The sequence below is a fragment of the Thermomonas sp. genome, assembly GCF_047606765.1.
Lineage (GTDB): Bacteria > Pseudomonadota > Gammaproteobacteria > Xanthomonadales > Xanthomonadaceae > Thermomonas.
In genome coordinates this window covers 1-42,007 of the sequence record NZ_JASGED010000127.1, presented here as the reverse complement: position 1 = coordinate 42,007, position 42,007 = coordinate 1, and the positions used below count along the sequence as shown (strand labels likewise).

The window sequence follows — 42,007 nt, the reverse complement described above, 5'->3', positions numbered from 1 at the left end:
GTCTGCTTGCGCTTGCCAATGGATTCCGCATCGCCGAAGGTGAGTTGCATCATGATCGCCTCACTGGAGCCGGATCAATTGTGGCAGGATTGATAGGAGTTGTTCAGACCTTCCATAGGGGAGTGACGGGTCAAACACTTGCCCACTCATTACCTGATCATCAACGCCCCAGTACTGATTTGATGGATGAATAGCTTGCCATTACGACCTGCGGGTCCAATCCAGCATGCGCATCGAAATACATCTGACTTAGGAAATCCGCCCTTGTATCCCCTAATTCCTTCGCCACCTGAAATGACCCTGCCGCTACGGCTGGCGAATGGCCAATCGTGCCAACTGAAAGCAGCAAGCCATTTTGATAGGCCACGAACGGGCTTCTCGTCTTTTTGAGCATAATGGATGACATTGCGGAGGCTTCGTTGAACTTGGCGTATAGCTCACGATCTTCATCCGTATTGTCGAAGCCCCTTTCCTTAAGAACTGGCGCAACATCACCAATAACTCGGTCAACGTAGAACATCTGCGCCTTGATATTCCCTTGCTGCGCCAGATATTTTAGTTCACCCTCAGACAATGCCTGAGCCGCAACCCATTCTTCGGGCATCGGAAAACCTTGCTCAATCAGTTTCCGCTGATCTGCGACGGACCCAAACTCCAAAGCATTAAAGTATTCCGTATTCTTGGCTTCAAGATACTGACGCTCTTCAAGTGGCAACTGATTAATCCGCTCTTGCCATGAGCTTGCGGATTGCACCACAGCTATATCGAGCAACTGCATCGACTCATGCAATTGGATCCATGAGACACCCACCGCACCAGTCGAAGCAGCGGAGGAAGATCCTGTGGCAGTGGCGATTGGCTCCATCGCTGTTTCAGAAATCACCCCACTTTCCTGAGGCTTCCCGGCGCATGCAACAAGAAGCACTGCACACACAGCAAGCAGAGTTTTTCGTGAATTAGAAAGCACAGTTGTTCTCCCTCATATCATTCGCCCAAATCGCACAGGCCCTATCCCGCATAACGTTGGCATGCGCACTGTTTGAAGCATTTGTTGTCGAAACAGCACCATGGTAAGTGCTTGCAAAGCCCATGCATGTGGCCTGCGAACCGCCGTCATCCAATTGACCACATGCATTGTTCATGCTGTCGCGAAACTGCAAGTCGCATACACCACGATTCCCGCCACTTGCCCAACACTGATCATGGCTATTGCACGCCCCTTCGAAGCTGACCCCTGCAAATGGGCTATTCAGATTTCCTGAGTAAGACTGACTTGAAGTAACCGTAAGAACGAGATCCACAAACCAATTTGCCACTCCACCAGTTCCGCAGCCATTGGGCTGCCACACGGGCTTGCCTGGAACGGTTATTCCTGGAGAAGGCGGCGGATTGGAACCACTGCAGCCGGGCGGCTTTTGCGACTTCAGATTTCTGCAGAATTTTTGACCATCAACAGGAACGTCGTCAAGAACGATCGGTGAATCTTGATCCAATAACTCCTGCATTGTTTCTTCTTGCAGCTGCGTGAGCACACCTGCGCACTCCTCTCCTCTGCATATAATATTTTCATCCCCGATTCTCGTGCCTGTGATCACTACGTTAGGCATTGTTGGCATAGGTGGGGGCGGTGTCGTTATACCAGTCCACGCAAACACACCGGCCGCCGATAAAACAAGCACGCCGGCAAGCATTCCAAACGCACACCTGCGAATCATTTCCTGACTCCTAAAGATAAAATCACCATTGGGCAGACTTTGAGAGCAGTGGTTTGCGCAATAGCTCTCCAAATTGGAGATTCAATCATTCCCTAATCATTTCCGCTGTATTTAGCGCGCTTGGCGAAGTGTGCGCGCAACGGCTTGATGACCGCCATCACCATCTTCATCGCATGCACTCCGGTTCCAGTGCGCGCAGCATAACGCGGTCATGAGACTCAGGGCCGCGCATTTTGTTCCCACGCAGGAAACAAAACACGCGCGGCGCGGGCATACTGCGCGGGCGGTGCGGGGTTTTCCTACGCCCCGCCACGGCTTGCACCGACTGCGCCCCGATGCGCCAGCACGCATGCTGTGGAAAACCGCAGGAGCCACCCCATGAAGTCCGAACGCATGATCGACCTGTCCCAGCTTGACGAACTCGCCCGCCGCCTCAGCAGCCTGGTGCCACCCGGCCTGCGCGAAGGGCGCGAAGAACTGCAGCAGAACTTCAAGTCGGTGCTGCAGGCCGGCCTTGGCAAGCTGGATCTGGTGACGCGCGAAGAGTTCGACGTGCAGCGCGCGGTACTGGCGCGCACCCGCGACAAGCTGGAAGCGCTGGAACGCCAGTTGGCCGAACTGGCCGACGCGCAGCAAAACACTCCGCGCCACTGAGGTCGCCGCCATGGGTCTTGCGATCGTGCACAGCCGTGCGCGGGTAGGCGTGCGCGCGCCCGAAGTCCGGGTTGAAGTCCATATCGCCGGTGGATTGCCGGCGCTGTCGATCGTCGGCCTGCCGGAAGCGGCGGTGCGCGAAGCCAAGGATCGCGTGCGTGCGGCCATCCAGTGCGCGCAGTTCGAGTTCCCGGCGCGGCGGATCACCGTCAACCTCGCGCCCGCAGATTTGCCGAAAGACGGCGGGCGCTATGACCTCGCCATCGCGCTGGGCATCCTTGCTGCCAGCGGGCAATTGACCACCGAAGCGCTGGACGGCTGGGAGTTCGTGGGCGAGTTGGCATTGACCGGTGAAATCCGCGCTGTCGATGGCGTGCTGGCCGCAGCAGTGGCGGCAGGACGCGATGGACGCCGATTGCTGGTGGCACCGGGCAACGGCCACGAAGCGGCACTGGCAACCGGCGTGGACGTGCGCACCGCGCGCACGTTGCTGGAGGTCTGCGCCGCGCTGGATGCAAAAAAGACATTGCCGCAGGCGCAGCCGCTGCCCTGCCAGCAGATGCAGGCACCCGACCTGTCCGATGTGCGCGGGCAGGCGCAGGCGCGGCGCGCGCTGGAAATCGCGGCAGCGGGCGGGCATCACCTGCTGCTGGTCGGCCCGCCGGGTAGCGGCAAGACGCTGTTGGCATCGCGGCTGTGCGGCATCTTGCCGGAACCCACCGATGCCGAAGCGCTGGAAACCGCCACCATCGCCTCGGTCAGTGGCCGAGGTTTGGATGCCACGAAATGGCGACAGCGCCCCTTCCGCTCACCACATCACACTGCCAGCGCGGTGGCACTGGTGGGCGGTGGTGCCGATCCACGTCCCGGTGAAATCTCGCTGGCGCACCACGGCGTGCTGTTCCTGGACGAATTGCCGGAATGGAGCCGGCACGCGCTGGAAGTGCTTCGCGAGCCATTGGAATCCGGCACCGTCAGCATCGCCCGCGCGGCGCGGCAATGCGAGTTCCCGGCGCGCTTCCAGCTGGTCGCGGCGATGAACCCCTGCCCCTGCGGCTGGGCCGGCGATCCATCCGGGCGCTGCATGTGCAATGACGAGATGATCCGCCGCTACCGCGCGCGCATCTCCGGCCCGCTGCTGGAACGCATCGACCTGCATGTCGAAGTGCCGCGCCTGCCACCCGGCATGTTGCGCACCGATGGCGCACCCGGCGAATCCAGCGCTGCGGTACGCGAGCGCGTGCTGGCCGCGCGTGCATGCCAGCAGGCACGCGGCCAGCGCATGAACGCGCGCCTCGACCACGCCATGACCAATGCCTTCTGCCGGTTGGCACCACGAGACACCGCCCTGCTGGAACGCGCGGTGGATGCGCTGCAACTGTCGGCGCGCTCGCTGCATCGCATCCTGCGGGTGGCGCGCACCATCGCCGACCTTGCCGGCATCGACGCCATCGAGACACCGCATCTCACCGAGGCCATCGGCTATCGCAAACTGGAGCGCGGGCGCGAACGCGCTGCCGCCTGACCAGCGCAACGCATCATGTAGATGCGGAGCTTGCTCCGCATATCGAATGTGCCGAGCAAGCTCGGCACCTACAGGGGTCGTTGCGTATCGAGCAAGCTTGGCACCTACGAGTTACCGCATCGGACACGCAAAAAAACACGGGCCGACGTTTCCGCCGGCCCGTGTCCTCCCCCCACATTGGTTCAGGCCGCGACGGCCTTTTCGTAAAACTGTTCTTCTTCGGTCGAGCCGGTCAGCGCGGTGACGCTGGACGCGCCACCCTGGATCACCGTGGTGACATCGTCGAAATAACCCGCACCCACTTCCTGCTGGTGGCTGACGAAGGTGTAGCCCTTGTCGCGTGCGGCGAACTCCGGCTCCTGCACCTGCTCCACGTAGTGGCGCATGCCTTCGCCGCGCGCATAGTCATGCGCAAACTTGAAGCTGTTGAACCAGTTGATGTGGATGCCGGCCAGGGTGATGAACTGGTACTTGTAGCCCAGCGCGGACAGCTCTTCCTGGAACGAGGCAATCTGCTTGTCGTTGAGGTTCTTCTTCCAGTTGAAACTGGGCGAGCAGTTGTACGACAGCAGCTTGCCGGGGTTCTTCGCCAGCACGGCCTGCGCGAACTCGCGGGCAAAGCCAATGTCCGGCGTGCCGGTTTCGCACCAGACCAGATCGGCATACGGCGCATAGGCCACGCCACGGCTGATCGCCTGCTCCAGTCCGTTCTTCACCCGGTAGAAGCCTTCGGCAGTGCGCTCGCCATTGACGAAGGGCTTGTCATTCGGATCGAAGTCGGACGTGAGCAGGTTGGCGGCTTCGGCATCGGTGCGCGCCAGCACGATCGTCGGCACGCCCAACACGTCGGCAGCCAGGCGCGCGGCAACCAGCTTCTGGATCGCTTCCTGCGTCGGCACCAGCACCTTGCCGCCCATGTGGCCGCACTTCTTCACGGCAGCCAGCTGGTCTTCGAAATGCACGCCCGCCGCGCCGGCAACGATCATGTTCTTCATCAGCTCATAGGCATTGAGCACGCCACCGAAACCGGCCTCGCCATCGGCGACGATGGGCAGGAAGAAGTCGATGGCATCCTTCGCGTCCAGCTTGCCGTCGATGATGTTCTTCCACTGGATCTCGTCGGCGCGCTGGAAGGTGTTGTTGATCCGGCGCACCATCGTCGGCACCGAGTCATACGCATACAGCGACTGGTCGGGGTACATGGTTTCCGAGGTGTTGCCGTCGGCAGCGACCTGCCAGCCGGACAGATACACCGCTTCCAGACCCGCCTTGGCCTGCTGCATGGCCTGGCCGGCGCTGATCGCACCGAAGGCGTTGACGTAGCCCTTCTTCGCTTCGCCGTTCACCAGCTTCCACAGCTTTTCCGCGCCGCGCTTGGCAAGGGTGTGCTCGGGCTGCACGCTGCCGCGCAGGCGCACCACGTCGGCGGCGGAATACGGACGCTTGACGCCGGCCCAGCGCGGGTTGCTGTTCCAGTCTTTTTGCAGGGCTTCGATTTGCTGCTGGGGAGTGCTCATTGCGGGGTTCCTTGGGCGTGGATGCCCTCCCCTTCAAGGGGAGGGTTGGGAGGGGATGGGGTTGATCGATTTGCCGGTTCATGGGGAACACCATCCCCACCTCGGCCCTTCCCTTGAAGGGGAGGGAGAACAACGTTCAGTCGATGCGTTCGTAGGCAGGCAGGGTGAGGAAGTCGGCAAGTTCCTCGGCGTGCGTGAGGCGGTCGAGCATGCCGATGGCTTCGTTGAGGCGGGCAGCGCCCGGCATCGCGATGCGGTCACCGATGCGCGACGGCAAACCGATCAGCGCGCGTTCGAACAGCGAGAAATCGACCGGCGTGCCATCGTCCAGATGCAGCGGCTCGCGTCCGTCATCGGCGAAGTGCAGCCATTGCCAGAGTTGCGTGCGGGCGATCTCGGCGGTGGCGGCGTCTTCCATCAGCCAGTGGATCGGCACGCAGCCATTGCCATCCAGCCATGCGGCCAGATAACGCACGCAGACTTCGACGCTGCCCTCGAACCCGGCGCGGGTGATGCTGCCCAGCGACGGACGGATCAGGTCATCACGGCCCACCAGCACGTCATCGCGCGAGACATGGGTCTGGTTGGGGCCGGGCATGCGCTCGTCGAACACCTCGCGTGCAAGCCCGATCAGCGCCGGGTGTGCGACCCACGTGCCGTCGTGACCGGCGGTGACTTCGCGCAGCTTGTCCGCGCGCACCCGCGCCAGCGCCACGTCATTGGCCTGCGCATCACCGCTGATCGGAATCTGCGCGGCCATGCCGCCCATCGCATGCGCGCCGCGCCGGTGGCAGGTGCGGATCAGCAGTTCCGAATACGCCTTCAGGAACGGCTGGGTCATCGTCACCTGCGCGCGCTCGGGCAGCACGCGATTGCGATGGCGGCGGAAGGTCTTGATGTACGAAAAAATGTAGTCCCAGCGCCCGCAGTTCAGGCCAACGATGCGCGCCTTCAGCGCGTGCAGGATTTCGTCCATCTCGAACGCCGCCGGCAGCGTCTCGATCAGCACGGTCACTTTCATCTGGCCGTGCGGCAGTCCCAGCGTGGCTTCGATGTCGGCCAGCACCTGCTCCCACAGCGCGGCCTCTTCCATCGACTGCAGCTTGGGGATGTAGAAGTACGGGCCGCGATCCTTCGCTGCCAGCGCGCGCGCGTTGTGGAAGGCGAACAGGCCAAGGTCGAACAGCGAGGCCGACATGCGCTCGCCATCGACGAACACATGCTTTTCGTCCAGATGCCAGCCACGCGGACGCACGATCAGCACCGCGCGCTCGGCTTCCGGCTTCAGCGTGTACTGCTTGCCGGGCGTGCCGCCTGCCGCCGGCGCGGTGAAGGTCAACGTGCCGGCGATGGCTTCGCGCAGCGCCTGCTGGCCGGCCAGCAGGTTGGCCCAGGTCGGGCTGGTGCTGTCCTCGAAGTCGGCCATGTAGCAGTTGGCACCGGAGTTCAGCGCGTTGATGACCATCTTCGGATCGACCGGGCCGGTGATCTCGACGCGGCGGTCGGCCAGCGCCGCCGGCACCGGGGCCACGCGCCAGTCGCCGTTGCGGATGTGGCTGGTGTCGCCACGGAAGTCCGGCACCGCGCCGGCATCGAACGCCGCCTGGCGGGTGCGGCGCGCGGCCAGCCGGGCCTGGCGGTCGCCCTCGAAGCGGCGATGCAGGCGGGCGAGGAAGGCCAGCGCGTCCGCCGTCAGCAGGCTGTCCTGCGCGGGGTGGTTGCTGGTGATCTCGATGCCCGCGAGGGGGCGGTCTTGCAGCACAGCCGACATCGGCGCTCTCCATGGATCGGTGGGGAGCGCAACCATCCGCCTGCGTGTGGTATTTGACAAACTAGATTTGTCAATGATTAGTATTGTATTAATTAATATATAGATTGAAATCCATGCCTGACGCCCTGCCCAGCTCGTTGCGCTTCGCCTACAAGGGCTCGCGGCTCAAGCCTTTGCGGGCGTTTTGCCAGGTTGCGCGGCTGGGTTCGGTCAGCCGTGCGGCGGAGGCGCTGTACCTCAGCCAGCCGGCGGTGAGCCTGCAAATACAGGCGCTGGAGCGCGAATTGGGCACGCGCCTGCTGGAACGCAGCGGTCGCCGCCTCACGCCCACCCGCGAGGGCGACCTGCTGTACGAGCTGGCCCGCCCGCTGGTGGAAGGGCTGGATGGCCTGGCCGACGCCTTCCGCGAGCAGGTGCGCGGGCTGGACGCGGGCGAGCTGAACGTCGCCGCCGGCAGTTCCACCATCCTGTACCTGCTGCCCGGCATCGTCGATGCCTTCCGCCGCGCGCATGCCGACGTGCGCCTGAGCCTGCACAACGTCACCGGCGCGGGCGGCCTTGACCTGCTGCGCAGCGACGCCGTTGATCTGGCGGTCGGCTCGATGCTGGATGTCCCCGCCGACCTGACCTACGCGCCTGTGTATCGCTTCGAGCCGATGCTCATCATGCCGCCCGAACATCCGCTTGCGGCCAAGCGCGACCTCACGCTGGAGGATCTTTCGCCCTACGGCCTGATCCTGCCGCCCAAGCGCCTGACCACCTACCGGCTGGTCGATCTGGTGTTCCAGCAGAACCGCGTGCCCTACACGGTGGCGCTGGAAGTCGGCGGCTGGGAAGTCATCAAGCAGTACGTGGCGATGGGCCTTGGCATCAGCATTGTCACGGCGATCTGCCTGACCGACGCCGATCACCAGCGGCTGGCAACGCGCTCGCTGGCGCGCTGGTTCCCCTCGCGCAGCTACGGCATCGTCATGCGCAAGGGCAAGTTCCTGTCACCGCAGGCACGCGCCTTCGTCGAACTCATCAAACCCGACGTGGTGGCACCGCGCGGCTACGACGAGAGCGGGCATTCGGAGCGGTGAGTTTCACCGCCCCGGCATCGCCAGCGCATCGGCCTTGTAGATCGCCACGTGCGGCACGCCGTCCGCACCGATCCAGCCGCGATACATGCCGCCCGTGTTGAACGGGAAGGCGATGCTGCCGTCCGCGCCCAGCGCGATGGCACCGCCGTCGCCACCGGCCTTCGGGATGTCGCGATTGATGACGCGGTCTGCGGCGCGCGCCAGCGGGTCGCCGGACAGGCGCACGCGGGCGCAGATTTCGTGCGCGGCGGCGGCGCGGATGTAGAACTCGCCCCAACCGGTGCCGGATACAGCGCAGCGTGCATCGGCCCAGGTGCCCGCGCCGATGATCGGCGAATCGCCCACGCGCCCGTAACGCTTGTTGGTCATGCCGCCGGTGGAGGTGCCTGCGGCCAGATTGCCTTGTGCATCCAGCGCCAGTGCGCCGACAGTGCCGAAGTAGGCCTTGCCCGGCAGTTCCAGCGGCGTGTTCGATGCCTGCGCGTTCTTTTCTTCCTGCAAGGCCTTCTGCAACTGCTGCCAGCGCTTTTCGACGCGGAAGTACGCAGGATCGACCAGCGCGATGCCCTGCTCCTTGGCGAAGATTTCCGCGCCGTCGCCGACCATCATCACGTGCCTGGACTTGTCCATGATCGCGCGCGCCAGCGTGATCGGGTTCTTGACCCGATGCAGGCCCGCCGCCGCACCGGCCTTGCCGGTGGCACCGTCCATGATCGAGGTGTCCAGCTCGTTGCGGCCATCGTGGGTGAACACCGCACCGCGCCCGGCGTTGAATTGCGGTGCGTCCTCCAGCACGGTGATCGCGGCGGCCACTGCATCCACCGACGAACCGCCGGCCTGCAACTTTGCGTAGCCGGCACGCAGCGCGGCTTCCAGCGCCGTGCGCGCGGCGACTTCCTCGTCCGGCGTGAGGTCACCCGGCTCCACGCCGGCGCCGCCGTGGATCACCAGCGTTGGCTGCACCAGCGCCACCAGCACGCCATCGCGCACGCTGTAGCTGCGCTGCGCCAGCGGCTTTTCGACCCGGCCCGAAGGCAGGTGCAGCACCGAATCCACGCCGGCGATCACGGTCTCGACGCGGTCGAGCTTCATCGCCTCGTCCTCGACCTGCTTCTGCGCGAAGCCGCCATGCACCACCGTCGCACCCGCGCCCGGCGCGGTGGCAAACACGCGGCCCGTGCCATCGGCGTCCACCGCCACCGCCGCGTCTTCATCCACGCCCAAACCGATCAGCGGCTTGCCGGCCATCGCCTCGCCCTTGGCGACGAAGGCGACCAGCCGGCCCAGCCGGCCGCGCTCGCTGAAATGGGTATCGGTGATGACGCCCTGCAGGTGCGCGATGCGCAGGAAATCGGTCTCGATGGCATTGCCATCGCCCAGCGGGTCGGCCAGCGCGCGCGGGCTGACCTGGCTGCCGCCATCGGTCGCGCCGTAAAGGTATTCGCCCAGCATCGCAAGACCGGCGCTGGTGCCGCCCAGCGGCTTGCCGGCGCGGACATGCGCGTCCAGCGCCTCGGCCACCTTCGTGCCGCGCCAGTAGCGCACGTAGCGCGACTGGTCGCCACCGGCGATGAAGATGCCGTCGGCGCGCTTCAGCGCAGCCAATATCTTCGGGTCGCTGGCGGCATCGCGATCCTTGAACACGAAGGTCTCGACCGACTGGATGCCGCCGACTTCGTTGTAGAACTCCTCGCCGATTTCGCCCGCCAGCGAGGCGCGCAACACCACGATGTGGCCGTTGCCGGCCTTGCGCATGAACCAGCGCAACGCATCGAAATTGCGGTCTCCGCCACCCATCAGCAGCAGGCCTGCGCTCGGCTTGCCCGGCGTCTTCGCGGCGGTGTTGCCCAACACGTAATGGCCGACGTCCGCCGCCATCGCCGGCAGGGCCAGCAACACGGCCAGCAATGCCGCACCCATCTTCATTGCGCCGCTGCGTTGCTTCATCGTGGCACCCGTCCTGATCCGTTGGCTGTCATCGTACAGACGAACGCGGGCGCGGATTCCCCCGCCTATCGTGTCCAGCATCGGCTATGGTGCAGGCATGCAGGCCGCGCTCGACCAGTGGTTCGTCGCCGAAGTCCTCGTCCACGAGGCCGCGCTGCTGCGCTATCTGCACCGCTGCTGGCCGCACCGCGACGAGGTTCACGACCTGCGCCAGGAGTTGTACGCGCGCGTCTATGAAGCCGCCGCGAAGTCGCGCCCGGCGCATCCCAAGTCCTTCCTGTTCACCAGCGCGCGCCACCTGATGACCGACCGCCTGCGCCGCGCGCGGGTGGTGTCGATCGAGCCGATGGGTGATTTCGAGCCTTCATCCGTTCTGGTAGATGACGTGTCGCCCGAACGCTGGGCCGGCGGCAGGCAGGCGCTGCTGCGCCTGTCCGATGCCTTCGACCGGCTGCCGGATCGCTGCCGCGAGGTGGTGTGGCTGCGGCGCGTCGAGAACCTCCCGCAAAAGGACGTGGCCGTGCGCCTGGGCATCAGCGAGAAGACCGTGGAAAAGCACATCGCCAAGGGCATGCGCCTGCTCGCCGACGCCCTGTACGGCGGCGATGGCGATGACCGTGCGCAACCGGCACGCCAGCACGAAGACGCGGATGGACGGCATCAGGCCGACTGACGCGGGCGGCGACAGCCACGCGCTGGAACGGATCGCCGCCGACTGGCTGGCGCGCCGTGACGGCGGCGCATGGACGCCTGCGGACGACGACGCGCTGGCGCGCTGGCTGGATGCCGATGCCCGCCATCGCGTGGCCTTCCTGCGCTTGCAGGCGGCATGGGCCGAAAGCGACCGCCTGCAGGCGCTGGGGGCGGGCTGGCACGGCCACGGGCCGCCGCCGCGCGGCTACTGGTCAGCACCGCCAACGCTGCGCCCGCGCGCATCGCAACGCAGGCCGACGCGCGCGCACTGGTTGCCTCGGGCGATGGCTGCGCTGATGCTGGTTGCCTGCGCGATTGGCGCCAGCATCGGTTGGCGCAGTTGGACGCATGTCGATGCCTCGAGTTACGGCACCGCGCTGGGCGAAGTGCGCACGCAGCCACTGGCCGACGGTTCGCAGGCCATCCTCGCCAGCGACAGCGGGATCGACGTGCGCCTGTCGCGACGCCAGCGCCATGTGGCGCTGACGCGGGGCGAGGCGATCTTCGACGTGGCGAAGGACGCAGGCAGGCCGTTCGTGGTCGATGCCGGCACGCGCCGGGTGGTGGCGGTGGGTACGCGCTTCTCTGTGCGCCGCGACCGCAACGACCTGCGCGTGGTGGTCACCGAAGGCACGGTGCGGCTGGAATCTGCGACCGAACCGGGCAGGCCGTCCGCCCTGCTGCCGGCGGGCAGCATCGCGCTGGTACGCACGGACGGCGTGCTGGTGCGCACGCTGGCGCTGGACGACGCCGAACACTTGCTGGACTGGGACGAAGGCCTGCTGGCCTTCCACGACACCCCGCTGGACGAGGCGGTGGCCGAGTTCAACCGCTACAACGCGCGCAAGCTGGTGGTGGCCGATGCCGCCGCCGGCGCGCTGCGGATCGGCGGCAGCTTCCGCTGGGACAATCAGGAAGGCTTCGTGCGCCTGCTGCAGGCCGGCTTCCCGGTACGCGCGGAATACACTGACAACCGCATCGTCCTGCGCAGCCGATGAACACACACGGGCGTGGGGGGATTGGCCGGCTCGTTCGTCATGGAAACTTAACGGCGCACCATCGCGCACCTGGGGAAACACCTGCATGAAACCGTCACGTCCGTTGCGCACCCTGCTGCTGTCCCTGGCCTGTTCCGCCGCGCTTGCCGCGCAGGCGCAGACCGCCACCCGCATCGACATTCCCGCTGGCGATCTTGCCGCCGCACTGGACGCCTACGCGCGCCAGAGCGGCACCCAGCTGGTCTATCGCGCCGACCAGCTCAAGGGCGCACGCAGCGCCGGGCTGCAGGGCCAGTCCGCATCGCCACAGGCACTGGACGCATTGCTCAAGGGCAGCGGCTTCAGCGCCCGCCGTGATGCCTCCGGCGCAGTGGTGATCGTCCCCGCCACCGCGCAGGCAAAGCCGGCAACACCCGCACCGGCACCCGCCCCGCAGCAAACCACCGACGAAACGCCGGTCGCCAACCTGGAAACCGTCCTGGTCACCGGCTCGCGCATCCCGCGCGCGCAGATCGAAGGGCCTTCGCCGATCACCGTGATTACCGCCGAGCAGATCAGCGCCCAGGGCTTCACCACCATGCCGGACGTGATGCGGTCGATGACCCAGAACAACGGCGCGACCCAGAGCCCGCAGTCGATCAGCAACTCCGACTTCACCCCCGGCGCGCAGCAGGTGGACCTGCGCGGCCTGGGCCCGAACCACACCCTGGTGCTGGTCAACGGTCGCCGCCTGGCCGACTTCCCGCTGCCGATGGACGGCGGCGTGAGCGCCACCGACATCTCCAGCATCCCGCTGGGCATGGTGGAGCGGATCGAGGTGCTCACCGGCAGCGCATCGGCCATCTACGGTTCCGATGCGGTGTCCGGCGTGGTCAACATCATCCTGAAGAAGCAGGCCGACGGCCTGACCATGAACTTCCGCTACGGCGGCACCGAGCTTGGCGGCGGCGAATCCTACAACCTGACCCTGGCCGGCGGCTTCTCGCGCGGTGGCCTCAACGCGCTCATGGGCGTGGAGCTCAACGAGCAGAAACCGTTGTGGGGCTATCAGCGCGATCGCCAGGATTCCTCCAGCGACATCGCCGACTACGACAACTACTACAGGCCGGTGGACTACTTCGCCCGCAGCGACTGGTACGACAGCTGGCTCGACCCCGGCGAAGCGGCCTGCAACGACACGGGCAGCAGCGACTCGTATTACGTCACCGACAATCGCTATGGCGAGTCCTACTGCGGCAGCGATACTGCCGTCGCATTGCGCACCATCATCCACCAGCGCCGTGGCATCACCGCCTATGGCTCCTTCAGCTACCAGTTCGACGGCGGCACTGAATGGTTCGCCGACGTGCAGCTTGGCTACCAGAAGATGAAGCAGCTCGGCCGCCTGCCCACCTGGGAAACGGCGCAGACCGACGCCATCACCGACTACTTCTTCAACCAGAGCACCGACCAGCTCGAATGGTGGCGTCGCCGGTTCACGCCCGAAGAACTGGGTGGCGTGGAGAACAGCTTCACCAAGACCACGAGCAAGACCATCGCCCTGAGTACCGGGTTCCGTGGCAGTTTCAGCGAGGACTGGGACTACGAGGCAGCACTCAGCTACTCGCTGTACAAGACGCAGGTGAGCTGGCCGCGCATCCTTTCCGACGTGGCGAACGACTACTTCATGGGCCCGCAGCTGGGCACGGATGACGATGGCTATCCCATCTACGCCGGCGACCTGACCCGCTTCTACACGCCGCTGACCACCGAGCAGCTGGACTCGATGCTGGCGCACATCGTGTACAACCCCGAATCGCACAACGAGACCCTGTCGTTCACGGTGACCAATGGGAACCTGTTCGACCTGCCCGGCGGCACGGCGGGCATCGCCGTGACGGCCGAATTCGGCAACCAGGGCTACGACCTGAACCCCGACCCCAAGGCCACCGGCGATTCGTTCTATTACTGGGGCTGGAAGGATCAGGATGGCCACGGCAACCGCAACCGCTGGGCGCTTGCCAGCGAACTGCGCATGCCGGTGCTGGACACCCTGAACCTGAGCGTGGCCGCTCGCTACGACCAGTACCGCTATTCCGGGCGTCACCAGGGCAAGCTGACCTACAGCGGCGGTCTGGAATGGCGACCGATTGAATCGCTGCTGATCCGTGGCTCCTACGGCACCGCGTTCCGCGCGCCGGAACTGCACCACCTGTACGCCGGCAAGGGCTCCGTTGACAGCGGCGGCATCGACTACTACCGCTGCGCCACCGAACAACCAGATACGCCGTTCGACGAGTGCGACTTCTCCGACGAGAGCTTCCAGCTGGATCGCAGCGGCGACCTGACCTTGAAGCCCGAAACCAGCACCTCCTGGACCGCGGGCGTGGTGTGGTCGCCGATGCCGGAGCTGGATTTCGCCGTGGACTGGTACAACATCGACATGCGCAACCAGACCCAGTCGCTGGGCGTGAACAAGATCCTGCAGGACGAATACGATTGCCGCCTTGGCATCGACCAGGATCCCGACTCGCAGTTCTGCGCCGACACCATCGCGCGCGTGGTGCGCACCGGTGCCGACAACCACATCGCCTCGGTCCATGGCGGCTACGTGAACATCGGCATGGAGCGCACCAGCGGCCTGGATGTCAGCGCCAACTATCGCCTCGAAACCGCGCTGGGCAAGTTCCGTTTCTCCGCCAACTACACCCGCGTGAGTTCACACGAGCGCAAGGATGCCCCCGACGCGGCGCTGGTGGACATGCTCGCCATCAACAGCGGCTACGACATCCCGCGCGACAAGTTCAACGCCAGCATCGGCTGGGAGCGCAACGGCTGGGACGCCACGCTGTACGCATCACGCCTGGGCAAGATCCCCACCGACGAGAACTTCTACTACCAGGACTGGGACGAGGACTACCTGCCGGACGTTGAGGACTACCTGCCCGCCACCTGGCGCTACAACGCATCGGTGGGCTACAAGCTCAACGACCATGCCCGCGTCTCGCTGGCCGTAAACAACCTGACCAACGCCATGCCGCCACGGGACTTCAGCAACATCGATTACCCGTTCTACAACTTCAACTGGTACGACACGATCGGCCGCGCCTACTACCTGAACATCACCTGGAAGCTGGGCGGCACGCCGCTGGACTGATCCACGACACCTCGCAACGATGAAGCCCCGGCACTGCCGGGGCTTTTTTGTGGTTCAGTCCTGCGGCTGCGTCACGTCGTGATTGCGGCCCTTGAACGGCGCGTACCAGCGCTGGATGCGGGCGATGTCGGCCTGCATGTCATCGCCGAGCACGAACGGCGGGCCGATGCCGATCACCTTGTTGGCGTAATCGAAATACGCGGGGATCACCGGCACGCCGGCACCGTGCGCGATATGCCAGAACCCCGGCTTCCAGCGCGCAACGCGCTTGCGCGTGCCTTCCGGCGCAATCGCGTACCACATGCAATCCGCGCCACGCAGCGCATCCACGGCCTGCCCCACGATGCCATGCGCAGCGCTGCGATCCACCGGGATCACGCCCTGCCAGCGCAGGAAGGCACCGACCAGCGGAATGTGGAACAGGCTGTGCTTGCCGAGGATCGACAGCTTCACGCCCAGCGCCAGCTTGGCGGCAAAGCCCCAGATGCCATCCCAGTTCGACGAATGCGGCGCGGCGATCACCACCGCCTTCGGAATGTCGGGGAATGCGCCTTGCATGCGCCAGCCACCCGCACGCAGCAGCATCCGCCCCAGCCACTGCATGAAACGGTTGCGCGGCATGTGTGGTGCGCTCGCAGGCAGCGCCAGCACCACATCATCATGTCGATTCGCGTTCAATCCCAGTTCCGCCCCGTGCGCCCCTGCTTGATGCTCGCACGCCCGCGCTTTTCGCCCAGGCGGCGCTCCTTTGCGCCGCGCGAAGGCTTGGTCGCGATGCGCGGTTTCGGAACATGCAATCCCGTTTCGATGAAGCTTGCCAGCCGCAGCCGCGCATCCTCGCGGTTGCGCTCCTGCGTGCGGAAGCGCTGCGCATTGATGACGAACACGCCGTCCGCCGTCATCCGCCGGTCACGCTTGCCCAGCAGGCGTTCGCGCACGACATCCGGCAGTGATGGCGAATTGGCGATGTCGAAACGCAGCTCCACCGCCGTCGCCACCTTGTTGACGTTCTGCCCACCCGGGCCCGACGCGCGCACGAAGCGTTCGATCAGTTCATCGTCATCAATGTGGAGGTGGCCGGCTTGCATGCGGGGATTGTATCGGGCCAACGGTTGTCCCTCTCCCCATCCACGGTGGGGAGAGGGTGCCGAAGGCGGGTGAGGGGCGCTTTTACGCGATGCGTGATGCCCCTCATCCGCCTTCGGCACCTTCTCCCCGCGAGCGGGGAGAAGGAACATCAACGCCGAACAAATCCAACGCCTTCTGGAACTGCGCATCCGGCGGCGCGATGGCTTCGATGCGCGCGCCGGTATGCGGATGCGTGAACGCCAGCCTGCGCGCGTGCAGCAGCATGCGATGGATGCCGAGCATGCGGAAATTGCGGTTGTGGTGGCCATCGCCATGGCTGCTGTCGCCAATCAGGTGATGGAAGCTGTGCTTCAGATGCCGCCTGATCTGGCGGAAGCGGCCCGTGCGCGGCGATGCACGCAGCCACGCATAGCGTGACGTTTCAAAACCGGATGAGGGCATCGGCAATTCGCAGGTCGCCAGCACTTCGAAATCGGTGATCGCCTCTTTCTTCAGCGGCTTGCCGGGGCCACCGTCCAGCGGATGATCGACGGTGAATGCAGATTCGGCGGGCCAGCCACGGCAGATCGCCCAATAGTCTTTCTCGACCTCGTGCGACATCAGGGTCTTGCCCAGCGCGGATGCCGTTTCGCGATCAAACGCCAGCAACAGGCAACCGCTGGTGGCGCGGTCAAGCCGATGGACAAGGAAGATCGGGCGGCCGAACTGTTCGCGCAGGCGGTCGGCGGCGAAGTCGGTTTCGCCACGCGCCAATGCACTGTCATGCACCATCAGCCCGGCAGGTTTGCACACCACGGCAAGCGCATCGTCTGCAAACAGTACGGGCAGGGAGGTTGATGCGTCCGGTGACATCGGCAGCGCTTCGTTTAGACTTGCGCGCATTTTCACCCATGGACAGACCAATGAAGCACCCGCGCCTGCACGCCCTCGCCCTTGCCTGCCTGATCGCACTGCCCGGTGCCGCCTTCGCCGACAACATCGCGCTGCCGAAAGGCACCAGCGCCGTTGCGTGCGTGGAGGGCATCTGCGAATACCGCCTGCACAACGGTCTGCGCGTGCTGCTGTTCCCCGACAGCAGCAAGCCCACGGTCACCGTCAACCTGACCTATCTGGTCGGCTCGGTGCATGAAAATTACGGCGAAACCGGCATGGCCCATCTGCTGGAGCATCTGCTGTTCAAGGGCACGCCGACCCACGGCGACATTCCCGGCGAGTTGAAAAAGCGCGGCGCAAGCTTCAACGCCACCACCTCGCTTGACCGCACCAACTATTTCAGCAGTTTCCCCGCCAACGACGAAACGCTGGACTTCGTGCTGAAGCTGGAAGCCGACCGCATGCTCAATTCCTTCGTCGCCAAGAAGGACCTGGACAGCGAGATGACCGTGGTGCGCAACGAGATGGAGCGCAACGAAAACAATCCCGGCAGCGTGCTGAGCCAGCGCCTGCGTTCCACCGCCTACCTCTGGCACAACTACGGCAACACCACCATTGGCGCGCGCAGCGACGTGGAGCAGGTGCCGATCGACCGCCTGCAGGCGTTCTACAAGACCTGGTACCAGCCCGACAACGCGGTGCTGGTACTGGCTGGGCGTTTCGATGCGCAAAAAGCGCTGGCCGACATCGCAAAGCTCTTTGGCCCATTGAAGAAGCCGGCGCGCGTGCTGCCTGCGGCATACACCATCGAGCCGACGCAGGATGGCGAACGTGAAGTGGTGGTGCGTCGCAGTGGCGACATCCGCATCACCAGCCTTGCCTACCATGTGCCCGCTGCGACCCATCCGGACACGCCGGCACTGATCGCGCTGGGCAACATCCTGTCGCACACGCCGGGTGGCCGCCTGCACAAGGCACTGGTGGAATCCAAGCTGGCTGCAGGTGCGGGCGGCGGCAGCGGCGCGATGCGCGAACCCGGCCTGTTCAACTTCGTCGTGGTGGTGCCGAAGGATGGCGATGCCGCCAAGGCCGAAGCCGAACTGCTGAAGCAGGCCGAGCACATCGCCGAAACGCCGATCACCGAAGCGGAACTGGCCGATGCCAAGCAGCGCTTCGCCAACAACTACGAACTGTCCTTCAACGATGTCAACGCGGTGGGCATGGCGATGTCGGAATACATGGCCGCTGGCGACTGGCGGCTGTGGTTCGTGCTGCGCGATGCGATGGAGAAGGTCACGCTGGATGACGTGAACCGGGTGGCGAAGACCTACCTGATCCCGAGCAACCGCACGCTGGCCCGCTTCGTCCCCACCGACAACGCGGTGCGCGCGACGATCACCGACGCACCGCCGGTTGCCACGCTGGTCGATGGCTACAAGGGCCGCGAAGCGGTGCAGGCCGGCGAAGCCTTCGATCCCTCGCCGGCCAACATCGCCGCACGCACCGAAGTCTTCACCATCGGCGACAAGCTGACGGTGTCGCTGCTGCCGAAGAAGACGCGCGGCGGCACCGTGGTGTTCGATGCCGACTTCCGCTTTGGCGACGTGGACTCCCTGCGCCGCAGCCCGGCATCTGCCGCCAACTTCATCGGCAGCATGCTGATGCGCGGCAGCAAGACCATGACCCGCGCGCAGATCGACAAGCGCTTCGAGGAACTCAAGACCAGCGCCAACGTCAGCGGCAGCGGCATGGGTGCCAGCATCGGCCTGCAGACACGGCGCGGCGAACTGGCCGAGGCACTGACGCTGGCTGCCGACATCCTGCGCAATCCCGCGTTCCCGGAAAGCGAGTTCGAACAGTTGCGCATGCAGGCGATCACCGGCCTTGAAGCCGCGCGCAAGGAACCGGGCACCGTCGCCGGGCAGGCCATGGGCAAGGTGTTCGATCCGTGGCCGGCGGACCATCCGTTCCGCCATCGCAGCATCGACGAGCAACTGGCCGAGCTGAAGGCCCTGAAGCTGGACGATGTGCGCGCCTACCATCGCGATGTGTATGGCACCACCGAAGGCCAGATCGCCATCGTCGGCGACTTCGACCCGGCCACGATCAAGCCGCTGCTGGAAACGCTGTTCGCCGGCTGGAAGCCGGGCGTGGCGCATGCTCCGGTGCCCACGCACTACACCGATGTCGCCGCGCGCCGCGAAGCCTTCGAAACGCCGGACAAGACCAGCGCGGTGTACATGGCCCGCCACAACCTGCCGCTGAACGACGACGACCCGGACTACGCGGCGTTGCTGGTTGCCAACAACATCTTCGGCAGCGGTGGCCTGAAGTCGCGCCTGGGCGACCGCGTGCGCCAGAAGGATGGCCTGAGCTACGGCATCGGCAGCGGCATCAGCGCCGACAGCAGCCGCGACAACAAGGACGATGCCGGCAGCTTCAGCATCCAGGCCATCGCCGCGCCGCAGAACATGGACAAGCTGGAAGTGGCGGTGCGCGAGGAACTGGCACGCTTCGTCAAGGACGGCATCACTGCGGATGAACTGAAGGACGCAGTGAGCGGCATCCTCACCCAGCGTGAGCAGGCGCGTGCCAGCGACGGCACCGTGGCCGGCATGCTGAACTCCGATGCCTACCTTGGCCGCAAGATGCTGGAACGCGCGCAGTTCGACGACGAGTTGCGCGCGCTGACCGTGGACAAGGTGAACGCCGCGATCCGCAAGTTCTTCAAGCCGGAGCAGTTGAGCGTGTTCGTGGCCGGTGATTTTGCGAACGCGAAGAAGGCAGCGCCGGCGAGGTAATGCTCTGGCTCGTCATCGATGCTTCGGGTCGTCATCCCGGCGAAAGCCGGGATCCAGCTCTTGTCCAGCTTTCCAAAACTGGATTCCGGCTTCCGCCGGAATGACGAGCCGGAATCGGAACCCGTTCAAGGATGCACATGCCCGCCGCAATGGCGGGCCTCCACCTGCAAGGTGGCGTGGCCGATGCCGAAGCGTTCCTGCAGCAGGTCTGCCAGCGCGATGCGCACCGCGTCTGCATCGCCGGCATCGTCCGCCAGCACCACATGCGCGGTGAGGATCGGCTCCTTCGAGCCAAGCGCCCAGACGTGCAGGTCATGGACTTCGGCCACGCCGGGCTGCGCGCGCATGGCCCCACGCACGGCATCGACATCGATCCCCACGGGCACGCCCTGCATCAGCACTTGTCCGGCTTCGCGCAGCAGCACCCATGTGCGCGGCAGCACCCACAGGCCGATCAAGATCGCGATGATCGGGTCAACCACCGTCCAGCCGGTGAAGCGGATGACCAGCGCGCCTGCAATCACGCCCAGCGAGCCGAGCATGTCGCTCCACACTTCCAGATACGCGCCTTTCACGTTGAGGCTTTCGCCCGCGCCAGCCGCCAGCAAGCGCATCGAAACCAGGTTGATGCACAGGCCCAGCACCGCGATCACCAGCATGGTGCCGGATGCCACAGGCTGCGGCGCACGGAAGCGGCCCACCGCTTCCCACAGGATGAAGCCGGCCAGCACGAACAGCAGGCCACCGTTGATGACCGCGCCAATCGCCTCCATCCGCGCATAGCCGTAGGTGCGCTTGGCATCCGCCGGCCTGCGCGCCATCCGCACCGCGAACAGCGCGATGCCCAGCGCGACTACGTCGGTCATCATGTGCGCGGCGTCGGACAGCAGCGCAAGGCTGTTGCTCAGCAACCCGCCGACCACCTCGGCCAGCAGGAAGCACAGGGTCAGCCCGAACGCGATCCACAGCGGCTTCTCGTGCCGGATGTTGCGCGGCACGTGGCTGTGACCATGCGCGTGGTCATGCGCGTGGTCGTGATCGTGGTGGTGATGCCCTGTACCCATCGTCGTGCAATCCGCGGAATGTCGTGCGAATCCTGCCCGCGCAGGCACGGGTTACACAATTTCAGCTAGCGTCGCGGCCACGCGGCAAGCAGCGCCCACACGCCACCAATGCCGGCAATCCAGGTGGCCACCGGCACGCCCGCAAACTGCGGCCCACCGGCTTCCAGCGCATACAGCACCGCCGCCACGATCAGCAGGCCAACGCCGAGGATCGCAGCGACCATGCGCTTCTGCAGCGCATTGAGCGAATGCGCAATATCGCGCACGTCCTGCGAACGCATCGCAAGCTCGTGCCGGCCATCGACCTGCTGCTTCAGCCACGCATGCAGCAGGCGCGGCATCTCCGGCGCGCGGGTCACGATCTCCGGAAGCTGCCGGCGGAACTCGCTGGCCAACCTCTGCGGGCTGTAGCGTTCGACGAGGATTTTTTCCAGCACCGGGCGCGCCACCGCCCAGATGTCGATCTTTGGATCCAGCTGGCGGCCCACGCCTTCGATGTTGAGCAGGGTTTTCTGCAACAGGATCAATTGCGGTTGCAACGTGAGTTCGTAGCGCTGCGCGGTGCGAAACAGCTTGACCAGCACTTCGGCCAGCGAGATTTCGCTCAAGGGGCGGGTGAAATACGGCTCGCAGACCGCGCGCGCGGCGGCTTCCAGTTCGTCGATGCGGATGTACGACGGCATCCAGCCGGCCTGCACGTGCAATTCGGCGATGCGGCGATAGTCGCGGTTGAAGATCGCCATGAAGTTTTCGGCGAGCCAGTACTGGTCGTCGCTGGAGAGCTGACCCATGATCCCGAAGTCCAGCGCGATGAAGCGCGGATCGCGTTTGCGTTCGGGATCAACCCAGATGTTGCCGGCGTGTGCATCGGCGTGGAAGAAGTTGTCACGGAACACTTGCTGATAGAACACGCGCACGCCCTTGGCCGCCAGTTTCGCGCGGTCGATGCCGGCGGCATCCAGCGCGGCGATGTCATCGGACGGAATGCCGCGCACCCGCTCCATCGTCATCGCGCGTTCCGCCGTGTGCGTCCAGATCACCTCGGGCACGTACAGGTCGGGCGAGTCCTGCCAGTTGCGGCGCAGCACGCTGGCATTGCCGGCTTCGCGCTGCAAGTCCAGTTCCGCCGCCAATGTGTTTTCGATCTCGGCGACGATTTCCTTCGGGCGAATCTTGTCGGCGTTCGGATGGGTGCGATCCACGATGCCGGCCAGTACGCGCAGCAGCGCGATGTCGGCAGCGATCTGCTTGCCGATGCCGGGACGCAGCACCTTGACCACCACTTCGCGACCGCTATGCAGGGTGGCCGCATGCACCTGCGCGATGCTGGCGGAGGCCAGCGGTGTGGTGTCGAAATCCGCGTAGGCGGCATCGATGCGCTGGCCCAACGCTTCTTCCACCAGTGCGCGCGCCTGCTCGCCATCAAACGGGGCAACGCGATCCTGCAACAGCGTCAGTTCTTCGGCGATGTCCGGCGGCACCAGGTCACGGCGCGTGGAAAGAATCTGCCCGAACTTGACGAAGATCGGCCCCAGTTCCTGCAAGGCCAGGCGCAGGCGTGCGCCACGCGGTTGCGCCTCGATTTCCGCCGAAGCGCGCGGCACGAACGGACGCATCAGTTTCAACCAACGCTCGGCGGGCGTGCCGTCCAGCAGGGCATCCAGCCGGTAGCGCACCAGCACCCGGCCAATGCGCATCGCACGCAGCGCCGACTTCATGCGCCGGCTCCTTGCGCACGTTGCAGGCGGGCGATTTTTGCGGCGATGCGTTCCACGTCGTCACGCAATGCATCCACGTCGTCGTGGAAGGCGTCGAGTTCCGCGCGCGGCACCACGTCGCGGCTTTCCTCGGTCACGTATTCGGCAGCCGTTTCGGCAAGACTGCGGCCCGCGACCTGCGCCTGCTTCAGGCCGGCGGACACCGCCTTCGCCACCTGCACGCCGATCACGTCGCCGAATACCGCCACGAAGGGTTGCTGCCAGTCGGGGTCGAAACCCTGCGCCAGTTTCTGCAGGCGGCGTGCAAGTTCGGCATCGCCTTCGATGCGCAGCTTGCCCACCGGGGCGGCATCGCCACTTCTGAACATCGGGAGCTGGCCCAGCAGGCCAGCCAGCGTGGCGCGCACGCCAAGATCAGGTTCGTGCTGTGCATCGACAGGGCCGACGCGCAGTGCGTCGCCATCCACCATCACCTGCAAGGCCAGCGGTGGCGAGGTCAGGGTCAGTGCCACGCGCTGCCCGTCCAGCGGCTTCAATGCGGCGCAGGTGTCCTCGTCCAGCGCCAGCGCACGGTTGAGCGCGATTTCCAGCGCGCGGCCTGCGGGTTGCTTCCAGTTGAAGGGGGCGTTGGTCATGGGCGCATTGTAGATGGCTTCCATTTCCGGCAGAGGCCGAGCACGGCGTGTGGCTGGCGGGGGATGTGCAGAGCGGGCCAAGGATGGCCCGCGTCCGCCGCATCAGTCGTGGATGACTGGATAAGGCGGCTGTGCATCCCCGCCGGCCAGCACGCCATCATTGGTCAATCAGCGATGCCCGCAACCGCTCCAACCCTTCCGCAAAACTCACCTTCGGCACATAACCGAAGTCGCGCGTGGCCGGTGCCATCGAATACCAGTGCGTCGTGCTCAACTGTTCGGCAAGGAAGCGCGTCATCGGCGGCTCACCCTTCAGCGGCAGCGCATGCCACAGGCCTTCGCAGACCACGCCGATGGCATAGGCCGCGCGGAACGGCAGGGTCTTGTCCACCTGCGGCGCACCGGCCGCGGCCAGCAGGCCGTTGATGGTTTCGCGCGTGGTCCTGGGTTCACCATTGCTGATGAAGTAGGCCTTGCCCGCGCAGGCAGCACCGGGCGCGAGATGCTCGAAGGCGTCGAAATGCGCCTGCGCGGCATTGTCGATGTAAGTAGTGTCGATCAGGTTGTTGCCATCACCAACGAAACGCAGCCGGCCCGCCTTTGCGCGCTGTACGAGGCGCGGCAGGATTTGCTGATCGCCCGGCCCCCAGATCAGGCGCGGGCGCAGCGCGACGGTGGCGAGCGCCGCATCGTTCGCCGCCAGCACTTCCTTCTCCGCGATGGTCTTGGTCGTCGCGTAATGCGCCTGGAAGTTGTCGCCATAGGGCACGGTGTCTGCCGTACCGCCTTCCACCGGATGCGTGGCGCGATGGGTCACGCTGGGCGTGGAGGTGTAGACCAGCCTGCCGATACCGTGCGCGCGGCAGGCTTCCAGCACGTTCCGCGTGCCGACGACATTGGCGCTGTGATAGCTGGCGTAACTGCCCCACGTGCCGGCTTTCGCCGCGTTATGGAATACGGCATCGAAACCACCGGCAAACGCGGCCATCACCGCATCGTGGTCGCCAAGATCGCCACGTAGCTGGCGCACGCCGATGGCGTCCAGCGCCGGGTAGTGGCTGCGGTTGTAGCTGGTCACTGCATGCCCGCGTTCGACCAGACCACGGCAGAGCGCCTGCCCGAGAAAACCGCCACCGCCGGTCACCAGGATCCTCATTGCTGCATCTCCAATTGCCGCGCCGCCCATGCCGCCAGTTTCTCGCGCCCGATCTTGGCGTTGTGGCGAATATCGACCGGGAATGGTTCTGCGTGATGCAGGAACGCACCCACGCGCGCGGTATGCGGGAAGCTGGCCGCGACATGGCGCAGTTCATCCGCCACTTCGGCAGGGTTTGCGTGGCTGCCCGGCTTCAGTTCGAAACACAGCACGGCTGTCTGCGCGCGCAGCGGCCCCAGGCCGACCAGCGCGGTGCGCAACACCTGCGGATGCGTGTTGAACACCGGCTCGATCTGCTCGGTACACAACAGGGTGATGGCATCGGTTTCCACCCGTTGTGACTTGCGCCCGCAGAACCACAGCCGGCCTTCGGCATCGAAATAACCAAGATCGCCCATGCGATGGACGATGCGCGTGCTGCCATCCGGCAGCCTTTCGTGAATCTTCGCCAGCGCGGTCTGCGCGTCGCGGTTGAAATAACTGTCGGTGGCGCTGGGGCCGGCGACGGTGATTTCACCGACGATGCCGGGCACTACGAGAAGATCGTCCGACCATTCGACGATGGCCGCGTCATCGATGCGGATGATGCGCACCTCATTGGGCAGCACCGCACGACCCACGCAGGTACCCGCGCCGGTTTCGGTACGTGCGCGCAGGGTCAGCAATTCGCGGCCTTCGATCACCGCCACCGGCAGGCATTCGGTCGCGCCATACGGCGTCCAGAATTGCGCATCGTGTGGCAGCAGTTCCAGCATGCGTTGCACTACATCGGGCGGCACCGGCGCGCCAGCGGATGTCACGCGCTTCACCGTGGGCAGTTTTTCGCCATGCGCCGCCAGCACTGCCATCAAGGCAGGCGAGCCGAACAACTGGGTCACGCCGAAGCGTTCGATGGCTGCATGCAGCTTGCGCGGGTCGGCCTTCGCCGGGCGCGTGGGGTCCATGTCCGGGATGATGCTGGTCAGGCCCAGCGCCGGATCGAACAATGCGAACGGCGGGAAGGTGGGCAGGTCGATGCCGCCGGGCGCGATGCCGAACGCATCGCCCAGCATCGCGATCTGCGCGACGAAGTGACGATGCCGATAGACCACGCCCTTCGGCACGCCGGTGCTGCCGCTGGTGAACAGGATGCCGGCCACGTCATCGCCATCGGTCGCTGCCAGTTGCGATCCCGCGCCTGCACCTTCGGCTTCGATCTGCGCCAGCGTGGCATCGGCCAGCAGCGCGAACCTGCCGGTGGTGATGCGCAAGCGTGCCGCCTTCGCCCAGCCCAGCAGCGCCTTCGCCAGCATCGCAAGTGGAATGCCGATGAACGCAGCAGGCGCAGCCTCATCCAGGCATTGCTTCAATGCGCGCTTGTCGATGCCGGGATCGACCAGCACCGGCACCGCGCCCACCTTGAACAGCGCGAACATCAGCAGGAAAAACGCCGGCGTGGGCCGCACCATCACCACCGTGCGGGTGCCGCGCGTGATGCCGCGTTTGGCGAGTCCTGCAGCGATTGCATCGCTGCGCGCGTCCAATTGCGCATAGGTCAGCGACACGTCATAACGCCCATTGCGACCGGGGCAGCGCATCGCCACCTGATCGGGGCGTTCGCGCGCAAGGCGCGGCAATGCGGCGGCGATATTGCAGACGTCTGTGCGGGGCGCTTCGCTCATGACGCCATTGTCGCCGACAATGGGCGCATGTCCGCCACCCATCCCTGCCTGACCTGCGGTGCCTGCTGCGCCTACTTCCGGGTGAGCTTCCACTGGTCGGAAGCCGATCCCGCGCTGGGCGGCGTGGTGCCATTCGAGTTGACCGAACCGCTGCGCACCCACGAGCGCGCGATGCGTGGCACCTCGCAGGCCCACCCGCGCTGCATCGCGCTGGATGCCGACATCGGCCGCTACAGCCGCTGCACCATCCACGACAGGAGGCCCTCGGTCTGCGCATTGGTGCCGGCCAGCTGGGAGTTCGGCGCGGCCAGCGCGCAATGCGACAAGGCGCGCATCGCACATGGTTTGCCGGCGCTCACGCCTGCGGATTGGTCTGGTGTGGACGAGGCGATGAAGAACCCGCTGCCCGCAGTGTTGAATCAAGCCAGTTAAAATCGGGCCAGCGGATTGGCGTCGAGGAAAGCGCGAATCTTCGGCACCAAGGCTTCGTGCTTGTCTTCCAGCGCGTAGTGGCCTGCATCCTCGAACGCATGCACTTCGGCATTTGGCAGCGCCGCGCGGAAGCCATCGAGGAAGTGTTTGTCGAACACGAAATCGCGCAAGCCCCAGCCGATGAATACCGGACGGTCCGCATAGCCAGGCAGCGCCTGCGCACTTGCCTGCACCAGCGGCATCGCGCGGTCGCCTGCGTGGAGCGGGATGTCCTGCATGAAGCGCAGGGTGGAGATCGCCTTGTCCCAGCCGTCATACACACCGGCGTAAGCCGCGCGCACGTCCTTCGACAATGTGCGTTTTGTGCCGAACCACGCCGCGCCACGTGCGAACAGATTGAAGCGGCGGATCAGCCAGCCGCCGAAACGCGAATCACGCCCCATCGCCAGCCGCATCGGGAAACGCTTGGCCTTTGGCAACGGAAATGCGGCAGTGTTGGTGATGACCAGACGCCTGATGCGTGAAGGATCACGCAGCGCCCAGCCGAAGCCAATCATCCCGCCCCAGTCGTGGACCGCCAGCGTCACCGGGCCGTTGATGCCAAGATGCTGCAGCAACGCATCCACGTCATCGATGCGCGATTGCAGCGTGTAGTCATAACTGGGCGATGCCGACGGCGCATCGTCCGGCCTGTCGCTCAGGCCCATGCCGACGTGATCCGGCACGATGCAGCGGTATCGATCCGACAAGCCTGACACCAGATGCCGCCAGTAGAAACTCCACGACGGATTGCCGTGCAGCATGACGATCACGTCGCCATCGCGCGGGCCTTCGTCCAGATACGACATGGCGATGCCGGGGCGCACGTCTAAACGCTGCGGTGTGAAGGGGTAGTCGGGAAAGTTCAAGGCGCGTCCTGTCATTGCAATGGCGGCAACTGGCCGTTTTGTTCGTCACGCAGGGCCTGTGCGCGACGGATCATCTGCTGCACGCCCGGCGTTGCATCGGCGTGCAGCAGTTCCACATCCGGATGCGCGTTGGCGAACACGCGGAAAATTTCGTCGGCAAAGGCCTGACCGATGCCTCCGACCTCGGCGAAATCCAGCACCACGTGGCGGAAACGCTCGACCCGCTGCAACAGGCGCTTGGCCTGCGAGCGCGAGATCAGGTTTTCATCGCCCACCTTTGCCAGCCGCACCGGCACCACGGTGCGCGCGAATGCGTAGTCGTCCGGGCCGCTGGAGTATTCGGCGAACACCGCTTCGACCGTGCGCGGCGAATCCGTGGACACCTGCATCTCCACGCGCGTACCGGCAACATCGCGGGTGTCATCCAGCAGGTCGAGGTCGTACTGCATGTCATGGTCGAACACCAATCCACCCGATTCGATCCGGTAGATATCGAACATGCGCGAGGTGAAGAAAATGCCCTCGCCACTATGACGCTGCGGGTCGGTGGTCAGCTTGCCCTTGGACAGCTCCAGCGGCACGAGACGCTCGTCCGGCAGATCCAGCACGCGGGTGATCTTGCGGAAGATGCCCATGCCATCGTCGGCCACCACGAACCGCAACTGCCCGCCGCTGCATTCCATCGCAACGGACACGACATGCGCCCCGGAGTGATCCACTGCGTTGTTCACCATCTCGGTGACGCCGTGATGGGCGATGTCCAGCACGTTGCGTGGCAGGTGTTCCAGCAGCGGCAGCAGGTCGCCAAACCAGACCCGGTCCTCGGCCAGCCCGGCGCGCGGATAGTCACGCACGCAACGCCGGTTCGCGCCCAGCGCATAGGTCGGCCGGGTGGAGCCATGCTTGACCAGATAGCCGCCCGCGACCAGCGCCCGCGCCCGCATGTTGACCCGCGACGGCGACAGACCCAGCTGGGCCGCCACCATCGCGACCAGATCGCGCGGATGCTCGGCCACCGCCCGCAGCAGGGCGGCATCGATTTCCGGGGAACGGCTGGGGCGGGCCATGCGCGGATTCTAGAATTAAAACGACTGATTCGCGAATTAACAGATTGAAATTCGCGAATTAACCGCATTCCATCTATATGGAATGGCTCGCAACCTTCTGTATTTCAAGGACTTTTGCGAAGAATCCCGCGCTGCATGGCGGCGTTCACCAAACCACTTCCGCCATCGAGCAGTTCAGGCCGGAGCCGATGCCCAGCAGCGCCACCCGGTCGCCTTTCTTCAGGCGGCCCAGTTCGCGCAGCTTGGACAGCACGATCGGCACAGATGCCGGGCCGATGTTGCCGTGTTCGCCGAAGATGGTCATGACTTTCTTCGGGTCGATGCCAATCGCCTTGGTGAAGGCGGCGGTATGCACCTTGCTGACCTGGTGGATGACGAACTGATCCAGCTCCTCGGACACCCAGCCCAGCGCCTGCTTGGCCGCGCCGAAGGTCTTCTGCGCCAGCTTGATACCTTCGATCAGCAGCATGCGGGTGTCGGTGACCATGCCGTCCAGGTTGCCGCGGCACAGCTTGTTCCACTCGGTGGCGGCGCGGGTGACGCCGCCCTTGTAGCGCGGTGCGCCGGGGGCGAGTTCGGCGCGGGCCAGCACCATCGCGGCGGCACCGGAGCCCAGGGTCAGTGTGGCCAGCTCGTTGCGGAACTGCTCCTCGGTGGCGTCCTCGCGGCCCAGACGCTCCAGGGTCTTCTCGTAGGCGAGGTTGGCGGTTTCGCCATCCACGATCAGGGCGTAGTCGATCTCGCCGCGCTCGATCATGCGGCTGGCGATGTCCATGCCGTTGATGAAGGCAAGGCAGGCATTGGCTACGTCGAAGTTCTGGCAGGTGTCGGGCAGGCCCAGGTTGCCGCTGACAATGCTGGCGGTCGAAGGCTCCAGGTAGTCGCGGCTGACCGAGGTATTGACCAGCAGGCCGACCTTGTCCGGGTCGATGCCGGCGTCGGCCAGTGCCTTCACGCCGGCCAGCGTCGCCACGTCGGAGGCCTGCACGTCTTCTTCCCACAGGTAGCGCGCATGGATGCCGGCGATCTCGCCGAGCACGTCGGTCTTGATGCCGAGGCGATCCAGCGTTGGCTTCAGCCGGATATTGATCTCCTCCGAGGACAGGCGGCGGGGGGCATCGATATGGGCCAGACCGGCGATGGCGACGTGTTGGAACAGCATGGGGCGGACTCGTGTGCGGGCGCTTTGCTGGCGCATGAACCGCACAGGATAACGCTTTACGCCGCCATCCGCCGACGTATGGCCGGAAAACCGCCTATCGAAGCGCCATCAGCGCCCGCAGCGCCACAACGCCCAGCGCTGGCTACCGTCTTGCGGCGGGCCCAGCGGGCTGATGCTGTCCGCACCCAGGCCTGGGCCTTCGTTGCGCGCCAGCGTCTCCAGCTCGTCACGCACCTGGATGTCGCTGCGCTCGTAGAAGCCGACCTGATGGCGCACCGACACACTCGCCTCGCCACGCTGCTCGCAGCCGACCGGCGCGGCGGGCAGCACTTTCACCTGCTTCGCGCCCGGTGCCATATGTACGAAGGTGCAGGCGGAAAGGGACGCTGAAAGCGACAGGACACAACCCAGCAACAACATCGAACGCATGCGCAAACTCCAGAAAGCACGATGCCCGCCAGTGTGGCGGGCATCGGCTGCAACAGGATGAACGGATCGCCTACTTCTTCGATACCGGCTTGCCATCGGCGTCCAGCACCGTGACTTCGCCCAGCTTGAGGTCGCGCACGACCTGCTCGGTCTTGGTGAGGTCGCCCACCACCAGCCAGGTCAGGCCGCTGGGATCCAGCACCTTGGCGGCGGCGTTGACCTGCTCAGGCGTCATCGCCTTGATCTCGGCCATGCGCTTGAACACGTAGTCGTCCGGGCGGTTGTAGAGCACGTTGCTGGCGATGGTGCTCATCACCGAGGACGCAGTCTCATACGCGCCGGGCAGGCTCAGGGTGAGGATCTTCTCCATCCCTTCGACTTCCTCCACGCTCGCGCCACGCTTGCCGCTGGCGAACTCGGCGATCTCGCGCTGCACTTCGGCCACCGACTCGCCGGTCTTGTCGATCTGCACCGGCGCGGAGGCCGACCACAGGCGCTGGCCCAGCGCACCGCCGGCACCGGCGCGGGCACCGTAGGACCAGTGCTTGTCCTCGCGCAGGTTCATGTTGAGGCGGGCGGTGAAGTCGCCACCCAGCACCATGTTGGCCATGTCGAACTTGACCGAACCCGGATCGGCGCTGGAAGGCACCGCCTTGGCGGCGACGATGTTGGCCTGCACCGCGCCCGGCTGGTCGATCAGGAACACGCGCGGCTTGGCCGGCGCGGCCACCGCCGGGATGCTGGTGGCAGCCTGGGCCTTGCCCGCAGCCTTCCAGTCACCGAAGTGCTGCTCCAGCACCGGCACGATTTCGGCCAGCGTGGTGTCGCCCACCACCACCAACGTGGCGTCCTGCGGGCACAGGGCACTGGCGTGCCATGCCTGCAGATCGGCGCGGGTCAGGCCGGCGATGGACGCCTCGGTACCGCTGCCGGTACGCGGCGCGGCATAGGGATGGCCTTCGCCATAGACCAGCCCGGGCAGCACGCGCTGGATCAGGGCATTGGGGTTTGCCTTCTCCTGCTTGATGCCGGCGATCCATTGGCCCTTCACGCGGTCGATCTCGCTCTGCTCGAAGCGCGGCTTGCGCAGCATGTCGGCGAACAACGCCAGCGACGGTGCCAGATTGGTCTTCAACGCGGACAGATAGGCATTGCCGCTGTCCAGGCTGGCACCGGCCCCCATCTGCGCGCCCAGTGCTGCGGCCCGGTCGGCGAAGGCCAGCGCATCGAGATCGCCCGCGCCTTCGTCCAGCAGGCCCATGACGAAGCTGGCAGTACCCGGCCTGTCCACCGGATCCGCCGCGTAGCCGCCACGGAACTCGTAGCTCATCTGCACCACCGGGATGTCATGGCGCTCGGCCAGCACCACCTTGGTGCCATTGCGCAGGGTGGCGCGCTGCACCTCGGGGAACTTCAGGTCCGGGAAGCTCGCCGGCATCGGCACGCCGGCCTTGCGATCCACGCCGCTGGCGGTGGTCTTGTACTTCGGATCGACGGCCGGGGTCTTGAACGGTGCCGGGGTGACCGCCGGGTCTTCCGGAATGTCCACGCGCTTGCCGGGGTTCACCACCAGCGTGTGGCTGCCCTTGCCCGCGCCCAGCCAGCTGTTGCCGGCAGCGCGCACATTGGCGATGGTGGCCTCGCTCAGCGTCTTCAGGCTGTCACGGAAGCAGCCCGGGTCGCCGGTGAACACCGCGCACTCGGCCAGTGCATCGGCCTTGCCGCCGAAACCGCCGATGCGCTCCACGCCACGGATCCAGCCGGCCTGGATGCTGGTACGGGCGCGATCCAGTTCGTCCTGGGTCGGGCCGTCCTTCAGCAGCTTTTCGAGTTCTTCATCGATGGCCGCTTCCACCTTGGCCACGTCCACGCCCTGTTTCACCGTGGCGGTAATCATGAAGCTGCTGCTCAGCTGCGCGCCGTAGGCAGAGGCGCTGATGTTGTCCACCAGCTTGTCCTGATGCACCAGCCGCTTGTCGAGACGCGAGGACTTGGCACCACCCAGCACATGCGCGAACAGTTGCAGGCGGTCGAGGTCAGGCTGGCCGTATTCGGCCACGTTCCACATCCGGAACACCCGCGACTGCGGCACGTTGTCGGTCATTTCGCCACGGCTGTCGGCCTTCAGCGGCGATACGTTGACCTTGGGCTGCGCCATCGTCGGCGTGGCCGGGATGTGGCCGAAGTACTTCGCCACTTTTTCCTTCGCGGTGGCCAGGTCGATGTCGCCGGCCAGCACCAGCACCGCATTGTTCGGGCCGTACCAGGTCTTGAACCAGGTCTTCACGTCGTCCAGCGACGCCGCGTTGAGGTCGTTCATGGAGCCAATCGTGCTGTGGTGGTACGGGTGGCCCTTCGGGTACATGGCCTTGCCAAGTTCGTCCCACACCTGGCCGTAGGGCTGGTTCTGGCCCTGGCGTTTCTCGTTCTGCACCACGCCGCGCTGCTCGTCCAGCGTCTTCTGGTCGATCGCGCCCAGCAGGTGGCCCATGCGGTCGGATTCCATCCACAGCGCCGTGTCCAGCGCGGTGGTCGGCACGTTCTCGAAATAATTGGTGCGGTCGGAATTGGTGGTGCCGTTCTGGCCGGTGGCACCCACCTGCTTGAACGGGGCGAAGAACTCGCCCGGCGCGTTCTCGCTGCCGTTGAACATCAGGTGCTCGAACAGGTGGGCAAAGCCGCTGCGGCCCGCCGGCTCGTCCTTGCTGCCAACGTGATACCAGACATTGACCGCCACGATCGGTGCCTTGCGGTCGGTATGCACGATCACCCGCAGCCCGTTGGGCAGGGTGAAGCTCTGATGCGGGATATCGACCGCCGGCAGCTCGGCAGCCTGCGCCTGCGGCGCGTAGGCACCGGCAGACAGCGCGGTGGCAAGGGCAAGCGCCAGTGCGGCGGGACGGAACACGGACATGGACGACTCCTGAGCAAGCGAAGAAACCGGGACACCCCGGTGAGGCCGCAATCCTAGCCGCCACGCAGCGCCGATACACTGTGCCAAAAGCCACCCGCCGCGCTCGGCAAGCCGATGTTCCACGTCATCCTGCATCGCCCGGAAATCCCGCCCAATACCGGCAACGTGATCCGCCTGTGCGCCAACACCGGCGCGCGGCTGCATCTGGTCAAGCCGCTGGGCTTCGACATCGACGACAAGCACCTGCGCCGCGCAGGGCTGGACTATCACGAGTACGCGCCGATGCAGGTGCATGACGATCTTGATGCCGCGCTGGCCGTCATCGCAGCCACCGAAGGTGCGCCGCCACGGGTGTTCGCCTTCTCCACGCGCGGCGCGGTGCGCTTCGACACGCCCGCCTACCGCGCTGGCGACGTGTTTCTGTTCGGCAGCGAAACCGCCGGCCTGCCGCCTGATGTGCTGAGCAACATCCCCGAGGCACAACGTCTGCGCCTGCCGATGCGCCCGCACAACCGCAGCCTCAACCTGTCCAACGCGGTGGCGGTGACCGTGTTCGAGGCCTGGCGGCAGATGGGCTTCGATGGCGCAGCCTGAGCGCGCTGCCCCCGACCACAGCGAACCCGAATAGTTCATGTACCGCTCGGTTCTGTATTCAGGCCCGGTTGCAGACGCGCATTCAGAATGCACCCCACGTCAGGCCACATGGCCCGGCGCCTACAACAACAACGATGAGGTGTCACATGAAGCGTTCTGTCATTGCTCTTGCCCTGCTGGCTACCCTGCCCTTCGCCGCGTCCGCGCAGGACAGCGGCCTGTCCTACAACCACGTGCAGGGCGGTTACGTCGCCACCAATACCGACGCCGGCGACGCCGACGGCTGGGGCCTGGGCGGCTCGGTCGCCGTACACAAGAACGTCCACCTGTTCGGCACCTATGCCAACCAGAAGATCGACGGCACCAGCGTGGATTTCGACCAGTGGCGTGCCGGCGTGGGCTACAACCGCGCGTTCTCGCCGAAGTCCGACTTCGTCGCCAACGTGGCCTATGACAAGTTCGATGCCGGCAGCAGCGCGAAGCTCGAGGGTTACAGCATCGAAGCCGGCGTGCGCAGCGCACTGGCCCCGAAGTTCGAAGGCTATGCCCTGCTTGGCTACGAGGACGGCCACCACTACGACGGTGACGCCTATGGTCGCCTCGGCGGTGTGGTCAAGATCAACCAGACCTGGGGCGTGGCGGCGGACGTGAAGTTCTCCGGTGGCGACACGCAGTGGCTGGTCGGCCCGCGCATCACCTGGTAATCCCAGCATCCACGCAACACGAAAACGCCCGGCATCGCCGGGCGTTTTTTGTTGTGGTTTGACATCATGATGCGACCGCATCATGATGCGGTCATGCGCACCACCATCGACCTGCCCGACGACCTGCACCGCATCGCCACCAGCCTTGCGCGCCACAACAGGCGCAGCCTGGGCCAGATCGTGGCCGAGCTGATGCGGCGGGGGTTGGAGCCACCTGTGGTGACGAATCGGGTTGCTGAACCAGCTGCGGCCTATTCCATTAGTCCTGTGACCGGACTCGCCGTGGTGCGTTCGCCCCGCCCTGTCACGGACGAAGACGTGAAGGCACTGGAAGACGAATGGTAAGCACGGCGATGGAGCCCGCCGTCCTGCTCGACGGCAATGTGCTGGTTGCCCTTGCGGATCAATCGCATGTGCATCACAGCACCGCCGAACGCTGGTTTGGCACGCTCCATTCCTGTTTCGCCACTTGCCCGATCACCCAAGGCAGCTTGCTGCGCGTTCTGTTGGCGACACGCGCCGTAGCGAATGCAGAATCCGCGCGCGTGCCGCTGCGCAGCCTGATCGAACACCCGCGCCACCGCTTCTGGGCGGATGCCATCGACTATCTGCAGGTGGACTGGAAAGGCGTACTGGGCCACAGGCAGGTAACCGATGCCTATCTGGCATCGCTGGCACGCAGGCATGGCGGCAAGCTGGCAACCTTCGACCAGGGTCTGGCCGCGCTGCACCCGGACGTGGTGGAGTTGATTCCCGCAACGTGATCCGCCGCAGGCGGCATGTTGAAGAAGTCTCTCGTAGATGCGGAGCTTGCTCCGCATGGCTCCCACAATGCCGAGCAAGCTCGGCAGCTACGAAAGCGGCGGTAGGTGCGCCTGCGGGTGCCTCAACCAAACAGCGACTGCGGGTATTCGGCCTTGCGTTCGCGCGCCATCAGCCGGGCCAGCCCTTCCGATGGCGTCACCGTGCCGTGCAGCACGTCGCGCACGTTTTCGGAAATCGGCAGATCCAGCCCATGGCGCTGCGCCAGCCGCATCACTTCATTGGCGGTTTGCAGGGATTCCACCACCTGCCCAATCGCCTTCACCGCTTCGTCGATGGTCTGGCCCCTGCCCAGCGCCAGACCCAGGCGGCGGTTGCGCGACAGGTCGCCAGTGCAGGTGAGTACCAGATCGCCCAACCCGGCCAGCCCCATCAGGGTTTCCGGGCGACCACCAAGGGCGATGTTCAGGCGCAGCATTTCGTTGAGGCCACGGGTAATCAGGCCGGCGCGGGCGTTCAGGCCAAGGCCCATGCCATCGGCCACGCCGGTGGCGACCGCCAGCACGTTCTTCATCGCGCCACCGAGTTCGGCACCGCGCACGTCGTCGCCAGTGTAGGCGCGGAAGGCGGGGCCGTGCAGGGCATCGGCCACCTGCTGGCAGAAGTCGGCATCATCCGAATGCACGGTAAGCGCCGTGGGCAGGCCTTCGGCCACTTCCTTGGCGAAGGACGGGCCGGTGACCACGGCCAGCGGCACGTCATCACCCAACAATTCGCCCGCAACTTCATGCAGGAAGCGCCCGCTGCCGGGCTCGAAGCCCTTGGTCGCCCACGCCACGCCGGCCTGCGACGGACGCAGCGGCGCAACCGCGCGCAGGGTCTCGGCAAAGGCATGCGAGGGCACGACGACCAAGACCAGATCAGCATCGGCCAGCGCTTCATGCAGCGAGGTGGTTGCGCGCAAACCGCCCGGCAACGGAATGCCGGGCAGGTAGCGGGTGTTTTCGCCCTGCGATTCAATCGCCGCGACGGTGGCGGCATCGCGCCCCCACAGCACCGTGGAGTGGCCGTGACGGGCGATCAGCGCGGCCAGTGCGGTGCCCCAGGAACCCGCCCCGAGCACCGCGACTGCCGGCTTGTTGTCGGACTGCGTCATGCAGTCGCCAGCTCAGGCGTTGCCGGCTGCTTCGGTGTTGGCGAGCAAGTCGCCGCCCTGCTGCGCAACCTGCTCGGCGCGCTGGCGCAGGGTTTCGCCGTACAGCGCTTCGAAATTGATCGGCTGCATCGGGAACGGCGGGAAGCCGCCAGCGGTGATGAGCTGGCCAACCGAAGCCGCTGCGTACGGGTACAGGATGTTCGGGCACTGGATGCCGAGCATCGCGTCGAGGATGTGCGGCTCGAAGCCACCCAGACCGAACACGCCGGCCTGTTCCACTTCGGCCAGATACGCGGTCTTGCCGTTCAAGGTGCAGGTCAGGGTGATGCCGAGGCTGACTTCGAAGGCGCTCTCGTTCAGGCGCTGCACCTTCTGGTTGAGCTTCATCTGCAGGTCGGGCTGGCCCTGTTCGTTGAACACCTGCGGCGCGTTCGGCGCTTCGAAGGACAGATCCTTCACGTACAGCTTTTCGACGGTGAAGGTCGCGCCCTGCGGCTGGGCATCGGCAGCCGGGGCGGCACCGTTCAGGTTTTCATCGGACATGGACAACTCCAGAAATCGTATGTGTGGCGCGGAAAAGTGGGCGATTATCGCACGCGGCAGCGTGTGCCTGCCTGACTTGGGGCGGCTCGGGGCGGATCACAAGCCCCCGGCACCCGAATCCCGTCAGCGGCCCTTGACCAGCGGCAGATCCGCCGCCTGCCAGGCCTGGATGCCGCCTTCCAGCACGCTAACATTGGTGAACCCGGCCTTGCGCAGGCGCTTGGCGGCGTCGCTGGCGGTCTGGCCGAGCTTGCACACCAGCACCACTGGCAGCGCCTTGGCCGGCGTGAGCTGCTTGTTCTCGGGGTCGAACTGGCTCATCTGCACGTTCTTCGAACCGGCGATATGGCCCTTGGCGAAGTCCGCCGCCGGGCGCACATCGACCAGCAGCGCATTGTCACGATTGATGAGCGCGGTCAGCTGGGCCGGGCCGATCCGGCGGATGCCGCCCAGCAGGCCCGCGATCTCGTTCCAGATGATGGCGATGGTGATGCCGGGCAGCGCCAGCGACAGGATCGGGTTGCGGCCGGCAAAGGCGACCAGTTCTGCAAACGTCACGGGAAGGACCGGGTGATGGCGATACGGGGCGGCGATTGTACCCGTGCCGCGCTCATTCGCCCTGCCACAGGTCGGGCAGGCCCGAAAGCTGCCACCAGGTCCTGGATGCTTCGTCGTAGCGCCAGCGCTCGCGGTAGCGCACCGTGCGCTCGGCCAGCGTGTTGCGATTGATCACGCCGATCTCGATGTCGCGCACCACTTCACCGCTGCCCAGCGTGCTGCCACCCATCTCGCGATAGCTGGAAATCTGCACCTGCTTGTAGCGCGAGAAGTCGATATCGCTCAGCGGCTTTTCCTCGCGCACCTTGGGTTCGACCAGATTCCACGCGCCCTCGAAATCCCCCCAGCGGATCGCCGCCGACCACGCATATTGGGCCTGATCCAGCGCCGAACCCTTGCTGGAGGCTTTGGGGCAACCCGCCAGCAACGCGAGGCAACACAGCAGCAGGCAACGCAGCAGCAAGCGGGGCATCGGCATTCTCCGTGGGCGTGTGCCCGCATCCTAACCCGGCACGACGCGGTTCACCGGGCGATGGCGACGTAGCGTGCGCCCAGCACGGCGGCAACGCCACCATCGGCCAGCGGCGCACGCGATTCCACCCGGAAATTGACGCGCCCGCGCGCGCGCAGCGCGCCGGCCAGATCCAGTGCATCGGCAGCGCCCTCACCCGCGATATCCAGCCGCGCTTCCACCCGCAGGTCTTCATACACCGGCTTGAGATAGCGGATGCGGCTGTCGGCCACGTAGATGTCCGCGTCCAGCCCGGCTTCGGCCAGTTGCAGGAAGCCGATCCCCCAGCCGGCGATGGTCATCAGCGAACACAGGCTGCCGCCGAAGGCGCAGCCCTTGTCATTGACGTTGGCAGCCAGCGGCGCACCCAGGCAGAGCATGCCGTCGCGCCATTCCAGCACCTGCGGCTGCATGGCCGCGACCGGCGGCATTCCGGCCAGATGCGCGCTCAGCGCGGCCAAGGGCGTTTGCGTAGAAACATGTGTGTCCATGCCGCCAGCCTGCCGCATGCAGGGGTGCTGTGCCAAGCTGGCGCGATGCCGACGCCCCTGCTAAATGGTTGGACCGTGTTGTCGCTGCGCCCGCGCGGCCAGCATGCCTCCCTGCGCGCCGCGTCCGCGCGCGCCGGTGCGCGGCTGCTGGCGCTGTCGCCGCAGGCCATCGAGATGCGTTGCGATGCCGAAGCAGCGCTGGATGCCGCGCTCACCTGCGATCTGCTGCTGTTCACCAGCCCGAATGCAGTGCGCGCGGCATCGGCACTGCGCACATTCAAGCCGCGTCGCGGGCAACCATGGTTGGCAGTGGGCGAAGGCACCCGCCGCGCACTTTCGCGCATCGGCATCGACGCACATTCGCCCACACGCATGGACAGCGAAGGCCTGCTGGCGATGCCGCAGTTGCAGGCCATCGCCGGCAAGCGCATCGGTCTGGTCACCGCACCCGGCGGACGCGGTGCGCTTGCGCCCGCGTTGCAGAAGCGCGGCGCGCAGGTGCTGCGCGCGGACGTGTATGCGCGCGTGCCGGTCACCGTTCCGCCGCAGGCATGGGTGCGGTTGCAGGAAGCACTCGCCACGCCGAACAAAACCTTGCTGATGTTGAGCAGTGCCGAAGCCCTGCACGCATTGCTGGCGCAGGCACCGGCTTCACTGCATGCGCGGCTGCATCGGGTCGCGGTGGTCGCCGCGAGTGGGCGGCTGGCGCAGGCCGCGCGTGAAGCCGGTTTCCGGCGCATCGTGACCGCCACCGATGCACGTCCTGCATCGCTGCTGCGCGCCGCCATCGACACCTTCGTTTAGCATTGCGCGGGTGAACGACCCGACGCCCACTCTCCCCGCACCTGCACGGCGCTCGCACGCCGGCAGCCTGCTGTTGTTGCTCTTGCTCGCCATCGTGCTGGGCGCGGGTGGCTGGTATGGCTGGCAGCAGTTGCAGGCGCAGCAGGCACGGGCGAATGCCGATGCGCAGCAACAACGCGACGCGCTGGATTCGCGGGTGGAAGCCTTGCGCCAGGCCCAGCGCGCGCAAGCGCAGCGGCTGCAACAGGCGGAAGCCACCAACCGCGTGCTGCGGGATGAAGTGCTCGGCATCGGCCAGCGCGCCGCATTGATCGAAGACAGCGTTTCCAGACTTGCCGATCCCGACCGCCACGGCGCGCAGGCGCTGCGGCTGGATCAGGTGGAACTGCTGCTCGCCATCGGCCAGCAACGCCTGCAACTGGACGGCGACATGGACGGCGCGCAGCGCGCGCTGGCACTGGCCGCGCCGCTGCTGGACGGGCTGGACGACCCGGCCTATCTCAACCTGCGGCAGGCACTGGCGCAGGAACGCGCCGCACTGGATGCCCTCGGCGCAGACCCGCGCATCCGCGCGCAAGTGCTGCTGGACAGCCTGCAGACCGGCATCGATGCGACCACCGACGCACGCACGCGCGATGCCGCATCGGCAAACCTGCCGTGGCACCAGCGCCTGCTGCGCAAGTTCGTGCAGGTGCAGCCTTCCGCGCGTGCCGGCCTGCGCGACCACAGTGACCGCGAAGCCGCCATCGCCGCATTGCAGATTGAAACCGGGCTGGCCCGCGCCGCCATCGAGCGCCGCGACGAAGCCGGCCTACGCCGCGCATTGATTCACATCGACGGCTGGTTGCAGACGCTGCTGGCCGGTGCGCCGCAGCTTGCGCAGAAGCGCCGCATCGTGAACGAACTCAAGACCGCGCCGCTGCGCCACGCATCGCCATTGGCGGGCACGACCTTGCAGCAATTGCGCGCACTGCGCGGGCAATGAGCCAATCACGCCGCGCTCGCATCGCCCCTGCGATGCTGGGCGCGAACCACCACGGACCGGAGGCCGCATGAACCTGTTCCGCAACGTGTTGTTCTGGCTGCTGCTGGCGGTGTTGGGCGCATTGCTTGCGCAGGCGCTGCTGCAAGACCCCGGCCATGTGCTGGTGCGTTTCCGTGGCACCGACTACACCACCACGGTTGCTGCCGGCGTCGGCATCCTGCTTGCCTTGATGTTCGCGTTCGCATTGCTGTGGAACCTGCTGCGGCTTCCGTTCCGCGCGTGGAAGCGGCATCGCGCGCGGCAGGCGCGGGCGAAGCTGACCGATGGCCTGACCGCATGGCAACGCGGCGATTACGCGCGCGCCGAACAATTGTTGAAGCAGTCAGCGGATGCGGGCGATACCGAAGCGGTGGCGCGCGCCTTTGCCGCAAAGGCAGCATTCGCACGCGGCGACGATGCCGCCGGCAACGCGCTGCTGGAAGGCTTCGGCGAACGCCATGCGGCAATCCGCGCGCTGGTCATTGCCGAACATGCACTCGCGCAAGGCAAGCCGGGCGATGCGCTGGCCGCACTCGACGCACCGCAGGCACAACCGCTGCCACCGCGCGGATTGGCTTTGCGCGCACAGGCGCTGGAAGCCACCGGGCGCGGCTTCGAGGCCTATGGCCTGATCGGCGCACTGCGCCAGCAGCAGGCCTTGCCGGCATCGCAACTCGACGCCTTGCAGGCGCGCTGGGCCGCGCAGGGCGTGGAACAGGCGGCTGATGCCAATGCATTGGCCGACTGCTGGGACGCACTGCCCGCCACCTTGCACGCAACACCCGCAGTGGTCGCTGCCTACGCACGCCGCGCCGCTGCCCTGCGCTGGGACGAAGCCGCCACCCGCAGCATCGAACAGGCACTCGATGCGCAATGGGACGAGTCACTGGCCGACCTCTACGGCAGCCTGCCGGTGGGCCGCATCGAACATCGCCGCGCGCAGATCGAACGCTGGCTGCCCGCGCATCCGTCCAGTCCCGCGCTGCTGCTTGCCGCCGCCCGCATCGCGCAGGCACAGGGCCAGTGGCCGCAGGCGGAAAGCTGGCTGCATCGCGCCATCGCACAGGGCGCGGGCGCACCGGCATGGGAAGCACTCGGCAACGGTGCGGCGCAGGCCGGTGATGAAACCCGCGCGAAGCTGGCCTATGCCAACGCACTGCGCAGCCAGCGCGGCGACACCCTGCTCGACCTGCCGGGCCGCGACCTGCGCCAGCAGATCGCCGACACCGCCGCGATCGAGGAACGCGACGAACACGGCATGCCACGGCTGCGGGGGTGACTCAAGACGGATATTGCGAGGTGGAACGATGAACACCATCGTGCTTGAAGTGATGCCACCAGACGAAGCCATGGCCCGGCTGCAGGCCAGCATCGCCGCCGGCAAGTTTCCGAAACAGGCACATCGCACCTTCATCTCTGCCGAATCGATGGCACGCACGCTCACGCCGCTGCGCTGGACGATGCTGCAAACCATGACGGGCGCCGGCCCGCTGGGCGTGCGCGAACTGGCGCGCCGGCTGGGCCGCGACGTGCGCGCCCTGCGCTGTCACGCGCGCCACCTCGCGGTAGCCGATACGGATCAGCCAATAGTCGCCCGTGTTCTTATCGGCCAAATCCGCGATGCTTTGGCGCAATTGCGCTTCCGCTTTCTTCATGTCACTGCGTGCAGCGGACAAACGTCCCTCCAGCAAGCCGACTTCACCGGCAGCATCTGAATCAGCTTAAGGAGCTTTTCGCCCTAGGCGCGCACCTGCCGCAACAGTGGTTCCAGTTCATCCCAACGCGCGGGTCTGTCAAACAAACTGTGTAACTTGATTTGGTCATAGCGCGTCAAGCGGCACGCGCTCCTCACCGAACATCACCTGGAAGCTGTCCAGCGCTGGCTTCCAGTGATGGATCGACTTCCAGTTCTT

Annotated in this window: 40 protein-coding genes and 1 pseudogene; 17 read left to right on the top strand and 24 right to left on the bottom strand. The window is 65.7% G+C overall.

Annotated features, from left to right (window positions below):
• Positions 1-194: hypothetical protein (locus tag QM612_RS11985; RefSeq protein ID WP_415254107.1), on the top strand; the 194-nt coding region annotated here is incomplete at its 5' end.
• Here QM612_RS11985 and QM612_RS11980 read toward each other — a convergent pair.
• Both QM612_RS11980 and QM612_RS11975 read right to left on the bottom strand, forming a co-directional pair.
• Positions 161-883: a hypothetical protein gene (locus tag QM612_RS11980; RefSeq protein WP_415254106.1), complete on the bottom strand. Its 723-nt coding sequence runs from the start codon at positions 881-883 to the stop codon at positions 161-163. The genes QM612_RS11985 and QM612_RS11980 overlap by 34 nt on opposite strands.
• 73 nt (positions 884-956) lie before the next feature.
• Positions 957-1,532: a hypothetical protein gene (locus QM612_RS11975; protein ID WP_415254105.1), complete on the bottom strand. Its 576-nt coding sequence runs from the start codon at positions 1,530-1,532 to the stop codon at positions 957-959.
• Between the two features lie 576 nt (positions 1,533-2,108).
• Here QM612_RS11975 and ubiK point away from each other — a divergent pair.
• Both ubiK and QM612_RS11965 read left to right on the top strand, forming a co-directional pair.
• On the top strand, positions 2,109-2,369 hold the full coding sequence (gene ubiK / locus QM612_RS11970; RefSeq protein WP_415254112.1) for a ubiquinone biosynthesis accessory factor UbiK: 261 nt from the start codon (positions 2,109-2,111) through the stop codon (positions 2,367-2,369).
• Positions 2,370-2,379: 10 nt separating this feature from the next.
• Positions 2,380-3,894: a YifB family Mg chelatase-like AAA ATPase gene (locus QM612_RS11965; protein WP_415254104.1), complete on the top strand. Its 1,515-nt coding sequence runs from the start codon at positions 2,380-2,382 to the stop codon at positions 3,892-3,894.
• A 182-nt stretch (positions 3,895-4,076) separates the two neighbouring features.
• Here QM612_RS11965 and aceA read toward each other — a convergent pair whose 3' ends face one another.
• Together aceA and aceB are read right to left on the bottom strand one after the other, a co-directional pair.
• On the bottom strand, positions 4,077-5,411 hold the full coding sequence (gene aceA / locus QM612_RS11960) for an isocitrate lyase (RefSeq protein WP_415254103.1): 1,335 nt from the start codon (positions 5,409-5,411) through the stop codon (positions 4,077-4,079).
• Positions 5,412-5,547: 136 nt separating this feature from the next.
• Positions 5,548-7,182, bottom strand: coding sequence for a malate synthase A (gene aceB, locus QM612_RS11955; RefSeq protein ID WP_415254102.1), 1,635 nt, complete (start codon positions 7,180-7,182; stop codon positions 5,548-5,550).
• A gap of 113 nt (positions 7,183-7,295) precedes the next feature.
• Between aceB and QM612_RS11950 the strand changes: the two genes are divergently transcribed.
• Positions 7,296-8,264 (top strand): LysR family transcriptional regulator, encoded by a 969-nt coding sequence (locus tag QM612_RS11950; protein WP_415254101.1) that lies wholly within the window; start codon positions 7,296-7,298, stop codon positions 8,262-8,264.
• Between the two features lie 3 nt (positions 8,265-8,267).
• Here the strand turns inward: QM612_RS11950 and QM612_RS11945 are convergent, their stop codons facing one another.
• Together QM612_RS11945 and QM612_RS11940 are read right to left on the bottom strand one after the other, a co-directional pair.
• Positions 8,268-9,275, bottom strand: coding sequence for an isoaspartyl peptidase/L-asparaginase family protein (locus QM612_RS11945; protein WP_415254111.1), 1,008 nt, complete (start codon positions 9,273-9,275; stop codon positions 8,268-8,270).
• Positions 9,276-9,707: 432 nt separating this feature from the next.
• Positions 9,708-10,019: pseudogene (locus tag QM612_RS11940) on the bottom strand (Type 1 glutamine amidotransferase-like domain-containing protein); the annotation flags it as partial.
• A gap of 262 nt (positions 10,020-10,281) precedes the next feature.
• On the opposite strand from QM612_RS11940, the gene QM612_RS11935 reads away from it, so the two are divergent.
• The 3 genes from QM612_RS11935 (at position 10,282) to QM612_RS11925 (ending at position 15,038) form a co-directional block, all read left to right on the top strand.
• The gene (locus QM612_RS11935; protein ID WP_415254100.1) at positions 10,282-10,884 is read left to right on the top strand and encodes an RNA polymerase sigma factor; all 603 of its coding nucleotides are present in this window, start codon (positions 10,282-10,284) and stop codon (positions 10,882-10,884) included.
• The gene (locus QM612_RS11930) at positions 10,823-11,902 is read left to right on the top strand and encodes a FecR family protein (RefSeq protein ID WP_415254099.1); all 1,080 of its coding nucleotides are present in this window, start codon (positions 10,823-10,825) and stop codon (positions 11,900-11,902) included. The genes QM612_RS11935 and QM612_RS11930 overlap by 62 nt, the downstream gene beginning before the upstream one ends.
• A gap of 85 nt (positions 11,903-11,987) precedes the next feature.
• Complete coding sequence (locus QM612_RS11925; RefSeq protein ID WP_415254098.1) at positions 11,988-15,038, top strand: TonB-dependent receptor domain-containing protein; 3,051 nt, start codon at positions 11,988-11,990, stop codon at positions 15,036-15,038.
• 54 nt (positions 15,039-15,092) lie between these two features.
• On the opposite strand, the gene QM612_RS11920 is transcribed toward QM612_RS11925, so the two are convergent.
• The 3 genes from QM612_RS11920 to QM612_RS11910 all read right to left on the bottom strand — a co-directional run bounded on the left by QM612_RS11920 (position 15,093) and on the right by QM612_RS11910 (position 16,979).
• On the bottom strand, positions 15,093-15,659 hold the full coding sequence (locus tag QM612_RS11920) for a lysophospholipid acyltransferase family protein (RefSeq protein ID WP_415254110.1): 567 nt from the start codon (positions 15,657-15,659) through the stop codon (positions 15,093-15,095).
• Between the two features lie 53 nt (positions 15,660-15,712).
• Positions 15,713-16,126 (bottom strand): alternative ribosome rescue aminoacyl-tRNA hydrolase ArfB, encoded by a 414-nt coding sequence (gene arfB, locus QM612_RS11915; RefSeq protein ID WP_415254097.1) that lies wholly within the window; start codon positions 16,124-16,126, stop codon positions 15,713-15,715.
• A 103-nt stretch (positions 16,127-16,229) separates the two neighbouring features.
• Positions 16,230-16,979, bottom strand: coding sequence for a pseudouridine synthase (locus QM612_RS11910; RefSeq protein WP_415254109.1), 750 nt, complete (start codon positions 16,977-16,979; stop codon positions 16,230-16,232).
• Between the two features lie 50 nt (positions 16,980-17,029).
• Between QM612_RS11910 and QM612_RS11905 the strand changes: the two genes are divergently transcribed.
• Positions 17,030-19,801 (top strand): M16 family metallopeptidase, encoded by a 2,772-nt coding sequence (locus tag QM612_RS11905; RefSeq protein WP_415254096.1) that lies wholly within the window; start codon positions 17,030-17,032, stop codon positions 19,799-19,801.
• Positions 19,802-19,926: 125 nt separating this feature from the next.
• On the opposite strand, the gene QM612_RS11900 is transcribed toward QM612_RS11905, so the two are convergent.
• The 5 genes from QM612_RS11900 to oleC all read right to left on the bottom strand — a co-directional run bounded on the left by QM612_RS11900 (position 19,927) and on the right by oleC (position 26,035).
• Entirely contained in the window at positions 19,927-20,865 is a 939-nt protein-coding gene (locus QM612_RS11900) for a cation diffusion facilitator family transporter (protein ID WP_415254095.1), read from the bottom strand.
• Positions 20,866-20,930: 65 nt separating this feature from the next.
• Positions 20,931-22,583, bottom strand: a complete 1,653-nt coding sequence (ubiB, locus tag QM612_RS11895) for a ubiquinone biosynthesis regulatory protein kinase UbiB (protein WP_415254094.1) — start codon at positions 22,581-22,583, stop codon at positions 20,931-20,933.
• Positions 22,580-23,218, bottom strand: coding sequence for an SCP2 domain-containing protein (locus QM612_RS11890; RefSeq protein ID WP_415254093.1), 639 nt, complete (start codon positions 23,216-23,218; stop codon positions 22,580-22,582). Before QM612_RS11890 ends, ubiB begins: the two co-directional genes overlap by 4 nt.
• A gap of 157 nt (positions 23,219-23,375) precedes the next feature.
• Positions 23,376-24,374 (bottom strand): 2-alkyl-3-oxoalkanoate reductase, encoded by a 999-nt coding sequence (gene oleD, locus QM612_RS11885; protein WP_415254092.1) that lies wholly within the window; start codon positions 24,372-24,374, stop codon positions 23,376-23,378.
• Entirely contained in the window at positions 24,371-26,035 is a 1,665-nt protein-coding gene (gene oleC, locus QM612_RS11880) for an olefin beta-lactone synthetase (RefSeq protein ID WP_415254091.1), read from the bottom strand. The genes oleD and oleC overlap by 4 nt, the downstream gene beginning before the upstream one ends.
• 27 nt (positions 26,036-26,062) lie before the next feature.
• On the opposite strand from oleC, the gene QM612_RS11875 reads away from it, so the two are divergent.
• The gene (locus QM612_RS11875; RefSeq protein ID WP_415254090.1) at positions 26,063-26,467 is read left to right on the top strand and encodes a YkgJ family cysteine cluster protein; all 405 of its coding nucleotides are present in this window, start codon (positions 26,063-26,065) and stop codon (positions 26,465-26,467) included.
• Here QM612_RS11875 and QM612_RS11870 read toward each other — a convergent pair.
• From QM612_RS11870 to QM612_RS11850, 5 genes are all read right to left on the bottom strand, one after another.
• Positions 26,464-27,375, bottom strand: coding sequence for an alpha/beta fold hydrolase (locus QM612_RS11870; RefSeq protein WP_415254108.1), 912 nt, complete (start codon positions 27,373-27,375; stop codon positions 26,464-26,466). The genes QM612_RS11875 and QM612_RS11870 overlap by 4 nt on opposite strands.
• 11 nt (positions 27,376-27,386) lie before the next feature.
• Positions 27,387-28,442, bottom strand: a complete 1,056-nt coding sequence (locus QM612_RS11865; protein WP_415254089.1) for an STAS-like domain-containing protein — start codon at positions 28,440-28,442, stop codon at positions 27,387-27,389.
• A gap of 145 nt (positions 28,443-28,587) precedes the next feature.
• Positions 28,588-29,604: a 3-oxoacyl-ACP synthase III gene (locus QM612_RS11860; protein WP_415254088.1), complete on the bottom strand. Its 1,017-nt coding sequence runs from the start codon at positions 29,602-29,604 to the stop codon at positions 28,588-28,590.
• Between the two features lie 108 nt (positions 29,605-29,712).
• Positions 29,713-30,033 carry a DUF4156 domain-containing protein gene (locus QM612_RS11855; protein ID WP_415254087.1) on the bottom strand — a complete coding sequence of 107 codons (321 nt, stop codon included), beginning with the start codon at positions 30,031-30,033 and terminating at the stop codon, positions 29,713-29,715.
• 70 nt (positions 30,034-30,103) lie between these two features.
• A complete protein-coding gene (locus QM612_RS11850; protein ID WP_415254086.1) occupies positions 30,104-32,947 on the bottom strand; it encodes a M16 family metallopeptidase in 2,844 nt (947 codons plus the stop codon).
• 114 nt (positions 32,948-33,061) lie between these two features.
• Between QM612_RS11850 and QM612_RS11845 the strand changes: the two genes are divergently transcribed.
• The 4 genes from QM612_RS11845 to QM612_RS11830 all read left to right on the top strand — a co-directional run bounded on the left by QM612_RS11845 (position 33,062) and on the right by QM612_RS11830 (position 35,009).
• Entirely contained in the window at positions 33,062-33,541 is a 480-nt protein-coding gene (locus tag QM612_RS11845; RefSeq protein WP_415254085.1) for a tRNA (cytidine(34)-2'-O)-methyltransferase, read from the top strand.
• Positions 33,542-33,687: 146 nt separating this feature from the next.
• Positions 33,688-34,245 carry a diffusible signal factor-reguated Ax21 faimly protein gene (locus QM612_RS11840; protein ID WP_415254084.1) on the top strand — a complete coding sequence of 186 codons (558 nt, stop codon included), beginning with the start codon at positions 33,688-33,690 and terminating at the stop codon, positions 34,243-34,245.
• Positions 34,246-34,338: 93 nt separating this feature from the next.
• Positions 34,339-34,590 carry a hypothetical protein gene (locus tag QM612_RS11835; protein WP_415254083.1) on the top strand — a complete coding sequence of 84 codons (252 nt, stop codon included), beginning with the start codon at positions 34,339-34,341 and terminating at the stop codon, positions 34,588-34,590.
• A gap of 8 nt (positions 34,591-34,598) precedes the next feature.
• The gene (locus QM612_RS11830) at positions 34,599-35,009 is read left to right on the top strand and encodes a TA system VapC family ribonuclease toxin (RefSeq protein ID WP_415254082.1); all 411 of its coding nucleotides are present in this window, start codon (positions 34,599-34,601) and stop codon (positions 35,007-35,009) included.
• Between the two features lie 122 nt (positions 35,010-35,131).
• Here the strand turns inward: QM612_RS11830 and QM612_RS11825 are convergent, their stop codons facing one another.
• The 5 genes from QM612_RS11825 to QM612_RS11805 all read right to left on the bottom strand — a co-directional run bounded on the left by QM612_RS11825 (position 35,132) and on the right by QM612_RS11805 (position 38,266).
• Entirely contained in the window at positions 35,132-36,163 is a 1,032-nt protein-coding gene (locus QM612_RS11825) for an NAD(P)H-dependent glycerol-3-phosphate dehydrogenase (RefSeq protein WP_415254081.1), read from the bottom strand.
• 12 nt (positions 36,164-36,175) lie between these two features.
• Complete coding sequence (gene secB, locus QM612_RS11820; protein WP_415254080.1) at positions 36,176-36,706, bottom strand: protein-export chaperone SecB; 531 nt, start codon at positions 36,704-36,706, stop codon at positions 36,176-36,178.
• A gap of 123 nt (positions 36,707-36,829) precedes the next feature.
• Positions 36,830-37,264, bottom strand: a complete 435-nt coding sequence (locus tag QM612_RS11815) for a rhodanese-like domain-containing protein (RefSeq protein ID WP_415254079.1) — start codon at positions 37,262-37,264, stop codon at positions 36,830-36,832.
• 52 nt (positions 37,265-37,316) lie between these two features.
• On the bottom strand, positions 37,317-37,736 hold the full coding sequence (locus tag QM612_RS11810) for a hypothetical protein (RefSeq protein WP_415254078.1): 420 nt from the start codon (positions 37,734-37,736) through the stop codon (positions 37,317-37,319).
• A gap of 50 nt (positions 37,737-37,786) precedes the next feature.
• Positions 37,787-38,266, bottom strand: coding sequence for a YiiD C-terminal domain-containing protein (locus tag QM612_RS11805; RefSeq protein WP_415254077.1), 480 nt, complete (start codon positions 38,264-38,266; stop codon positions 37,787-37,789).
• A gap of 45 nt (positions 38,267-38,311) precedes the next feature.
• Here QM612_RS11805 and QM612_RS11800 point away from each other — a divergent pair, with 45 nt between their 5' ends.
• The 4 genes from QM612_RS11800 to QM612_RS11785 all read left to right on the top strand — a co-directional run bounded on the left by QM612_RS11800 (position 38,312) and on the right by QM612_RS11785 (position 41,809).
• Positions 38,312-39,070, top strand: coding sequence for a uroporphyrinogen-III synthase (locus tag QM612_RS11800; protein ID WP_415254076.1), 759 nt, complete (start codon positions 38,312-38,314; stop codon positions 39,068-39,070).
• 10 nt (positions 39,071-39,080) lie between these two features.
• Positions 39,081-40,055 carry a hypothetical protein gene (locus QM612_RS11795; protein WP_415254075.1) on the top strand — a complete coding sequence of 325 codons (975 nt, stop codon included), beginning with the start codon at positions 39,081-39,083 and terminating at the stop codon, positions 40,053-40,055.
• Between the two features lie 67 nt (positions 40,056-40,122).
• Positions 40,123-41,373, top strand: a complete 1,251-nt coding sequence (locus tag QM612_RS11790; protein ID WP_415254074.1) for a heme biosynthesis HemY N-terminal domain-containing protein — start codon at positions 40,123-40,125, stop codon at positions 41,371-41,373.
• Between the two features lie 28 nt (positions 41,374-41,401).
• The gene (locus tag QM612_RS11785) at positions 41,402-41,809 is read left to right on the top strand and encodes a hypothetical protein (protein ID WP_415254073.1); all 408 of its coding nucleotides are present in this window, start codon (positions 41,402-41,404) and stop codon (positions 41,807-41,809) included.
• Positions 41,810-42,007 lie beyond the last annotated feature (198 nt).

What these genes read in the sequence shown, in the direction of transcription:
- ubiK (WP_415254112.1), top strand. Translation starts at nt 2,109, where the DNA reads ATGATCGACCTGTCCCAGCTTGACGAACTCGCCCGCCGCCTCAGCAGC.
- QM612_RS11965 (WP_415254104.1), top strand. Translation starts at nt 2,380, where the DNA reads ATGGGTCTTGCGATCGTGCACAGCCGTGCGCGGGTAGGCGTGCGCGCG.
- aceA (WP_415254103.1), bottom strand. Translation starts at nt 5,411, where the DNA reads ATGAGCACTCCCCAGCAGCAAATCGAAGCCCTGCAAAAAGACTGGAAC.
- aceB (WP_415254102.1), bottom strand. Translation starts at nt 7,182, where the DNA reads ATGTCGGCTGTGCTGCAAGACCGCCCCCTCGCGGGCATCGAGATCACC.
- QM612_RS11950 (WP_415254101.1), top strand. Translation starts at nt 7,296, where the DNA reads ATGCCTGACGCCCTGCCCAGCTCGTTGCGCTTCGCCTACAAGGGCTCG.
- QM612_RS11930 (WP_415254099.1), top strand. Translation starts at nt 10,823, where the DNA reads ATGACCGTGCGCAACCGGCACGCCAGCACGAAGACGCGGATGGACGGC.
- QM612_RS11925 (WP_415254098.1), top strand. Translation starts at nt 11,988, where the DNA reads ATGAAACCGTCACGTCCGTTGCGCACCCTGCTGCTGTCCCTGGCCTGT.
- QM612_RS11920 (WP_415254110.1), bottom strand. Translation starts at nt 15,659, where the DNA reads ATGCCGCGCAACCGTTTCATGCAGTGGCTGGGGCGGATGCTGCTGCGT.
- arfB (WP_415254097.1), bottom strand. Translation starts at nt 16,126, where the DNA reads ATGCAAGCCGGCCACCTCCACATTGATGACGATGAACTGATCGAACGC.
- QM612_RS11910 (WP_415254109.1), bottom strand. Translation starts at nt 16,979, where the DNA reads ATGTCACCGGACGCATCAACCTCCCTGCCCGTACTGTTTGCAGACGAT.
- QM612_RS11905 (WP_415254096.1), top strand. Translation starts at nt 17,030, where the DNA reads ATGAAGCACCCGCGCCTGCACGCCCTCGCCCTTGCCTGCCTGATCGCA.
- QM612_RS11900 (WP_415254095.1), bottom strand. Translation starts at nt 20,865, where the DNA reads ATGGGTACAGGGCATCACCACCACGATCACGACCACGCGCATGACCAC.
- ubiB (WP_415254094.1), bottom strand. Translation starts at nt 22,583, where the DNA reads ATGAAGTCGGCGCTGCGTGCGATGCGCATTGGCCGGGTGCTGGTGCGC.
- QM612_RS11890 (WP_415254093.1), bottom strand. Translation starts at nt 23,218, where the DNA reads ATGACCAACGCCCCCTTCAACTGGAAGCAACCCGCAGGCCGCGCGCTG.
- oleD (WP_415254092.1), bottom strand. Translation starts at nt 24,374, where the DNA reads ATGAGGATCCTGGTGACCGGCGGTGGCGGTTTTCTCGGGCAGGCGCTC.
- oleC (WP_415254091.1), bottom strand. Translation starts at nt 26,035, where the DNA reads ATGAGCGAAGCGCCCCGCACAGACGTCTGCAATATCGCCGCCGCATTG.
- QM612_RS11875 (WP_415254090.1), top strand. Translation starts at nt 26,063, where the DNA reads ATGTCCGCCACCCATCCCTGCCTGACCTGCGGTGCCTGCTGCGCCTAC.
- QM612_RS11865 (WP_415254089.1), bottom strand. Translation starts at nt 28,442, where the DNA reads ATGGCCCGCCCCAGCCGTTCCCCGGAAATCGATGCCGCCCTGCTGCGG.
- QM612_RS11860 (WP_415254088.1), bottom strand. Translation starts at nt 29,604, where the DNA reads ATGCTGTTCCAACACGTCGCCATCGCCGGTCTGGCCCATATCGATGCC.
- QM612_RS11855 (WP_415254087.1), bottom strand. Translation starts at nt 30,033, where the DNA reads ATGCGTTCGATGTTGTTGCTGGGTTGTGTCCTGTCGCTTTCAGCGTCC.
- QM612_RS11850 (WP_415254086.1), bottom strand. Translation starts at nt 32,947, where the DNA reads ATGTCCGTGTTCCGTCCCGCCGCACTGGCGCTTGCCCTTGCCACCGCG.
- QM612_RS11845 (WP_415254085.1), top strand. Translation starts at nt 33,062, where the DNA reads ATGTTCCACGTCATCCTGCATCGCCCGGAAATCCCGCCCAATACCGGC.
- QM612_RS11840 (WP_415254084.1), top strand. Translation starts at nt 33,688, where the DNA reads ATGAAGCGTTCTGTCATTGCTCTTGCCCTGCTGGCTACCCTGCCCTTC.
- QM612_RS11835 (WP_415254083.1), top strand. Translation starts at nt 34,339, where the DNA reads ATGCGCACCACCATCGACCTGCCCGACGACCTGCACCGCATCGCCACC.
- QM612_RS11830 (WP_415254082.1), top strand. Translation starts at nt 34,599, where the DNA reads ATGGAGCCCGCCGTCCTGCTCGACGGCAATGTGCTGGTTGCCCTTGCG.
- QM612_RS11825 (WP_415254081.1), bottom strand. Translation starts at nt 36,163, where the DNA reads ATGACGCAGTCCGACAACAAGCCGGCAGTCGCGGTGCTCGGGGCGGGT.
- secB (WP_415254080.1), bottom strand. Translation starts at nt 36,706, where the DNA reads ATGTCCGATGAAAACCTGAACGGTGCCGCCCCGGCTGCCGATGCCCAG.
- QM612_RS11810 (WP_415254078.1), bottom strand. Translation starts at nt 37,736, where the DNA reads ATGCCCCGCTTGCTGCTGCGTTGCCTGCTGCTGTGTTGCCTCGCGTTG.
- QM612_RS11805 (WP_415254077.1), bottom strand. Translation starts at nt 38,266, where the DNA reads ATGGACACACATGTTTCTACGCAAACGCCCTTGGCCGCGCTGAGCGCG.
- QM612_RS11800 (WP_415254076.1), top strand. Translation starts at nt 38,312, where the DNA reads ATGCCGACGCCCCTGCTAAATGGTTGGACCGTGTTGTCGCTGCGCCCG.
- QM612_RS11790 (WP_415254074.1), top strand. Translation starts at nt 40,123, where the DNA reads ATGAACCTGTTCCGCAACGTGTTGTTCTGGCTGCTGCTGGCGGTGTTG.
- QM612_RS11785 (WP_415254073.1), top strand. Translation starts at nt 41,402, where the DNA reads ATGAACACCATCGTGCTTGAAGTGATGCCACCAGACGAAGCCATGGCC.